Source organism: Desulfobotulus sp. (assembly GCF_034006065.1).
GTDB lineage: Bacteria > Desulfobacterota > Desulfobacteria > Desulfobacterales > ASO4-4 > Desulfobotulus.
In genome coordinates, this window is record NZ_JAVETM010000002.1 from 57,672 (window position 1) to 115,342 (window position 57,671).

Annotated in this window: 49 protein-coding genes and 2 tRNA genes (1 of these 51 only partly in view); 35 read left to right on the forward strand and 16 right to left on the reverse strand. The window is 53.7% G+C overall.

Features of this window, described 5'->3' with window-relative positions; translation table 11 throughout:
• The 5 genes from RBR60_RS01585 to RBR60_RS01605 all read left to right on the forward strand — a co-directional run.
• Window positions 1–123, forward strand: partial view of a DUF370 domain-containing protein gene (locus RBR60_RS01585; protein WP_320353928.1) — the final stretch only. The gene continues 177 nt to the left of window position 1, outside the view; the window shows 123 of its 300 coding nt (coding positions 178–300); its start codon lies beyond the left edge, outside the window; it ends in the stop codon at window positions 121–123.
• Complete coding sequence (gene gmk, locus RBR60_RS01590; RefSeq protein ID WP_320353929.1) at window positions 110–730, forward strand: guanylate kinase; 621 nt, start codon at window positions 110–112, stop codon at window positions 728–730. The genes RBR60_RS01585 and gmk overlap by 14 nt, the downstream gene beginning before the upstream one ends.
• A gap of 12 nt (window positions 731–742) precedes the next feature.
• Window positions 743–1,579, forward strand: coding sequence for a 23S rRNA (guanosine(2251)-2'-O)-methyltransferase RlmB (gene rlmB / locus RBR60_RS01595; RefSeq protein ID WP_320353930.1), 837 nt, complete (start codon window positions 743–745; stop codon window positions 1,577–1,579).
• Window positions 1,580–1,715: 136 nt separating this feature from the next.
• Window positions 1,716–3,818, forward strand: coding sequence for a DUF1538 domain-containing protein (locus RBR60_RS01600; RefSeq protein WP_320353931.1), 2,103 nt, complete (start codon window positions 1,716–1,718; stop codon window positions 3,816–3,818).
• 10 nt (window positions 3,819–3,828) lie between these two features.
• Complete coding sequence (locus tag RBR60_RS01605; RefSeq protein ID WP_320353932.1) at window positions 3,829–4,959, forward strand: hypothetical protein; 1,131 nt, start codon at window positions 3,829–3,831, stop codon at window positions 4,957–4,959.
• Window positions 4,960–4,991: 32 nt separating this feature from the next.
• On the opposite strand, the gene cysK is transcribed toward RBR60_RS01605, so the two are convergent.
• From cysK to RBR60_RS01635, 6 genes are all read right to left on the reverse strand, one after another.
• Window positions 4,992–5,927 (reverse strand): cysteine synthase A, encoded by a 936-nt coding sequence (cysK, locus tag RBR60_RS01610; RefSeq protein WP_320353934.1) that lies wholly within the window; start codon window positions 5,925–5,927, stop codon window positions 4,992–4,994.
• A gap of 192 nt (window positions 5,928–6,119) precedes the next feature.
• Window positions 6,120–6,809, reverse strand: a complete 690-nt coding sequence (locus RBR60_RS01615; protein ID WP_320353936.1) for a phosphate ABC transporter ATP-binding protein — start codon at window positions 6,807–6,809, stop codon at window positions 6,120–6,122.
• Complete coding sequence (locus RBR60_RS01620) at window positions 6,809–7,690, reverse strand: PstA family ABC transporter permease (protein ID WP_320353938.1); 882 nt, start codon at window positions 7,688–7,690, stop codon at window positions 6,809–6,811. Before RBR60_RS01620 ends, RBR60_RS01615 begins: the two co-directional genes overlap by 1 nt.
• 4 nt (window positions 7,691–7,694) lie before the next feature.
• Window positions 7,695–8,624, reverse strand: a complete 930-nt coding sequence (locus tag RBR60_RS01625) for a PstC family ABC transporter permease (RefSeq protein WP_320353939.1) — start codon at window positions 8,622–8,624, stop codon at window positions 7,695–7,697.
• A gap of 84 nt (window positions 8,625–8,708) precedes the next feature.
• Entirely contained in the window at window positions 8,709–9,545 is an 837-nt protein-coding gene (locus RBR60_RS01630; protein ID WP_320353940.1) for a phosphate ABC transporter substrate-binding protein, read from the reverse strand.
• 202 nt (window positions 9,546–9,747) lie between these two features.
• A tRNA-Sec gene (locus tag RBR60_RS01635) sits at window positions 9,748–9,845 on the reverse strand.
• A gap of 87 nt (window positions 9,846–9,932) precedes the next feature.
• Between RBR60_RS01635 and RBR60_RS01640 the strand changes: the two genes are divergently transcribed.
• From RBR60_RS01640 to RBR60_RS01650, 3 genes are all read left to right on the forward strand, one after another.
• Complete coding sequence (locus tag RBR60_RS01640) at window positions 9,933–11,087, forward strand: M20/M25/M40 family metallo-hydrolase (protein ID WP_320353941.1); 1,155 nt, start codon at window positions 9,933–9,935, stop codon at window positions 11,085–11,087.
• Window positions 11,084–11,542, forward strand: a complete 459-nt coding sequence (locus tag RBR60_RS01645; protein ID WP_320353942.1) for a phosphatidylglycerophosphatase A — start codon at window positions 11,084–11,086, stop codon at window positions 11,540–11,542. Before RBR60_RS01640 ends, RBR60_RS01645 begins: the two co-directional genes overlap by 4 nt.
• 61 nt (window positions 11,543–11,603) lie before the next feature.
• Window positions 11,604–12,200 carry an NF038143 family protein gene (locus RBR60_RS01650; RefSeq protein WP_320353943.1) on the forward strand — a complete coding sequence of 199 codons (597 nt, stop codon included), beginning with the start codon at window positions 11,604–11,606 and terminating at the stop codon, window positions 12,198–12,200.
• A 78-nt stretch (window positions 12,201–12,278) separates the two neighbouring features.
• On the opposite strand, the gene RBR60_RS01655 is transcribed toward RBR60_RS01650, so the two are convergent.
• Window positions 12,279–12,500: a hypothetical protein gene (locus tag RBR60_RS01655; protein ID WP_320353944.1), complete on the reverse strand. Its 222-nt coding sequence runs from the start codon at window positions 12,498–12,500 to the stop codon at window positions 12,279–12,281.
• A gap of 123 nt (window positions 12,501–12,623) precedes the next feature.
• Window positions 12,624–14,366 (reverse strand): YeiH family protein, encoded by a 1,743-nt coding sequence (locus tag RBR60_RS01660; RefSeq protein ID WP_320353946.1) that lies wholly within the window; start codon window positions 14,364–14,366, stop codon window positions 12,624–12,626.
• A gap of 495 nt (window positions 14,367–14,861) precedes the next feature.
• Here RBR60_RS01660 and recA point away from each other — a divergent pair, with 495 nt between their 5' ends.
• The 3 genes from recA (at window position 14,862) to RBR60_RS01675 (ending at window position 19,569) form a co-directional block, all read left to right on the forward strand.
• A complete protein-coding gene (gene recA, locus RBR60_RS01665) occupies window positions 14,862–16,004 on the forward strand; it encodes a recombinase RecA (protein WP_320353947.1) in 1,143 nt (380 codons plus the stop codon).
• A gap of 114 nt (window positions 16,005–16,118) precedes the next feature.
• Window positions 16,119–18,749 (forward strand): alanine--tRNA ligase, encoded by a 2,631-nt coding sequence (gene alaS / locus RBR60_RS01670; RefSeq protein WP_320354137.1) that lies wholly within the window; start codon window positions 16,119–16,121, stop codon window positions 18,747–18,749.
• Window positions 18,750–18,936: 187 nt separating this feature from the next.
• Window positions 18,937–19,569 (forward strand): DUF599 domain-containing protein, encoded by a 633-nt coding sequence (locus RBR60_RS01675; RefSeq protein WP_320353948.1) that lies wholly within the window; start codon window positions 18,937–18,939, stop codon window positions 19,567–19,569.
• 60 nt (window positions 19,570–19,629) lie between these two features.
• Here RBR60_RS01675 and RBR60_RS01680 read toward each other — a convergent pair whose 3' ends face one another.
• Window positions 19,630–22,176, reverse strand: coding sequence for a mechanosensitive ion channel domain-containing protein (locus RBR60_RS01680; protein ID WP_320353949.1), 2,547 nt, complete (start codon window positions 22,174–22,176; stop codon window positions 19,630–19,632).
• 345 nt (window positions 22,177–22,521) lie between these two features.
• Here RBR60_RS01680 and RBR60_RS01685 point away from each other — a divergent pair, with 345 nt between their 5' ends.
• The 4 genes from RBR60_RS01685 to RBR60_RS01700 all read left to right on the forward strand — a co-directional run bounded on the left by RBR60_RS01685 (window position 22,522) and on the right by RBR60_RS01700 (window position 27,464).
• A complete protein-coding gene (locus tag RBR60_RS01685; RefSeq protein WP_320353951.1) occupies window positions 22,522–23,826 on the forward strand; it encodes an NCS2 family permease in 1,305 nt (434 codons plus the stop codon).
• 166 nt (window positions 23,827–23,992) lie between these two features.
• On the forward strand, window positions 23,993–24,547 hold the full coding sequence (locus tag RBR60_RS01690) for a phosphoribosyltransferase (protein ID WP_320353953.1): 555 nt from the start codon (window positions 23,993–23,995) through the stop codon (window positions 24,545–24,547).
• 22 nt (window positions 24,548–24,569) lie between these two features.
• A complete protein-coding gene (locus RBR60_RS01695; protein WP_320353954.1) occupies window positions 24,570–25,307 on the forward strand; it encodes a dolichyl-phosphate beta-glucosyltransferase in 738 nt (245 codons plus the stop codon).
• A gap of 3 nt (window positions 25,308–25,310) precedes the next feature.
• Window positions 25,311–27,464: a PAS domain S-box protein gene (locus RBR60_RS01700; RefSeq protein WP_320353956.1), complete on the forward strand. Its 2,154-nt coding sequence runs from the start codon at window positions 25,311–25,313 to the stop codon at window positions 27,462–27,464.
• A gap of 24 nt (window positions 27,465–27,488) precedes the next feature.
• Here RBR60_RS01700 and RBR60_RS01705 read toward each other — a convergent pair whose 3' ends face one another.
• From RBR60_RS01705 to RBR60_RS01720, 4 genes are all read right to left on the reverse strand, one after another.
• Complete coding sequence (locus RBR60_RS01705) at window positions 27,489–29,060, reverse strand: glycosyltransferase family 39 protein (RefSeq protein ID WP_320353957.1); 1,572 nt, start codon at window positions 29,058–29,060, stop codon at window positions 27,489–27,491.
• A 106-nt stretch (window positions 29,061–29,166) separates the two neighbouring features.
• On the reverse strand, window positions 29,167–29,454 hold the full coding sequence (locus tag RBR60_RS01710; RefSeq protein WP_320353958.1) for an integration host factor subunit alpha: 288 nt from the start codon (window positions 29,452–29,454) through the stop codon (window positions 29,167–29,169).
• A 48-nt stretch (window positions 29,455–29,502) separates the two neighbouring features.
• Complete coding sequence (locus RBR60_RS01715) at window positions 29,503–29,823, reverse strand: hypothetical protein (protein ID WP_320353960.1); 321 nt, start codon at window positions 29,821–29,823, stop codon at window positions 29,503–29,505.
• A 356-nt stretch (window positions 29,824–30,179) separates the two neighbouring features.
• Window positions 30,180–30,255: transfer RNA gene (locus RBR60_RS01720), tRNA-Thr, on the reverse strand.
• Window positions 30,256–30,352: 97 nt separating this feature from the next.
• Between RBR60_RS01720 and mfd the strand changes: the two genes are divergently transcribed.
• The 16 genes from mfd to RBR60_RS01800 all read left to right on the forward strand — a co-directional run bounded on the left by mfd (window position 30,353) and on the right by RBR60_RS01800 (window position 48,298).
• Window positions 30,353–33,784, forward strand: a complete 3,432-nt coding sequence (gene mfd / locus RBR60_RS01725) for a transcription-repair coupling factor (protein WP_320353961.1) — start codon at window positions 30,353–30,355, stop codon at window positions 33,782–33,784.
• Between the two features lie 116 nt (window positions 33,785–33,900).
• The gene (locus RBR60_RS01730; RefSeq protein WP_320353962.1) at window positions 33,901–34,644 is read left to right on the forward strand and encodes a SurA N-terminal domain-containing protein; all 744 of its coding nucleotides are present in this window, start codon (window positions 33,901–33,903) and stop codon (window positions 34,642–34,644) included.
• Window positions 34,641–35,618 (forward strand): peptidylprolyl isomerase, encoded by a 978-nt coding sequence (locus RBR60_RS01735; RefSeq protein ID WP_320353963.1) that lies wholly within the window; start codon window positions 34,641–34,643, stop codon window positions 35,616–35,618. Before RBR60_RS01730 ends, RBR60_RS01735 begins: the two co-directional genes overlap by 4 nt.
• Window positions 35,619–35,645: 27 nt before the next feature.
• Entirely contained in the window at window positions 35,646–36,350 is a 705-nt protein-coding gene (locus RBR60_RS01740) for a helix-turn-helix domain-containing protein (RefSeq protein WP_320353965.1), read from the forward strand.
• Window positions 36,351–36,469: 119 nt separating this feature from the next.
• Entirely contained in the window at window positions 36,470–37,822 is a 1,353-nt protein-coding gene (gene mgtE, locus RBR60_RS01745) for a magnesium transporter (RefSeq protein WP_320353966.1), read from the forward strand.
• Window positions 37,823–37,842: 20 nt separating this feature from the next.
• Window positions 37,843–38,670, forward strand: coding sequence for a DNA repair protein RecO (recO, locus tag RBR60_RS01750; RefSeq protein ID WP_320353968.1), 828 nt, complete (start codon window positions 37,843–37,845; stop codon window positions 38,668–38,670).
• Between the two features lie 49 nt (window positions 38,671–38,719).
• Window positions 38,720–39,766 (forward strand): galactokinase, encoded by a 1,047-nt coding sequence (locus tag RBR60_RS01755; RefSeq protein WP_320353969.1) that lies wholly within the window; start codon window positions 38,720–38,722, stop codon window positions 39,764–39,766.
• Between the two features lie 86 nt (window positions 39,767–39,852).
• Window positions 39,853–40,722 (forward strand): glycine--tRNA ligase subunit alpha, encoded by an 870-nt coding sequence (glyQ, locus tag RBR60_RS01760; RefSeq protein WP_320353970.1) that lies wholly within the window; start codon window positions 39,853–39,855, stop codon window positions 40,720–40,722.
• 40 nt (window positions 40,723–40,762) lie between these two features.
• Window positions 40,763–42,838: a glycine--tRNA ligase subunit beta gene (gene glyS, locus RBR60_RS01765; protein ID WP_320353972.1), complete on the forward strand. Its 2,076-nt coding sequence runs from the start codon at window positions 40,763–40,765 to the stop codon at window positions 42,836–42,838.
• A gap of 128 nt (window positions 42,839–42,966) precedes the next feature.
• Window positions 42,967–43,227, forward strand: a complete 261-nt coding sequence (locus RBR60_RS01770; RefSeq protein WP_320353974.1) for a hypothetical protein — start codon at window positions 42,967–42,969, stop codon at window positions 43,225–43,227.
• A gap of 37 nt (window positions 43,228–43,264) precedes the next feature.
• Window positions 43,265–45,295, forward strand: coding sequence for an NAD-dependent DNA ligase LigA (ligA, locus tag RBR60_RS01775; protein ID WP_320353975.1), 2,031 nt, complete (start codon window positions 43,265–43,267; stop codon window positions 45,293–45,295).
• Between the two features lie 188 nt (window positions 45,296–45,483).
• Complete coding sequence (locus RBR60_RS01780) at window positions 45,484–46,005, forward strand: GNAT family N-acetyltransferase (protein WP_320353976.1); 522 nt, start codon at window positions 45,484–45,486, stop codon at window positions 46,003–46,005.
• Window positions 46,006–46,113: 108 nt separating this feature from the next.
• A complete protein-coding gene (locus RBR60_RS01785; RefSeq protein WP_320353977.1) occupies window positions 46,114–46,587 on the forward strand; it encodes a GNAT family N-acetyltransferase in 474 nt (157 codons plus the stop codon).
• Between the two features lie 104 nt (window positions 46,588–46,691).
• Complete coding sequence (locus tag RBR60_RS01790; protein ID WP_320353978.1) at window positions 46,692–47,099, forward strand: DUF2914 domain-containing protein; 408 nt, start codon at window positions 46,692–46,694, stop codon at window positions 47,097–47,099.
• 198 nt (window positions 47,100–47,297) lie between these two features.
• Window positions 47,298–47,744, forward strand: a complete 447-nt coding sequence (locus RBR60_RS01795) for a VOC family protein (protein WP_320353979.1) — start codon at window positions 47,298–47,300, stop codon at window positions 47,742–47,744.
• A gap of 188 nt (window positions 47,745–47,932) precedes the next feature.
• The gene (locus RBR60_RS01800) at window positions 47,933–48,298 is read left to right on the forward strand and encodes a NifB/NifX family molybdenum-iron cluster-binding protein (protein WP_320353980.1); all 366 of its coding nucleotides are present in this window, start codon (window positions 47,933–47,935) and stop codon (window positions 48,296–48,298) included.
• Window positions 48,299–48,503: 205 nt separating this feature from the next.
• On the opposite strand, the gene RBR60_RS01805 is transcribed toward RBR60_RS01800, so the two are convergent.
• The 3 genes from RBR60_RS01805 to RBR60_RS01815 all read right to left on the reverse strand — a co-directional run bounded on the left by RBR60_RS01805 (window position 48,504) and on the right by RBR60_RS01815 (window position 51,623).
• The gene (locus RBR60_RS01805; RefSeq protein ID WP_320353981.1) at window positions 48,504–49,298 is read right to left on the reverse strand and encodes an alpha/beta fold hydrolase; all 795 of its coding nucleotides are present in this window, start codon (window positions 49,296–49,298) and stop codon (window positions 48,504–48,506) included.
• Between the two features lie 244 nt (window positions 49,299–49,542).
• Entirely contained in the window at window positions 49,543–51,024 is a 1,482-nt protein-coding gene (locus RBR60_RS01810; RefSeq protein WP_320353982.1) for a hypothetical protein, read from the reverse strand.
• A 26-nt stretch (window positions 51,025–51,050) separates the two neighbouring features.
• The gene (locus tag RBR60_RS01815) at window positions 51,051–51,623 is read right to left on the reverse strand and encodes a xanthine phosphoribosyltransferase (RefSeq protein ID WP_320353983.1); all 573 of its coding nucleotides are present in this window, start codon (window positions 51,621–51,623) and stop codon (window positions 51,051–51,053) included.
• Window positions 51,624–52,299: 676 nt separating this feature from the next.
• On the opposite strand from RBR60_RS01815, the gene RBR60_RS01820 reads away from it, so the two are divergent.
• The 4 genes from RBR60_RS01820 to RBR60_RS01835 all read left to right on the forward strand — a co-directional run bounded on the left by RBR60_RS01820 (window position 52,300) and on the right by RBR60_RS01835 (window position 57,634).
• Entirely contained in the window at window positions 52,300–54,468 is a 2,169-nt protein-coding gene (locus RBR60_RS01820; protein WP_320353984.1) for a sigma-54 dependent transcriptional regulator, read from the forward strand.
• Window positions 54,469–54,574: 106 nt separating this feature from the next.
• On the forward strand, window positions 54,575–55,840 hold the full coding sequence (locus RBR60_RS01825) for a DUF917 family protein (protein ID WP_320353985.1): 1,266 nt from the start codon (window positions 54,575–54,577) through the stop codon (window positions 55,838–55,840).
• 15 nt (window positions 55,841–55,855) lie between these two features.
• Window positions 55,856–56,575 (forward strand): aspartate/glutamate racemase family protein, encoded by a 720-nt coding sequence (locus tag RBR60_RS01830; RefSeq protein ID WP_320353986.1) that lies wholly within the window; start codon window positions 55,856–55,858, stop codon window positions 56,573–56,575.
• Between the two features lie 378 nt (window positions 56,576–56,953).
• Window positions 56,954–57,634 carry a hypothetical protein gene (locus RBR60_RS01835; RefSeq protein WP_320353987.1) on the forward strand — a complete coding sequence of 227 codons (681 nt, stop codon included), beginning with the start codon at window positions 56,954–56,956 and terminating at the stop codon, window positions 57,632–57,634.
• Window positions 57,635–57,671 lie beyond the last annotated feature (37 nt).

Genomic DNA, 57,671 nt, shown 5'->3' on the forward strand with positions numbered 1-57,671 from the left:
GGAAGACGTACCCGTTCCATTATTGTGATGGATTCCAACCATGTGGTGCTTTCTGCCATTCAATCCGAAACCATTTCACAGCGTTATGGGGCGCTGAAAGAGCATGACGATGACGCATCCTGAAAACAGCAAATCCGTGGAAAAAAGGGGACGGCTTTTTGTGATTTCTGCGCCTTCGGGTACGGGAAAAACCACTCTGTGTGATGCCCTGAGAAACACCTTCCCCGAACTCTGCTATTCCATTTCTTACACCACACGCCAGCCCCGGAAGGGGGAGGCGGATGGAAGGGATTATCATTTCATATCCGTAGAGGAGTTCAAAGAAGGTATTGCCTTAGGCCGGTGGGCGGAATGGGCAGAGGTGCATGGCAACTTTTATGCAACATCTGCTTTTGTCCTGGAAGAAACACTGGGGTCAGGGCGAGATCTGCTTCTTGAGATTGATGTACAAGGTATGCGCCAGATTGTTGGGTGTTTTCCCGAGGCCGTAACCATTTTCATTCTGCCCCCTTCCATGAATATCCTGAGGGAGCGGCTCATGAAACGGGGCACGGACGCAGCCGAGATGATCGAGCGACGTATGGCGGATGCCATCCGGGAGATTGCCCGCAAGGATGCTTACCGTTACCGCATTGTGAATGATGATTTTGAAAGGGCGAAAGACGCCTTGATTTTTCTGGTGGACGCCTGCAGAAAAGGCGAAGATCCGGAAACCACGGATTATATTTAGAAACGGAATTTCATGAAAAAAACAAGGCGCTCCCAGGGGGCTCCCGTAAAAAGCGGTAAACATGAGGACCTTTTTGGTATTCACCCCGTGACAGAGGCCTTGCGCGCCAATGTCCGTACCTTTTATTCCCTTTATCTCACGGATCCGGAAAATCCCCGCTTTGCGGAAATTCTGGAGTTGGCGCAGATGCGGGGTCTTTCCCCTGAGATCTGCACCACGGAGCAGATCACCTCTATGACCGCAGGTGCCGTGCACCAGGGTGTTTTGCTGCGGGCTTCTTTTTTTGTGTTCAGGGAATGGGATACCCTTTTAGTTGGAGATCCTCCCTTGATCATTGTGGCCGATGGCGTGGAAGACCCCAGAAACCTCGGGGCCATTGCCCGCACGGCCCTTTGTCTTGGCGCCAGTGGACTGGTGATTCCAAAAGACCGCGCGGCAGGTCCGACGCCTGCGGCGGTTAAGGCATCGGCCGGAGCCTTGGAGCATCTGCCCCTTTGCGAAGTGGTGAACATCGCGCGGTTTCTTGAAGAAATGAAAAAGGAAGGCTTCTGGGTGGCGGGTCTGGATGCCACAGGCCTGCCCCTTACCACCGCTCGCCTGGACGGGCCGCTGGTGCTGGTCATTGGAGGGGAAGACCGGGGGGTGCGTCCCTTGGTCCAAAAGCACTGTGATATCATGGTGTCCATCCCCCAGAGCGGTCCTGTGGGTTCTCTCAATGCGTCTGTGGCGGCGGCGTTGGCCATCTATGAGATTCGCCGCAATCATCTGACAGATGCCGAAGGTGGTGGGTCACCTGCGGAACCTGGACAAAGGATGAAAAAGGCCATGGCCGTGAGCCCTTCCAGATAGGGAGATGGCGTGATTGTCCGTATGGGATAAGAATTTTCAGGGTCTCTGGCAGATATGCGCCCCCGTTCTTTTTTAAAGGGCGGGGGTTTTTTCATTTTTTGATTGTTTCCGGGGAGTTTCTGGCAGGGGACTTGGTATGAATCAAGACAGAAAGAAGACGATGAGGGTGAAGTTAGGCCTGCGGGAAAAAATGGGGCTTCTTTTTCCCTACGTAAGAAAAAGAATTCTGGAGCAGGTGCAGGCCGTGGCTCTCATTGTTGTCTATCTCGTGGCTTTTCAGACCTTGGTGCTGGGAATTCCCGTTGCGGAATCCGCCACTGTGGCCTTTGGGGTGGTTGTGATCGTGGCGGGTCTGGCTTTTTTCATGGAAGGACTTTTTCTGGGACTCATGCCCTTGGGCGATGCCATCGGCATCCGCCTGCCCCAGAAGTCCGGACTACCCGTGATCCTTCTTTTTGCTTTTGCTCTGGGGCTGGGAGTCACCTTTGCCGAACCGGCCATCGGGATTCTGCAATTGGCCGGGGGCTTCATCCGGCCCTGGGATGCGCCGCTTTTGTTTCTTCTGCTCAACAAGCATGCCGAAGCTCTGAGACATGCGGTGGGAATCGGCGTGGGCCTTGCCGTTGTTCTCGGCATGGGACGTTTCATGTATCAGGTTTCCCTGAAACCTTTTCTTTATATCAGTATATCGTTGATTCTGCTTTTTTCGCTCGGATGCCTTGCAAGCCCGAACATGCAGCATCTTCTGGGGCTTGCCTGGGATGCGGGAGGGGCCACCACGGGTCCTGTCACCGTACCGTTGGTGCTGGGGCTGGGTATGGGCATCTGTCGCGTGGTGAGCAAAGGCGGTGGGGAAGGGGGCGGATTTGGCGTGGTAACCCTGGCTTCCATCATCCCCATTTATACGGTGCTTCTCCTTGGGCTTTTTTTTCTGCCTTCGGTTCCCGGCCCGATGGCGCAGGAAGCTTTTTTCAGCCCTGAAAATCGCCAGAAGGCGGTTTTTCTTTTTAAAGATGAAACGGCTTTAAAGGCTTATGCCCTGAAAAACGCCAATGAGACTTCCCAGGTTGCGCTTTGGGGCGGAAAAGAAATCATGCTGAGTTACATTGCAGCCTTAAAGGAAGATCCTGATCTGCGAAGCCGCGTTTTGGGCAGTCCATCCATGGAAAACCTTGAAAAATGGGCCATCCGCAATGGGAGCGGAGAGCAGCGTCTTGCTGTTTTTGAAAATGATGCGGCCATTCGCAGGGCGGTTTTTCTGTATGCGGGAGCGATGCTGGAACCTCCCGACACCCGGGAGCTGCTGTTGCGCAACGGGTTTTCCAGTGTGCAGGCCATTTTTCCCCTGTCAGTTTTTCTGATCCTGGTTCTTCTTGGTTGGTTGAGGGAAAAACTGCCGCGGGCGGATGAGATCTTCCTGGGATTGTTCTTTGCCACTCTGGGGATGTTTCTTTTTAATGTGGGTATTGAACTTGGACTTTCGAGGCTCGGTAACCAGGTGGGAGGAACCCTTCCTGCATCGTTTAAGCGCATTGAGCTGGTGGAGCAGACCCAGGTTCTGAAAAATTTTGATGAAAGTCTCATTCATACCGCTGTGGGGCCAGGGGGAGAAAAAAGCCGGTTCTTCTATGCCAATCTCAACAATGCCTATGTGCAAATTCCCTATGATGCCAGCCGTCTGGACAGGGAAACCGCGCGTTATACCGTTGTGCCTGCCAAAGGTCCTCTTTTTGGCGATGAGAAACATCCTGCGGGCTTCATTCTGGTTCTGGTCTTTGCATTTTTCATGGGCTATGGGGCCACCCTTGCGGAACCTGCCCTCAACGCCCTGGGGCTTACGGTGGAAAATCTCACAGTTGGAGCTTTCAGAAAATCTCTTCTCATGCAGACTGTGGCTTTTGGGGTGGGCCTTGGCATCAGTGCGGGGGTGCTTAAAATCATCTGGGGGGTCCCCCTTTTGTACCTCATTGGTCCACCCTATCTCGTCTTGCTTGTGCTGACCTTTTTTTCCACAGAAGAGTTTGTCAACATCGGTTGGGACAGCGCCGGCGTGACCACAGGCCCCATTACCGTTCCCCTTGTGCTTTCTCTGGGACTGGGCATCAGCGATCAGGTGGGGGGAGTGGAGGGGTTTGGCATTCTGGCCTGTGCTTCCGTGTATCCCATTGTCTGCGTACTTGCCGTGGGGCTTGGTGTTCAGATGCGTAAAAATGCTATGATGAAACACGCTGGAAACTGAGGAATCCGCCATGAAAAATGCCCCTTTGTATGCGAGAATCACCCTCACTCTGGACAAGTTTTTTGCAAAGGAAGGAGTGGGTGCGGTGCGAGAGCTTGGTGTTTGCCACCTGAGCAGCGAAGTGGGGCGTAGTGTGGTTTTAAAATCCCAGGATGGCCTGAAAAGATTTTTATGGAAAAAGGACGTCTTTGTGGAGGATCCTGTCCAGATTTTTTCCTTTCTTGTTTCTCCCTCCCAGGTTCAGGAAGTGATGCATTTCCTGGCAGAGCGTCTGCGTCTGAATGTTCCGGGACGGGGCAATCTCTATGCCGAGGATGTATGGATACCCGGCTCCGTGCTGCCTTTGCCCAGGTCTTCCCTGTCTGTTCCTGAGAGCTCTCCCCAGGTGTTTGCCTCGCATCTGATGGGAATCCGCTGTATCAGCCAGAAGGGGGAGGGGAACCGGGTTGCCGAAATTGGCCTGCGCACGGGTACAGCCGTTCCCGCCATTACCTATGGCACAGGCACCGGACTCCGTAACCGTCTGGGGTTGTGGCGCATCCTGATCCCTGCGGAAAAAGAGATCACCCACCTTGTTGTGGATGAAAACCAGGTGGATACGGTGATGGATATGATGATCCGGGCTGGGGGTCTGGATCAACCGGGTAAGGGGTTTATCTGTTGCTATCCTGTTCGCATGGGGGTGCTGAATACCCGATTTTCCACAGGCAGTAGCGGTCAGGCCGCGAGCATTGAACAGATCGTATCCGCCATTGATGGGATGACGGGCAGTACCCAATGGCGTAAAAAAACACTTTCGCCCGGAGGGGAATTTCTTTCTTCCAGAAGGTTTCTGACAGGGCTTGTGAATTTTTCCATGATCTGTAACGAGGGTTTCGGTACTCTGCTGACGGAAAAAGCCATGGAGGCGGGGGCAGGGGGATCTACGCTCAGTCTCATGAGGCATATGGAACTGGACACACCCCATGCGGGTGTGAGTCCGGCCCGTGAGGTAAGTGTTATGACCATAGGGGAAAGTCAGGCGCCTGCCATCCTGGAAGCCCTTGACAGGGCCGGACTTTTTGGTGAGGCCGCAGGTGAGGTGCAGCTCAGTGCGGTTCCCAGAGCCTGCACCTTTCTGACGAAGGAAGACCCTTGCTGAAGCCTTGTATGCGGGATTTTTTTTATGGTTTTTTATCCGGCGACATGGTCGAAAAGGGTTGTACTGAGATAACGCTCGCCCGTGCTGGGCAAGAGGGTTAAGAGGGTTTTTCCTGAAAACGCAGGTTGCTGTGCGAGGCTGAGCGCGGCAAAGACCGCAGCCCCCGAAGAAATTCCGCAGAGAATGCCGGAAGACGCGGCCAGTTTTCTCGCTGTATCCACGGCATCGACACCCCTGACAGGGATAATGGCGTCAATGAGGTTTCTGTCCAGAATGGCAGGGACAAAACCTGCACCTATGCCCTGAATCCCATGCGGCCCGGCTTTGCCGCCGGAAAGAACAGGGGATTCTGCAGGTTCTACGGCGATTACCTGAAAATTCTGATTCCGGCTTTTAAAGTAACGTCCCACACCCGTGAGGGTGCCGCCCGTTCCCACGCCCGCTACCAGGGCATGGGCTTCTCCAGGTGTATCCCTTTCCATTTCCGGAGCCGTTGTTTTTTCATGAATGGCGGGGTTTGCGGGGTTGGCAAACTGGTCGGGCATGAACATTTCCGGATTCTTGGTGAGAATTTCCCTCGCCCTGTCAATGGCTCCGATCATGCCTGCGGCCGCAGGGGTGAGGATGAGTTCGGCCCCGAGAAAACGCAGCAGTTTTTTACGTTCAAGGCTCATGCTTTCGGGCATGGTGAGGGTCAGCCGGTATCTGCGCGCTGCACAGATTGCGGCGAGGGCAATGCCCGTATTGCCGCTGGTGGGTTCGATGATGGCGGATCCGGGTCCGATTCTGCCCCTGGCTGCCGCTTCAGCAAGCATGGCTTCTGCAATGCGATCTTTCACACTGCCCAGGGGGTTGAAAAATTCAAGTTTGGCAAGAAGCCTTGTTCCGCGCTCCCGGAGAGCGGGGGGCGTGATATCGAGCATGGGGGTTCTGCCAATGGCGGATGGAATGTCAGAAAACAAAGCCATGGGGAAACTCCTTCTGAAGGGTCAGGAACGTTTTTGTATTCTGCCACGCCAGTCTGTGTCCTGCAATGGCTGGTTTTCAAGGGAGTGAAAAGGAAGAAACGGCATATCCTTCCTCTGGACACCAAGGGAGCGTGAGTTTTCGGACGGATCAAATCTTAAAAAAAGAGGACCCATGGAAAGGGGCCTGTTTTTTTAAACATTGGGCATGGCGTATTCGAAATCCGCAAGGTCGGCAACCTGTCTTCTGGAGTGGGAAACCAAGACCAGGGTGCAGGTTTTTTTCAGCTCCTGAAGCAGATTTTCAATGGCTGTCTCTGCCTTGGTGTCCAGGGAAGAGGTGGGTTCGTCAAGGAGCAGCACCTCCGGTTGCATGACCAGGCTGCGGGCAATGCACAGGCGCTGTTGCTGGCCTCCGGAGAGGGTACGGGCGTCTTCTCTGAGTCTGTGCCGGACCTCTTCCCAGAGCCGGGCCTGCATCAGCGCCTGGGTAACGGCTTCTTCCACATCCTTTTTCTTACGGATTCCCCGCAGTTTGAGGGGCAGGGCCAGGTTGGCGAAAATACCCATGGGCAGGGGATTGGGCTTTTGAAAGACCATGGAGATTTTCTGGCGCAGGGCAAAAACATCGGTGTGCGGGTGGTGGATATCCTGCCAGGCGTTTTGGGTAAAGAGGGTGATTTTTCCTGAAATGCGGGCCTCATGTTCCGTTTCAAGCAGGCGGTTCAGGGCAAGGAGCAGGGTGGATTTTCCTACCCCCGATGGTCCGGTGATGGCGGTGACGGCTTTTTCCGGAATGTCGAGGTGAATGTGGGAAAGCACCCTGTTTTCTTTATAAGAAACCGAAAGATTTTCAATGCGGATCTTGGTTTTTGGGCTAGGCATCAGGCTTTTCCGGTAAGGGGGTTGCGCAGAAAGGTTTTTCGAATCAGAGCGGCAAGGCCAAACAGACCTCCGCAAAGTCCGACGAGAATGAGGGAAGCGGCAAAACCCATGGCGAGTTCCCGCGGGGAGTTGTATTCCGCCGCTGTGGTATAGATAAAAAAGGGCAGTGCTTCAAAGGGATCAAAAAACCCCGAAGGCAATCCATAGGCAGCAACGGTTCCGGTAAGAAGAATGACAGCGGTATCTTCTGCCGCACGACCAATGGAGAGCAGGATACAGCCTGTAAGCCCAGGACGGGCCGCAGGCAGGAGGACATGGCGCAGGGCTTGGACCGGACTGGCTCCAAGGGCAAGGGTGCTGCGGAAAAGCTCCGGAGGCAGGGTGGTGAGGGCCTGCTGGGTTCCACGGATGAGGTAGGGAAGGATGAGGCAGGCCAGGGATGCGGCGGCTGGCAGTAATCCTGGTGTGATGGCTGGAAAGTGGCGGTAGAGGATGAGAATAACGGAAAACCCCAGAAGCCCGATGAGGATGGACGGCATGCCTGCCAGAATATCCACGGAGACGCCGATCCATCGTCTGGTGTGGGGGCCTGCGAAAAGGGCCAGGTGGATGCCTGCAGCCATCCCCAGAGGGAGGGCGAGGACCACGGCCAGGAAAACAAGGAGCAGGGTACCGCATATGGCGGGAAAAAGTCCGTCAAATACGGGTTTTACGCCACTAAGGGCCTCAAGGGGCGGGGTGTTACCGAAAATCAGGCGAAGATCCATGACGGGTAAAGCTTTTATGAAAAGGGCGCTCAGAAGAAAGAAAACAAGGGCGGTAAGGCTCAGGGCGGAAAAGATGGATGCGGCCTTGATGAGAAAGCGGCTTATGGGATTCATGTGTCTATCTCCGGGCCTGTATGCGGGTGCGGCAAAGGACGATGAGTAGGGTGGTGATGAAATAGAGCGTCAGACCGCAGGCGAAGATGGATTGAAATTCAGGGCTCTGGGTGTCTGATGCCATGACCAGGGCAATGTGCGCTGTGAGGGTACGCGCGGGTTCTGTGCAGGAAGCGGGAAAGGCGAGACTGTTTCCCGCGAGCATGAGGGCAATGAGGGTATCTCCCACGGCTCGGCCGCAGGCGAGCAGCAGGCCTGCCAGGATACCGTTTCTGGCCTGGGGCAGGAGGAGGTAGATGAATCTTTCTTCTGGTTTTGCACCAAGCCCGACCAGGGTTCTGACGTCTTCCCTGGACACTGCGCGGAAGGCGTCGGAAAAAAAGAGGATCATAGTTGGTGAAACGAGGAGGGCCAGCGTGAGGGCTGCAGCGAGGATGGAAAAACCTGAGCCGCCCAAGGCTTGACGCAGTAAAGGTATAAGGAGAAAGACCGCAAGAAAGCCATACACCACCGTAGGAATACCAGTCATGAGCTGAAAAACAGGTCGTATCCAGCGCACGATGGGACGGGGGGCAAAGTCGGCCTCACAGAAAGCCGCGGCACCCAGGGATAGGGGAAAGGCAATGAGGATGGCAAGGCTGCTGATCGCAGCGGTTCCTGCAATCATGGGCCCAATGCCAAATTTCCCGGAAAGGGGCTGCCAGGGTGTGGTGAGGAGAAGAAAGTATCCCCCGTTTTTGAACAGGGGAAAGGCGAAAAGGGCGAGGAAGCCAAAGAGAAACAGGACAAGGCCGAAGGTGAAAAGGGCGGAAAAACCGCAGAGGGACGTAAAAAATTTTTCTCCTGCAACGGCATGAGCTCTTCTGGAGAATTCTTTTTCCTGCGGGTGGGGTCTTGGAATTTTTTTTTCAGTATTGCGGAAAAAGGATGCCATGAAAACATACACCTTGGCGCGGAACCCGGTTTGAAGGCCGGATTCCGCAGTAAGCCCTGAATCAAGGGATCGGATGGGAGGTTTTCAATCCCGGTCTGCGGGAATAAAACCTTTGTCCTGGATAATGGCGCGACCTTCGGGGCTGTATAGGTAATGAAGGAAGTCGGCTGTAAGTCCTGCAGGTTCTCCTTTGGTGCTGCTGTACAGCCCGCGGGATACGGGGTAGGCTCCGGATTTTACAGTCTCAATACTGGGAGTCACCCCTTCAAAGACAAGGGGTTTAATGCCAGGCTCCAGATGTCCGACGGAGACATAGCCAATGGAGCCAGGATCCTGACTGATGGCTGTTTTCATGGCGCCATTGGAAGCCACCACATGGGCTGTATCCGTGATATCCCCTTTTTGGAGAGCCTTTTCCCAGAAAACTTCGCGGGTACCCGAAGCCGCATCACGGGTATAAAGGGTGATGGTTCTGTCGGGGCCGCCCAGCGTTTTCCAGTTGCGGATTTCTCCTTTGAAGATGGCTGCCAGGGTAGCGCTGTCCATGGCGCTGACAGGGTTGGCCGGATGCACCACAAGGGCCACGCCATCGAGCGCCCAGCGGTAAAGGACAAGGCCATAACTTGCAATTTCAAGATTTGTGGGTCTGCGCCCTGAATTTCCGATATCCACAAGCCCTTCCCCCACCTTCTGAATACCCACGCCGGACCCGCCCCCTGCAATGGCTATGCGGATTCCGGGAGCCTCGTGCATGATACGTTGTGCGGCTTCTTTCATGACAGGAATATGGGCAGTACCCCCTGCGATCTGGATGGTACCGGTTTTTCCTTTGAAAGAAGACAGGTCCTGGGCCTGGGCCTGAAGAAGAAAGGGCAGGGTCACGAGGCTCGCCATGAAAAAGATTTTTTGGATATAACGCATTGAAACTCCTTTGGGTTTTAGGGGAGACTTTATTGAACCAGACCGAGGGGATAGCATGGCTGAAGGGAGGGATCAAATCGCGTTTGTCTATGTATTTCTTGAAATGAATTGAAAAATTATATGGATGAGGACCTGAGGCAAGGGAGAAAACCCCAAACAGGACAGGGGCTACCGGATGGCAGTCCCTGCAGATATTCATGGATGGCGGAAGTGCATGGGAATCGAACCCACCCGGGACGGTTTTAGCGCCCCACACCGGATTTGAAGTCCGGGAGCCTCACCAGTAAGCTGCGCACTTCCGAAATACGAAAAGGGATGATATAGAAAAAGGCGTTTTTGTCAACCGCTTTTACTCCACATCCATCACCCTTGTCTCGGAGACTTGCCATGGTTCAGCCTCAACGCCTCAGCGATATTTTTTTACAATTGGTTCGTATTGATTCTCCTTCTAGGGAGGAGCAGGAAATAGCAGATTTTCTTAAAAATGAACTCCAGAACCTTGGGGCTGAGGTTGTCTTTGACAACGCAGGGGAAACGGTGGGCGGGACGGTGGGGAATCTCATTGCCTGGTTTCCCGGGAACGTGAAGGTGCGGCCTCTGCTTCTGTCCGCCCACATGGATACGGTGGAGCCTGGGCGGGGTGTGCGTCCCCGTCTGGAGGAAGGTGTTTTTCGGAGTAGTGGGGACACCATCCTGGGTTCTGATGACAAATCGGGCATTGCCATCATCCTGGAGGTTCTCCGTGTCCTCAAGGAAACGGATGTTCCCCATGGTCCTGTGGAGGTGGTGTTTTCCGTATGTGAGGAAATTGGTCTTCTGGGCGCCAAGGCTTTGAATAAAAGCCGCCTTAAATCCCGTCTTGGTTATGTACTGGATGCCTGGGACATCCATGCCATTGTGACACGCGCACCTGCGGCCAACCGTTTCACTTTCGTGGTGCATGGGAAAGAATCCCATGCAGGTGCTGAGCCGGAAAAGGGTATCAACGCCATCATTCTGGCGGCGAAAGCCATGGCCCGGTGTCCTGATGGAAGGATTGACCATGAAACCACCTGCAATATCGGAAAAATTGAAGGTGGAGTGGCCACCAATATTGTGCCGGGTTCTGTGACCATCCTGGCCGAAGCCCGTAGCCATGACCCGGAAAAACTGCAAAAACTTTCCGATGAATTGGTGACTGCCTTTCAGTGTGCTGTTGCGGAGGCCGGGGGAGGGGAAGGGATTGATTTCCCACGACTGGAAGTTCGCGTGGAAGAAGACTTTCCCCACACCCGCATTCCTGAGGATGCACCTGTGGTGCTTCTTGCAAAGCAGGCGGGAAAAAATCTGGGCCGCGCCATGACCACACGTTCTGTGGGCGGTGGTTCGGATGCCAACATTTTTTTTAACCATGGCATTGATGCCTGTGTCATAGGTACGGGTATGCGGGAAGTGCATACGGTGCGAGAGCATGTGACCTTGTCGGACATGGTGGATTGTGCGGGTCTTTTTGTGGAGATTATTCAGGAGTACACAAGAATCCAGCAGAAGGAGGGGTTGTGATTTCCCGTTCCAAAGATCTGGTTCTTTTTTTTGCGACCATGGCTGGCACGGGGAATGCTTCAAAAGCTCCCGGAACCCTGGGAACCCTGGCGGCGATTCCTTTTTGTGCCCTGCTTTTGCTTTTTCCCGCAAAAGCCCAGGTGGTGCTGATGCTGACAGCCATACTGATGGGTATCATGGTCTGTGATGCGGCTTCCAGACGCCTGGGGGAAAAGGATCCTTCCTGCGTGGTGCTGGACGAGGCGCTGGGGCTGGGGGTGACACTGATGCTTTTTCCTTTGTCCCTTGCTACTCTGGTTCTGGGTTTTGTTCTCTTTCGCTTGTTTGATATCCTGAAGCCCTGGCCTGTGGCGTATTTTGACCAGAAAGTGCCTGGTGGTGCAGGCATTGTGCTCGATGATGTGGCAGCAGGTCTTTGTGCACACCTGTGCTTGTCGATTTTTTTGGCTTTTTGAGGCGCAGGCGTCAGGATTTTCTGAAATCCCTTGCCCATGTAATTTTGACAGGAGTGCTGTTTTGACACTTTCTTTAGAAGAAAAGTATGCGCTGATTCTGGCCAAGGAGAGGCAGATGGCTTATGGCCTTGCCAAGCAGCTCATCCCAAAACCCGAGACTTCCGTGTGGATGATTTTTCTGCCCGTGCTTTTTGTCCATCATGCCTTTAATATTCAAAGGTATAAAAAAAGCATCCATGGTTTTGCGGATAATTATACAAAGACGAGAAAAAAAGCACTGGATCTGGCCTTGGTTGCCATGGAAGAAGGCCGTGGGGTACAAATTGATCTTGAAACCTGTTTCCCTTCCCTGGAGTTGGGTGATGAAAAGGATAGAAAGATCTGTGAAAAACAGCTCGGAGAAATCCGTGTCCTTTTTCATCATTACAAGCGGCTTTTCGAGGTCCGGGGAAAAACCTGGCAGAATCTGGTCAAAGAGGCCTATGGGGAAGCCGGAAAATACAGGGCTTTTCTGAATGAATTGGCAAAGGCGGAAAAAGAGGTGACCCGCTATGTGACCCGTACCTTGCAGACCAGTGATGCGGCCCGTGAAGTGGCTGGAAAAATGGAAAAGATTGCAGATCATCTCCGGGAAGAGGATGTGAGAGTGGTTTTCTGATTTTGGCGGAGATAGAAAAACCAGAACAGGCCGCAAAGGGCAATCCTTTTCGGCCTGTTCTGGTTTGGATGGGGTGGTTTATTTTGCCGCTCTCTGAAGACTGTCGCGCACATAGGACTGGGCCATGAAAGTTTCTTCAGACTGGGTATAAAAATACTGGTTCGCGTCAATGTCCGCTGCGCTGATGATTTCCATTACGGGTTGAATCACAGGCAGGCTTTTAAGCCAGGGCAGTATAAAGGCCACAAGGATCCAGAATCCAAGAAGTCCGGTTAAAAGCTTCCGGATACCTTCTGACATATGGGATTTGTTTCCTGACATGGGGTGTCGCCTTTCGGGCTCATGGGTAATCCCCGGCGCTTCAAGGAGCGCCGGGGAGGCGTGTTTTTTATCCTTTATCCACAGAATGGATTGATCAGGGGATTAAAGTGTTGCTGTGATGCCGGGGAATACAAGGAAGAACATCACATAGGCCATAAGGAGAGTGAGGGCCAGGTTGATACTCTGGCCGGTCACATAAAGGATGACGGGCTTGCCGCCTTTGAAGTGCTTGGCCATTTCCCGGAAGTTGGAGGTAAGGCCGATGGAAGCAAAGGCCAGAATGAAGAACCACTCACGGCAGGGACGGCTGAAACCTCTCAGAACGCCTTGATCCAGCATGACGTTGCCGCGTGCGCCCATGGCTTCAATAATAATGGAGAAGATGATGGATGCGGCGATGAAACCCAGAACGAATTTGGGGAAGCGGTACCAGATTTCCATTTTTTTAACGGTCTGACCTTCCACGCATTCTACCTTGGCGCACCAGTAAACGGCAACACCAAAGGCGATGACCCCGATCATGATGTTCTGGATCATTTTGATGGTGGCGGCAACGAACATGCCCGTTTCCCCCAAAAAGGCACCGGCAGCCACAACGGCACCGGTGGAGTCAATGGTGCCGCCGATCCAGGCACCGCCCAGTACGGGATGCATCCCCACAGACACGATGAAGGTGGGCAGGGCGATCATCATGATGGCGGTAAAGAGCATGGACATGCCGATGGCGATGGTCAGCTCTTCCTTGGTGGCGCGGCAGGCGGCTGCTGTGGCGATGGCCGCGGATACCCCGCACACGCACATATCCGCAGATACGGTGATGTTCAGGGTTTTGGATTCCATCTTCAGCACTTTCTGGCCAAAAATATAGGTGATGACCAGTACGGTGGGGGTGACCACCCAGGCGACAAAGATGCCGGGAACACCGATGGCGAGAATCTGACCAAAGAGAATTTCCGCACCCAGAAGCACAAGGCCGGTTTTGATGAAGTATTCGGTCTGGGCCGCATCCTTGATGAACTGAGGCGTTCCCACGGTGTTGGCAATGAGCATGCCTCCTAAGATGGCCCAGATGAGGGAGCCAAAGCCCCAGTCGTTGAGGGTTTTGTTGCCGCCGATGACTTCGGATACCACAGCCAGAAGGAAGACAAAACCAAAACCCTTGATGAAGTTGATGGTATTGATGTTCATCACCGTGGTGGCAGCGGCAAAAAAGAGCATGAAGATTATACCGATGCCAATGAGGTAGGGAATCCTGTTGTAGGCCTGGGTGCCTGCGGTGGCTCTGGCCTTGCTTTCCGAATTTCTGGCAGAACGCCATTGGGCAATGGAAGCTTCGGCTTTTTTATTGAGTTCCTCATTTTTGAACTGAGCTGCCGCAGCGGCTGCCTGATCCATTTCAGCCTGTGCGATGGCGGCCTTGGTTTTTTCCTGGGCCTTGGCATGGGATTCCTTGGCATTTTCACGGATTTCCGCAGCTTTGGCTTCCGTAAGAATCAGGGATTCCATGGGATTGGAAGACCACTTGGAGGGCGTTGCCAGCCACGTAGCTAGCGTTTTACCCGCAGGCTCGTTGCGGGCGCGGAGACCGGAGAGGGTATCATTGGCCTTGTGCCATTCCACGGTATGGAAGGGCGCTTTGTTTTGTTCCACCTGCATGATGCTCTGGGACTGGTCAATTTTTTTGTCCATGTCCGCAGGGGGTCTGGGAAGGAAAATGAGAAGACCGACAATAAGAATGATGAAGCCCAGCCAGATGGCCCACCAGTCTTCTTTTTTGTAAAGTTCGGACCATTCCCATCTGGCCTGATCCACGACAATTTCCGGTTGTTGGGTTTTGACGGACATGTAAAGCTCCTTGGTTGGGGTTGAATTTTCTCTTCCATCATCAGGATCAAGGCGCGCTTGGAGCTGCGCAGAGGTTTTTCGGGGCCAATGCGCTGACCGGGGCCTGGATCCCAATGCTTTTATTTTTCAAACAGAATGAAATCTAGCAAAATGGATACCAAGGATTCTGTGTGAGGTGAATTTCTGAAGTTTATTTATTTTTAAGCAGTTAACGGGCTGGTTTTTTACATGCCGACCTCGGGAATGACGGATGCATCCATGGGGATGCAGTCTTGGAAACCCTGGGTGCCACCCTGAGGATGCAGTTTGGCGCGGGGCTATTGGGCGAAATGGCATTGTGGTTTTCTTTCGTTTTGGAAAAGGCTATGTATGGCAGTTGACCGGAAGAGACTTCGGAGTGTATGGAAGAAAATCTTCAAAGACTGCCTGTTTTTAAAAGAGGGTGTTTTTATCTAAATCATTTAAATATACGGATTTCCGGATAAGGGAGGCTGCATGAGCATAACAGGGGACAAGGGAAAGGCCATCGAATCGGCCATGGGGCAGATTGAACGCCAGTTCGGTAAAGGGGCCATCATGCGGCTCGGGAGCAAGGAAGTGATTGCTGTGCCGACCATTTCCACAGGTTCCCTGGCCCTGGACCGGGCTTTGGGCATTGGTGGTCTCCCCAAAGGGCGGGTCATCGAAATTTATGGCCCGGAGTCTTCGGGTAAAACCACCCTGGCCTTGCATGCGGTGGCGGAATGCCAGAATCAGGGAGGCATTGCCGCCTTCATTGACGCAGAACACGCCCTGGATACGGCCTATGCCCGGAGACTTGGGGTGAACGTGGATGAGCTTTTGGTCTCCCAGCCGGATACGGGGGAGCAGGCCCTTGAAATTGCCGACATGCTGGTGCGCAGCGGTGCCGTGGATATTCTCGTCATCGATTCCGTGGCGGCCCTTGTGCCCCGTGCGGAAATCGAAGGGGAAATGGGAGATGCCCACATGGGGCTTCAGGCCCGACTCATGAGCCAAGCCCTGCGCAAGCTCACGGCCACCATCGGTAAAACCATGACAACTGTGATTTTCATCAACCAGATCCGCATGAAACTGGGGGTGGTATTTGGCAATCCGGAAACCACTACCGGCGGTAATGCCCTCAAATTTTATGCTTCCGTGCGTCTGGATGTGCGTAGGGCCGCAGCCATCAAGGAAGGTCAGGATGTGATGGGCAACCGTACCCGGGTCAAGGTCGTGAAAAATAAACTCGCTCCTCCTTTCAAAGAAGCTGAGTTTGACCTCATGTATGGTGAGGGAATTTCCAAGATCGGGGATCTCCTGGATCTGGGTGTGGAAGCGGGCCTGATTGAAAAAAGTGGAGCTTGGTATGCTTATGAGGGGGAGCGCATTGGTCAGGGCAGGGAAAATGTCAAAAAATATCTGAAGGAGAATGAGACCCTTTTTTCCAGCCTGTATGCCAAGGTAAGGGAAAGTCTTGGGATTGCTTCTCCGCCCCCCCTTGCGGAAAAGCCGGAAAAGGTGATCAAGGTTGCAGAAAAGCCTTCTAAGGAAGGACGGGCTTCCCGTGAGAAAAAGGGAGAGGCACCTTCCATGTTTGAGGATATGCCCCCCATGGACACCTTTCAGGAAGAGTAAAGTGGGGGCATTTTGAGGGAGTAGGTATTTTGATGCGGGCGGAGTGGAAAACGGCTGATGCCTGTTACAGGATAAAAAAATGCAATTTCATGCAGGGAGAAAAAGAAAAACATGATGACGGGAAGTGAGATCCGGCAGACCTTTCTGGATTATTTTAAAAAACACGGGCACCGGCTGGTGCGCAGCTCCTCTCTCGTGCCCTCCGATGATCCCACCCTGCTCTTTACCAATGCAGGCATGGTGCAGTTCAAGCGCGTTTTCATTGGCGAAGAGAAGCGGGACTATGTGACGGCCACCACCTCCCAGAAGTGCGTGCGGGCGGGCGGGAAACACAATGACCTCGAGAACGTGGGCTATACGGCACGGCACCACACCTTCTTTGAAATGCTCGGTAACTTCAGTTTCGGGGATTACTTCAAGGACGAGGCCATTGATTTTGCCTGGGATCTGCTCACCAGGGGCTATGGTCTGCCCGCAGACAAGCTCTGGGTCTCCATTTTCCTGGACGATGACGAGGCCTTTGAAATCTGGAACAGGAAAATCGGGGTTCCCAAGGAGCGCATTGTGCGTCTTGGGGAAAAGGACAACTTCTGGGCCATGGGGGACACCGGACCCTGCGGCCCCTGTTCTGAAATTCACATCGACCGGGGGATTCCCTGCAGCCTCAACAACCCGGACTGCGGTGTGGACTGCGACTGTGACCGCTTCCTTGAGATCTGGAACCTCGTCTTCATGCAGTTCAACCGATCCGAGGACGGCACCATGACGCGCCTTCCCAAGCCCAGCATTGATACGGGCATGGGCCTTGAGCGCATCGCTTCGGTGATTCAGGGGGTCAGCACCAATTACGACACCGATCTTTTCCGGCCCATTATGGAAAAGGTGGCAACAATGTCGGGAAAACCCATCGGGCAAAGTCCTGAGTCCGATGTGGCCATGAAGGTCATTGCCGACCACAGCCGGGCCGCAGCCTTTCTTGTGGGGGACGGAGTACTGCCCTCCAACGAGGGCCGGGGCTATGTGCTGCGCCGCATCCTGCGTCGGGCCATCCGTTATGGCCGGAACATCGGGCTGACCCGTCCCTTCCTGAAAGATACGGTGCGGGTGGTTTTTGAGATCATGGAAAACGCCTACCCGGAGCTGAAAAGCCAGGAAAGCTTCATCACCAGTGTCATTGAAAACGAGGAAATCCGGTTTTCCGAAACACTGGACAATGGTCTTAAGGTGCTGGAGGAGACCCTCGAAGGTCTGCAAGCGCGGGGCAGCCGGGAAATCCCCGGAGATGTGATCTTCCGTCTGTACGATACCTATGGTTTTCCTGTGGATATTTTAAGGGATGTGACCAAGGGCAGCGATATTGTTCTTGACATGGATGGGTTTGAAAAGGCCATGGCCGAGCGGCGGGAGATGAGCCGCAGCAAGGTGAAGTTTGATGCCATGGGCGAGGCCTATCTTTCCCTCACCAGTGCCGGAGTGCAGACGGTCTTTACGGGCTACGAGCAGACCGAAGATAAGGGAAAAGTGCTGCTTCTTGTGCGGGAGAGTAAGGCCTGCGACCGGGTGGAAGGGGCTGGTGCTCTGGAGCTTGTTACGGACAGAACGCCTTTTTATGCCGAATCCGGCGGTCAGGTGGGGGATACGGGCTTTATCCGCAGCCCAAACTTTGAGATGGAAGTTCTTGAAACCGTAAAAGATCCCACGGGCCTTTTCATCCATAAGGGAAAACTTCTTTCCGGAAGCCCTGGCAAGGGTGATGGGGTGCAGCTTCTCGTGAATGCGGCCCGCAGAGCGGATACGGCGAGGAATCATACAGCGACGCATCTGCTGCACGCGGCCCTGAGGGAGGTGGTGGGGGATCATGTGAAGCAGTCCGGCTCCATGGTGAGTGCGGAGCGGCTTCGTTTCGATTTTACCCATTTTTCAGGCATAGACAGGGACACCCTCAATGCCGTGGAAAGCTGGGTGAATGACAAAATCCGGGAGAACGTGCCCGTCAGCTCAGAAACCATGAGTGCGGAAGCCGCCTTTAAAACCGGGGCCACGGCCCTTTTTGAGGAAAAGTACGGAGACGAGGTGCGGGTCATCAGCCTTTCCTCCTTCAGCAAGGAATTCTGTGGCGGTACCCACACGGCCTATACCGGCGACATCGGTCTTTTTGTCCTTGTTTCCGAGGGCAGTGTTGCGGCAGGTGTACGCCGCATCGAGGCCCTCACCGGTCAGGCGGCCCTTGGTTTCATACAGGAGCGCAGCCGCATTCTTCAACAGGTGGCGGGGCTTCTCAAGGATAAGCCCGATACCCTGGTGGGCCGGGTGGAGCGTCTTCTTGGCGATCTGCGGGCCCAGGAAAAAACCATTGAATCCCTGAAGAACAAGATGGCGGAAATGAGTGCCGGGGACATCACCGAAGGGGTGGTGGAGATTCAGGGGGTCAAGGTGCTGGCGAAAAAGGTGACGGTGGACAATCCTGCGTCCTTAAGGGATCTTGCCGACCGCATGAAGGACAAGCTCGGCTCCGGTCTTGTGCTGCTGGGTACGGAATCCGAAGGCAAGGTGCTGCTCATCTCTGTGGTAAGCAAGGATCTCGTGGGGCGCTTCCACGCAGGGGACATCGTCAAGGCTGCGGCCAAGGTCGTGGGCGGCGGGGGCGGAGGTCGTCCGGATATGGCCCAGGCGGGGGGAACCCAGCCCGAGAACCTTGATGCGGCCTTGAAAACCCTTTTTGATCGGGTACAGCAAGGCGCATAGACCAATGAAGGGGCAGGCCCTCCTGTCCACAGAGTGTACTTCTGTCATTGGTCAGGTTTTCAGATACAAAGGGCTTTTATTCGTTATAGGATCTTATCCGGAGCAGTAAAAAAGCAGGGATCTGAACATCTGTTGTTGGAGGGACGGCAAAACTGCCGTCCCTTCATGTCTGCCGAAAGGGGGCAGGATGCTGACGCAGGATGGGCTTATAAGCCTTGGGGCCTTTGGGCTGCTCCTTTTTTACCATCTCTTTCTTGCCTGGAAAATCCGTAAAGACCCCGCTGCCACTTCCCTGGGGCTGGCCCATATCATCCGCAGGGAGTGGGTGCAGGAGATTCTGAAAGAAGGCCGGGATCTTCTGGGGGTGCATACCTTAAGAAATCAGGTGATGGCGGCGAGCTTTCTGGCCTCCACCGCGATTCTTATCAGCCTCGGTGTGCTGGGCCTTGCGGCCAATCCTTCCTTTTATACGGGCTTTCTTGCGGTTCTGGGAGATGGAAACCCGAACAGCAGCGCAGCACTTGCAAAGCTTGTGCTGATTTCCACCAATTTTTTTGTGGCTTTCTTCAACTTCACCCTCTCCATCCGCTACTACAACCATGCAAGTTTTGGTGTGGGGCTGAAAAGTTTTGAAAGCCTCCCCTTTCCACCGGAATTCATCCTCACCATCATGGAAAGGGGGAGCCGACATTATTTCATCGGCATGCGGGGCTATTACCTTTCCGTTCCCCTCCTGTTGTGGATGCTGGGGCCTTTCTGGCTTCTTTTCGGCACCCTGGCATTGCTCCTCGTTCTCTTTTTTCTGGACCGCATGGTCTGAAGGATTCCCGGTCAGCGCAGTCATTGAAAAGGGTTTCAGCCTTTTTCCCTTAGATTTTTTTTATCCGGGAGAATGGGGAAGGGGGCCTGAGGCAAGGGGGCCTTCTTCGCAGGCCTGCATGGGTTTTTCTTCACCTTCCGGTTTCCGGGATTCCTGTCTTCTTTTTTCCTCCGTGTCAAACCTGTAGTCCGAACGTAGGTGGAGATCCTGCTGGGGGAAGGGGATTTCAATGCCTTCTTTGCGGAACTCCAGGGTAATGGCAAAGCGGATCTGGGTTTCGACCTTGCGGAATTCCTGGAGAGTACTCCAGAAGCGCAGACGGAAGACAAGGGCCGAATCACCGAAATCCATGAAGTGTACGTCCGGAGCAGGATAGGTGAGTACCCCTTTGGTGTTGGCGGCGATCTCAAGGAGTACCTTTTCAACCCGTTTCACATCTGAGCTGTAGGACACGCCCACATCAATGTGTTTTCGGAGGCGCTGGTCCTTGAAACTCCAGTTTGTGAGACGACTGCTGATGAAGTTGGCGTTGGGAATGATGAGCGAGGCGTTGTCATAGGTCTGGACAACGGTGGAGCGGACATTGATGCGGGTGACCACACCCCAGATACCGTCAATTTCAATGACATCACCTACCTGGATAGGCCTTTCGAAAAGCAGAATGATACCGCTGACAAAGTTATTGAAAATGGCCTGAAGCCCGAAACCAAGGCCGACCCCCAGGGCGCCGAAGGCCACGGTGAGAGAGGTGGTGTTCAGCCCGAAGACATGGAGGGCGGAAAGAATGCCGAAGCCCCAGATGAGATAGCCGATGAGGGTCAGAATGGAGGTTCTCAGTCCCTGTTCCACTCCGCTTTCCATGAGGATGCGTTTTTCAATGAAGGCCCTGAAAGAGCGGGTGGCCACAAGGGTGAGAAGGAGAACACAGAGGGCCTGAAAAAGACGCAGAAGACTGAATTCCATGCCTCCGAAATTTACGGGATAGCGGAAGATGGCCAGAACAAGGGGGAAAAGGCTTTCGTGCAGTCCCCAAGCCTGGGCGATGATAAAAAGGAAGAGGGGAAGCAGCATGAAGGGCAGCATGCGCACCCCCAGGCGGGTGAGAGGGGGAAGGCCTTCGGAGGTTTCCCTGCTATCCGGTGATGGCCCCTTGGCTTTCACCCATTCCCGCACGGCAGTAAAAAAAAGGAGATAAGTTCCTGAAATAATGAGTGTGACGCCCCAGGCCCAGTACCAGAAGAGGGCGAGGAAACCGTAACCGAGAAGTTCCAGGGCCGGAGCGCCGAGGGCAATGGCTTTGCTGGCAAGATGAAGGCCGGTCCGGATAGTCGGAGGGCTGGAGGGGCTTGGGGTGGGTCTGGACCAGAATCGGAAGACGAGGATGACAACACAGATTTCAAGGAGAATCCGTTCCATGAGAATGAGGGGACTTCCCTGGGGGAATATCCACAAAGAGAGGATGAAAAGCGGGGTGAAAAGGAAAAAAAGGCGGGTGAATTTTTTGAGAATGTCGAGCTGATCCGGGGTAATGGAGGGGCGGCCTTCGCGTCCACAGGCTTCGGAAAAGGCTGTGAGCAGGCGAAAGAGGGCCAGAAACCAAGTAAAACCTGTGATAACCTTGAAAAGTCCTGTGCCGGAAAGAGTGGGCTGGGAGCGGATCATGGTTTCGGTGAAAATGGCGAGAACCAGGAGGGGAAGGGCCTTTCTTGACGTTTCGAGAAAAACGGCCCGCCACCCGTTGGAATGCAGGGTCTCCTGTTTTCTGAGAAAAGAGCGCATGCGAAGGGCGAGGGGCAACAGAAAAAGGCCCAATACCAGAATCCGCATGGCGGTTGCGGGCGGGAGTTGAAAGAGGGGGCGGATTTCTTCAAGCCAGAAGGAAGGGGTGAGAAGGCGGAGGATGCTGTTTCGGATCTGGAGAAAGACGGCCAGCGGGGTAGATGGATCCAGCAGAGCCCGGAATCCCTCACTCTTCTGGAAAAGGTCCAGGGTCCTGCGTTCCCGCAGGGTCTGCTGAAAAACCTGAAAAAGGTTTTCCATATCTTTCCGGATTTCAAGAACTTCCTGCCTGCGTTGTTCCTGAGTGGTCATGAGGCTTTCCAGGAGCTGGGCTTTCTCTTTCAACAGGATCAGGAGTTTTTCTATGGTTTTCTGTACAAGGTCGATCTCGGGGTTTTTTTCTTCGCCTGAGGTCAGGGCTGTTTTTTGTTCCAGTGTAAGCTGTTTGCGCTGTTCCGTCTGGCGAAGGAGGGGGGTCAGACGCTCTTCCTGGCGTTGGATGCGCTGCAGATAGGTATCCAGAGTGGTGAGGGCGGTCTGTTGATCCGCCCGCGCTTTTTCCAGCTCAGAAAGGGGCGTGTGGGAAGAGAGCAGGAGGTTGCGGTGGGAGGCCATGAGGATGCGATAAGCCCTGGATTCGGACTGCATGGCCGTTTCCATCTGTTTTTCCTGCAGGGTTTCGGAAGAAAGATTTTGTATGGAGAGGGTTTCATCATGTATGGACGCATTCAGGGAGGCAAGGAGGTCCTCCAGATGCGGGGTTTCGGCCCCGTGCGTGGGGACGGAAGCCAGAAGACAAAAAAGGATAAAAAGAAAACGCAAAAGCATTGGGCGTTCTTTCGTGTGGGGGAGAAGGGGGTGGGGCCCTGGCCCCAGAATAAAATACCATGGCGTTTGGAAAAAACAATCCGAGTGCAAAGAATTTGTTTTGGCTGATTTTTGAACGGGGATCCGGCTGGGGGGTTGGGAAGGATCAGAGGGTTTTTCAGGCGAAGTATCCGGATTGACCCTGAAAATTTTGCATGCTAAAGGGTACGGATTTTAAGTCTGCGGCAAGGGATCCCCTACCAATAACGGGCAGAAGTCGCGTGTCAGCGGGGTGGAGGCGTGGGGTGCCTGCAAGATCCGGAAAAAGAGAATTTTTTTAAAACCACCAAGGAGAGATGTGGAAAAATGATGTCACAAATCAATGGGTTTTTTAAGCTTGTGGAAAATCAGACGTCCTTGCGGCAGGAGGTGATGGCAGGTCTCACCACCTTTTTGACCATGGCCTATATCATTTTTGTAAACCCCAATATCCTCGGGGATGCGGGGATGGATAAGGGGGCCCTGATCACTGCCACCATTCTCGCTTCTGCCCTGGCGACCATTCTCGTGGGGCTGTGGGCCAATGTTCCCTTTGCCATGGCGCCGGGGATGGGGCTGAACGCATTTTTTGCCTATACCCTGGTGCTGGGGCAGGGTATGGCCTGGCAGACGGCCCTGGGGGTGGTGTTCATCTCCGGCGTATTCTTTCTGATCCTGACCCTTATGGGAATCCGGAAATGGATCATCGCCGCCATTCCCATTCAGCTTCGTCTGGGAACGGCAGCGGGCATCGGCCTTTTCATCACTTTCATTGGGTTTCAGAATATGGGACTCATTGTGGACCATCCGGCAACCCTGGTGGGCCTTGGCGTCTTCACAACGCCTGTGGTTCTGGGGTTGGTGGGGCTGGCCCTCATCGCCGTGCTCGAAGTGATGGCTATCCGGGGTGCTATCCTTGTGGGAATTGTGGTGACCACCATTCTGGGCATGCTTTTCGGGCAGGTGGGGGTACCGGGCAGTATTTTTTCCATGCCGCCTTCCATAGCGCCCATTTTTCTGGAGCTTGATATTCTTGCGGCCCTGAAGTGGGGTTTCTTCGGTGCGATTTTTTCTTTTATGTTTGTGGATCTTTTTGACTCCATCGGTACGGTTGTGGCTTGTTCTTACGAGGCGGACATGGTGGACAAAGAAGGCAATATCCGCGCCATTGACCGGGTTCTGGAAGCCGATGCTGTGGCCACGGTGGCGGGCGCTCTGCTGGGAACCAGCACCACAACAACCTATATTGAATCCGGATCCGGCATTGCCCAGGGCGGGCGTACCGGGCTTACGGCGCTGACCACAGGCGTTCTTTTTCTTCTGGCCCTGCTGGTCACGCCCTTCATTGCCGTGGTGCCCGCCTTTGCCACAGCACCGGCCCTGGTCGTGGTGGGGATTTTTATGTTCAGGAATGTTCAGAAGATTGATTTCCAGGCCTTTGAGACAGCCCTGCCCGCCTTTCTCACCATCATCCTGATGCCCCTCACCTACAGCATCAGTATGGGACTTTGCGTAGGTTTCATTTCTTTTATCCTGGTATCCGTTTTTTCCGGCAAGATTCGAAGCATCCATCCGGTGATGTGGGCCATTGGTTTTTTCTCTGTGCTTGAACTGCTGCTCAAAGCCCTGTAATAAAAACCAGACACGGGCTTCCTGGCGGCGATGTGTTGTGCACATCGCCGCTTTCAGGGCAAAGCCTTTTTTTGTGGCATTTTTTATCACTGCCCCTTGAAAAGAGGGGTTTTTTCAGCAGATGCCTCTTCTGGAAGAAGGGCGCTTGCCGTGTATAAGGGGGAGGATGGAAACGGCCCACCATAAACAGTACATATCCGCAGAACAGATGGAAAAGGACTGCTGGGCCTTTGCCAAGGATCTTTTCCGCAAAGGTCTTGATTTTGATCTTTTTGTGGGAGTGACCCGGGGAGGCGCCCAGGTTTCCATCTACATGCAGGAAGTGTTCATGATCCTGACGGGTAAAAAGAAGGATTACGCTACGATCCAGGCCTGTTCTTACACGGGTTTTTTCAATGCCCGCAATGAGGTGGGAGTGGAGAATGTGGAGGCCGTGATCCGTCATGTGAAGCCGGGCATCCGGATTCTTGTGGTGGATGACATTTTTGACCGGGGAAAGACCTTTGAGGCGGTGCGGGATGCCATTGTGGCAAGGCTTCCCTATCCGGACGTCCATCTTTCCATGGCGGCCTTGTACTATAAACCGGAAAACAGTCAGGTTTCCATGAAACCGGATTACTTTTATCGGATTTTCGGAGCCAAGGACTGGATTGTTCTTCCCCATGAGCTGGAGGGGTTGAGCCGGGAGGAAATGGCCTGTAAGGGATTTGTCTGGCCATAAACGGGGGGGTGAAGGGAAGAAGATGAAGCTTTCAATTGTTGTGCCTGCATATAATGAAGAAGATCGCATCCGGATCACACTGTCGGAAACCCTGGCCTGGCTTGCGGAAAGAAATCTTGGGGCTGAAGTGTTGGTGGTGAGCGACGGAAGCCGGGATGGCACCCGCTCTGTGGTGGAAAATTTTCCGGTTCCAGAAGGTCTTGTGCTGCGCTGTCTTGAATATTTTCCCAACAGGGGCAAGGGCCATGCGGTGCGCTACGGCATGCTCAGGGCTCAGGGTGAGTGCATTCTCTTTATGGATGCAGACTATTCGGTGCCTGCGGATTTCATCCATACCGCCATGAACCTCATTGCAGAGGGTGCGGATATCGCCATGGCGTCCAGGGCCTTGCCGGGTGCGGCCATTACCAAGCACCAGAGACCCCTTCGGGAGCTTTCCGGAAAACTTTATACCCTGGTGCAGAACGCCTGGCTGGGTCTCGATTACCCGGATACCCAGTGCGGGTTTAAACTGTTCACCCGCAGGGCTTGCCAGGATCTGTTTTCCCGGCAGAAACTCAACAGTGTGATTTTTGATCCGGAAATTCTTTATCTGGCCCGGAGGCGGGGGTATCGGGTGGCCCAGTTTCCCGTGGTGTGGACCCATCAGGAGGATTCCCGCATCCAATACGATACCCTTGGAAAAACACTTTCTGTTTTCAGTGAGCTTTTCAGGATTCGCAGGCTGCATAAAAGAACCTTTGGCAGAGAAATGAGCTAGGGGATGTGGCGCCAGAAAGGAGGAAAAATTCCCCCCAGGGAAGTCCGATCCTCTTTTTCCCGATGGTGGCAGTGGTTCTGGGGAAAATCCGTTGAGGGTTTTGAAGAGGACCAGGCGCCATTGGTGAGGGAGCGAAACGGTCTTGTGCTGCTTCTTGGGGGGATTCTTTTTCCTTTTTTTCTTGTATCGGACTGGGTGTATTTTCCAGAGCAGATCAGAACCCTGGCTTCCTTACGCCTTGCAGCGGGCTTCTGCTGCCTTGGTTTTTTCTGGCTGAACCGGAAGGTGGATCTGGGGCTACACAGTTTCTGGCTGGGTTTTATCGGGTTTTACATCTGTGCCTTTGCCATGACCGCCATTGTTTCGCTCACAGGAGGCTACAGAACCTCCTACTATGCCGGTTTTCTCATGATCATTGTGGCTTTTGCCGCTCTCATGTCCCTGCCTCCCCGTCTTATGGCGCCTCATCTGCTGATTGCCTACCTGGTCTACATGGTTGTCACCTCCATGCAGAGCCCCATCGAAAGTTTTGCTCTGTTTTTTTTAAGTCATTTTCTTGTGCTGGTGACCGTTGGTATCTGTCTTGTGGCCGCAGGGGTGAGCCATCGCCTGCGGGTAAGGGAATACCTGTCCCGCAAGGCCCTGGAGGAAGCCCAGGGAAAGCTGAAAAAACAGGCCAGATCTCTGGCTGCCCGGGTCACCGAATCCCGCATGCGATACCGTCAGCTGGTGGAGCGCATGAATGACTGTCTGGGGGTGTCCGGACCGGATGGCAGGATTGTGTATGTCAATGATCGTTTCTGCGAGCTTTTGGGCTATGCCCGGGAAGCGCTTCTGGGGCGTCCCTTTGTGCATCTGGCGCCTGTGGAGATACATGAACAGGTGTGGGAGGAGTTTGCCAGGCGGAAAAAAGGGATTCGCAGCGCCTATGAATCCCTTCTCTGCCATAAGTCCGGCAGAAAAATACCCGTGATCATTTCCGCAGAAGCACTGATGGATGAGGCCGGAGAATTTCAGGGTAGCTTTGCCGTGATCACGGACATCTCAAGACAAAAGGAGATGGAAGAAGCGCTGAGGGCCACCTCAGAGCGCCTGCGCGCCATTCTGGACGCCACCACGGATGCGGTCATGCTGCTGGACCCGGATGGTGGAATTCTGGACATCAATGCCAGTGCTGCCCAGACCCTGGAGAAGTCTGCGGATGAACTCAAGGGTATGTGCGTGGAGAGCCTCTGGCCGCCTAAGGTGGCCGCCTGTCGTCTGCCCATGATTCGTAAGGTACTGGAAAGGGGAGCACCGCTCTACTTTGAAGAAGTTTGTGAGGCCCAGACCCTTTCTCACCATGTCTATCCCCTTTTGGGAAAAGAGGGCGGGGTCATTTCCGTGGCCCTCTTTTCACGGGATATCACGGTTCTGAAAAAGGCGGAGCGTCGCATTGCCCACTTGACCCATGAACTCCTGCGCGCCCTGGAAAATGAAAGGCACAGGATTGCAAGGGATCTGCATGACCATGTGGCCCAGGATCTTTCCTCGCTTCGCATCTCCTTTGAGGATCTTTCCCGGATGCTGGAGGGGCATCCAGCGGCTCGGCGCCAGGCTTCTCACATTTCCAGGCGATTGCAGGATGCCATCCGGGATCTGCGGGAGATTGCCTATGCCCTGCGCCCGCCGGATCTTGACACTCTGGGGCTTCCCCGCACGGTGTATCGGTATTGTCAGGAGTTTTCTGAGTATACGGGTATTCCTGTGCATTTTGTTTCTGCGGGCATGGAGACGGCGGTACGGGACTTTGATCGGGAAATCAACCTCTATCGACTGGTTCAGGAAGCCTTGAGCAATATCCGCAAACATGCGGGGGCCACCCAGGTGGATGTGCGACTCATTGCTTCCCATCCGGAAATGATTGTCCGGATTTCCGACAATGGCGTGGGGTTTGATGCGGACAACTGGGATGGAGCCGCTTCATGGGAAAGGGGAATGGGACTCAAAGGCATGGCCGAGAGGGTAGCTCTTCTGGGAGGCCGTTTTGAAATCCGTTCCAAACCAGGGCAGGGATGCAGAATCTGTGTGCGCATTCCCATGGAAACAAGCCTGGCCTTGGAAGGGCCGGAGATGAGCAAGGCGGATCCGCAGACCTGGGATGTCATGGATCTGTGACCCTCCCAGGTCCGGGCGTTTTCCTTAAGGGAGCGGGGAAGGACGCAGGAGAGGCAGAGGGGCTGCCCGGATGTCATCCGGTCTTGTGGGCTGCCAGCGAAGGCCTCCTTGAAAATCATAGCAGCGATAGATAAAAAGATCCCGGACCCTGCGGCCGTTACGGGTTACGGTAAAAACTTCCGGCTCATCGACCCGGCCGAAGACCTCAAGCAACCTTTCCCTGAAATCGGGCACACGAATAACCCCAATGGCATTTTTTCCCAGAAGTTCTTCGTCTTCCCACCAGTAATCATAGACATTGGGTCGCGTCCAGCGATTGATGGATACGGTTTTCGGCTGGCCGGGAATGTAAAAGGCCAGTTCACTGGCAATCTGATAGCGGATGCCGAAAAAGAAGGTTTCTGAGGCTTGGGGCATGGTCTGGGCCATTTCCAGAACCTGTTCGCCCAGCAGATCCCAGTCCCGTGTCTCGTAGGCGGCGCGGTCTTTATCCGGAGGAATGGGGAGGATGGGAGAAAGAACGTGGATGAGAAGAAGGGCTGTGAGTACAAGGCCGGATCCGATGGCCCAGGGCCATAATTTGCGGCCCCTTCTGTAAAAGGGGGTTTGGGGCGCAGGGGTTTTGGGACCAAAAAAGGCTGCGGCCAATACGGCTGCGGCCAGATAGCCCGCCGCAGGCCAGTTGCCGTAGATGCGGGCTTTAAGGCTGAGCAGGGCGAAAAAGAGAATCATGGGTAAAGAAGTGGCCATGAGGTAATGGCGTATCCATTTTTCGCCGGGTGCATCCTTGCGGAAAGCCCCAACCCAGGCAAACAGCACCAGGATGAAGATGATCGGGGTGATGAGCCCCATTTCCGAGCCCAGGTATTCAAAAAAATATTTAAGCGTAAAGGGCGTTTTTTCGTCCGCACCGCCCAGATGGGCCACATGCCGCAGGGAATTCCAGTTGTTGGAAGCGTTCCAGAGAATAACCGGTAAAAACATGAGACTGCCGAGGAGAACGGCGGCCCAGGGCCTGATACCTGCGAGGCGTTTTCTGTGTTCCCTTGAAAAAAGGCCATAGCCAAAGGCAAAAAGACCGAAAAGCACCATGGTGAACTTGGATAAAAGACCAAAGCCAAACCAGAAGCCCCCGGCAAGCCACTGGGACCAGCTGTTTTCCTCATAGGCTCTGGCCACATGATAGGTGGCCCCGGCCCAACCAGCCGCCTGGATACCATCTGCTGTGGAGAGAATTCCGCCCACCTGAAAGAGGAGTACGGACTGGGTGAGCAGGGCGGTGGCCAGGGCTGCGTCCTCTCCGTACCACCTGCGGGCCGTAAGGGTCATGTAAAGCCCGGCAATGCCCATTCCCAGAATGGAGGGCATGCGCACGGCCTGTTCCGTATGCCCCATGATCTCGCAGAAAAAACGGATAAGCCAGCCGATCATGGGGGCCTGGTCGTGGTAACCCCAGTCAAGGTGTCTGCCCCACTGCCAGTAGTTGGTTTCATCAGGAACCAGCATAAAAGCCCCTGCGTGGAAAAAACGCAGGAGCGTGAAGGCTGCCAGAATCAGAAGGGCCAGGGTAAAAGGACGCAGGCGTGTAAGGGGCATGGGCGTGCTTTCATTGGGAATGCGGAGTTTTTTTGAGGCATGGGACGCCGGGGAAAATAAAAAGCCGGAGGACTCGCAAAGGGCGCATCCTCCGGCCTGTGGGGGCTTACATTTCCGACCCGTTGATGGCATCCCGGAGCTTGCCGGAGCATTTAAAGGTCACCACCCGGCGGGGGCGGAGGATGAGGTCATCCCCTGTGGCGGGGTTGCGGCCTCGGCGGGCGTTTTTATCTTTAACGCAGAATTTGCCGAAACCGGAAATCAGGACATCTTCTCCTTCCGCCAACTGGTCTTTCATGATCATCAGCAGGGTCTCAACAATGTCCACGGATTTTTTTTTGTTGAAACCGATAAGGCTGATTTTCTCCACAATGTCGTTTTTGGTCAGCGCCATTCCTACTCCTGAGATTCTTTTACGTGTTTTTCCCCGCAGGTGTCTGTATCAGAGGGGATAGTTTTGCTGGTGATAAAGACGGTCAAAATAATATCCGTAATATTCCTCGTCCGGGTCGGTTGCGGATTCAGAAGCCGGGTTCCGACCAGCAAGCCAGAGTGTTTTGGCATAAAGGTAGAGTTCCCGGGTGAGAAGACTGGGATCGTTTACCACTTCACGGTTTTCCGCGACAAAACTGCCAGCGCCTTCCACCGCAGCCCTGAGACAGCGGATGCATTCGCTATCATCGCATCCCTGTTCACGGGAAGCGCGCAAAAGGGTATCAATGATTTTTTTGGTGACCCCTTCAACACCATCAATGCAGTTCATGGAGGTTCCATCCGAATACGGGAAAGGGTTCTGGCAGAAAGTCTCTGCATGAAAAAATTTACATATACGGCACTTAGGTGCAAGTCAAGCGGGTATCCCAAATCCGGGGGAGAAGAACCCCCAGCCTGGCCCGGATGTCCTGGCTCAGGGTACTTTATGGTTTCCATAAGAGAGTTTCAGCGAATATTTTTTTGGGGTTGTTCTCCCGGAGGATTCGTTTATGATGGGCCCGCTTTGCCGGGGCCTTCTCGTCTCCGCAGTTTTTTTTGGGGAGAAAGCCCTGGCCTGAGAGCCGGGTGCAGCGAACCATAAAATAAGGGATTTTTCGACAAGCGAAAAATCCCTCTGAATTCCGATGGAGCCGACGAGCAGAGTCGAACTGCTGACTTGCTGATTACGAATCAGCTACTCTACCTACTGAGTTACGCCGGCAACAAACGTGCAAATTCATACAGGGACTATGACGCAAAATCAAGAGAAAAAAACGCTTTCAGACCTTTTGGATCTTCTCGGGACCCAGGAGAAGGCGATGAATTGTGCGGGGGTTCCCGATGCGGCCCGTGCCTTTGTCACTGCGACCCTGGCGGCAAAGGAAAAGGGGCCTTTGCTCTTCATCACACCGGATCAGAAGACAGCAGAAGACATGCTGGAAAAACTGCATTTTTTCCAGGGAGATGCGGAACATAAGGCCGAGGTTTTTCCATCGTATCATGTGATGCCTTATCAATCCATGGCCTGCCATGTGGAAACCGTTGCCCGCCGCATCCGTCTGCTCCACAGATGTCTGTGCCATGAGCCCCCCCCCATTCTCATTGCATCGGCGGAAACCCTTGTGCAGCGTGTCCTGCCAAGGTCCGTGCTGGAAGCCTTTTCCAGGGTTCTCAGTGTGGGGGAGGAGGTAGAACGGGATGTTTTGGTATCCCGCATGCTGGCTGCGGGATACCAGCGCAGCACGCTGGTGGAGGAACCCGGAGATTTCGCCTTGAGGGGCGGAATTCTGGACCTGTATTCCCCGGCCCATGCGGATCCTGTGCGTATTGAGTTTTTCGGGGACCAGGTGGAATCCATACGCTTTTTTTCCGCAGTGACCCAGCGCAAGGCCCGGGACACGGAAACGGCGGTGATCCTGCCTGCAAAGGAGATGGTTCTTGAGCCTTCTTCTGTGGATGCGCTTCTGGGCCGGGTGCGTCAGGTGGCCGCAGAAGCGGGGTTTGGCCTTGCCAAGGTGAGGGAAGTGGTGGAGCGCATACGGGAGTCTGGCATTCATCCGGCCATTGAAGGCCAGCTTTCCCTTGTGTATCCGGAGCCTGAACTTCTGCTGGATTATCTGCCCAGGACAAGCCTTGTGGTGGTGGATGATGGGGTTGCGTGTGCAAGCCGCGTGGCGCGTCAGGCGGAGCGGGTGGCTTTGTGCCGGAAGGAAGCTCTGGAGGCGGAGCGGCCCGTAGTACCTCAGGCGGATCTTTACTGCGCCTGGGATGAGGTCATGGGCCGCATTGCCCAGGGCCGTTTTCTTGCTTTCCGGGATTTTGTCCACCTGGATGCGCAGGAGCCGGTGGTGCATCTGGGCATTGGGGAAAACATGGCCATCCGTGGCGAGCTGGGCGGACGCCAGGGAGGGATGCAGCCCCTTTTGCCCCTGGCCCACTGGTTGCAGGCCAGAGTCCGGGAAGGATGCCGGGTGGCCATCGTCTGTGCCACGGATTCTCAGGTTCGGCGGGTTGGAGATCTTCTTGGCGGATATGAGGTTCGTGTACGGGTGGCCGAGTCCTTTGGCGAAGTACTGAGGGCGCAGAGACCTGGAATTTTTGTCTGTGAAGGACGGTTGCGTGCAGGATTTGTCTGGCAGGCCCAGGGACTCGCCCTTATCAGTGAGGAGGAAATCTTCGGGGCCAAGAGACGGCGCTCCAAGGCCCTGAAAACAATGGCCAGGGACCGGTTTTTAAATCTGGGTGAGTTGCAGGAAGGCGATATTGTCGTGCATGCGGATCACGGCCTTGGACGTTTCGAAGGTCTTGAAAAACTCCGAATGAACGGCGTACTCAGTGACTTCATCCGTCTCACCTACCGGGATGGCGATCGTCTGTACCTGCCCGTGGACCGCATGGGGATTCTCCACAAGTATGTGGGTGTGGATGGCATTGAGCCCGTTCTGGACAAGATGGGCGGAAAGGGCTGGGACAAGGCCAGGGAAAAGGCCAGGGCTTCGGTGGAGAAGATGGCAGGGGAGCTTTTGAGTCTTTATGCGGCGCGCAAGGTACATGTGCGGGAGTCTTTTTCTCCTGTGGATGCGCGGTTCCAGGATTTTGAAGCCGCCTTTCGCTATGAGGAGACGCCGGATCAGCTGCGGGTTATCGGGGAGGTTTTGGAGGACATGGGCAACCCTTCTCCCATGGATCGTCTTGTCTGTGGGGATGTGGGCTACGGAAAAACGGAGGTGGCTCTGCGTGCGGCCTTCCGAGCGGTAATGGACGGGCGTCAGGTGGCGGTGCTGGTGCCCACCACCATTCTTGCAGAGCAGCATTACAGGACGTTTTCCCAGCGGTTTGACCGCTATCCCGTACGCCTGGCGGCTCTGGATCGCTTCCGAAGCGGCGGGGAGCAGAAAAAGATCCTCGCTGAAATGGCCGACGGCCGCCTGGATATTGTCATTGGCACCCACAGACTGCTGCAAAAGGACGTGCACTTTAAAAATCTTGGGTTGGTGATCATTGATGAGGAACAACGCTTTGGCGTGCGCCACAAGGAAATCCTCAAAAAAATGCGCGAAACCGTGGATGTGCTGGCCCTTACCGCAACCCCCATTCCAAGAACTCTGCACATGTCCCTCATGGGCATGCGGGACATCAGTGTCATCGCCACGCCACCGGAAGAACGTCAGGCCATTATTTCCTACATTTCCGGGTATGACGAAAGCGTGATCCGAGAATCCGTAACCCGGGAGCTGGAGCGGGGCGGGCAGGTTTTTTTTGTTCATAACAACATCCACTCCATTGAAGCCCAGGCGGCAAGGCTCCGGGAGCTGCTTGTGGATGTACGGATCGGCGTGGCCCATGGGCGGATGAAGGAAGAAGACCTTGAAAACCAGATGCTGGCTTTTATCCGAAAGGAAACGGACCTTCTCGTCTGCACCACCATCATTGAGTCCGGCCTTGACATTCCTTCGGCCAACACCATGATCGTGAATCGGGCGGACCGTTTTGGGCTTTCCCAGCTGTATCAGCTGAGAGGCCGCATCGGAAGAGGGGATGTGCAGGCCTATGCCTATCTCTTTGTGCCGGATGAAAATCAGCTGTCAAGGGATGCCATGCGGCGTCTGAAGGTATTGATGGAGCATTCGGATTTGGGCTCTGGTTTCCAGATTGCCATGAGCGACCTTCAGATCCGGGGGGGCGGAGCGGCTCTTGGGGCCAACCAGTCCGGTCACATTGCTGCCGTGGGCTATGATATGTTTCTCCAGCTGATGGAAAACGCCGTTTCTGAGCTGAAGGGAGAGCCGGTCCTGGATCCCCTGGAGCCGGAGATCACCCTTTCCATGGATGCTTATATCCCGGAGGCCTATGTGCCGGATATTGATCAGCGCATTGCCATTTACCGCAAGCTTTCCCGTATGATATCCATAGGCGAGATCAAGGTCTTCCGGGAGGAGCTTACGGATCGTTACGGTGCGTTGCCTTCGGAAGCGGCTAATATTCTTCTCAAGATCATGCTGAAGGTGCTTTGCGTGAAGGCCGGGGTGCGCAGATTGGATCTGAATGAGCGTCAGCTTCTGCTGACCTTTTCCGAGGTACACCAGAAGCGCCCCCTTGCCCTGGGTGAGGTGATGGAGGTTTTTCCCCAGGAAATGGTCTTTCTTTCCGATGGCAGTCTCAAGGTTCATCTGATCAAGGATCGCAGGCAACCCCCCATGGTCCAGGCCAGAAACATCTTGAAAGAAATAGTGACCCGTGTTAACGGCTGAGGGGTTGAAAATCTGCGTTTTCCGTCCCCTGGCCCTTCCACCTCCCCACTGAGAGGACGATGAAGCCCTTTTCCGGATCAATCTCCCTTCTTTTTTTTTCATCCAGCCTTCTGTTTATGCTCCTTTTACCGGGCTGCCGGGCATCGGACAGGGCGGATGGCGGGTGGATTCTGGCCGCAGGCGAGTTTCAGGTGAGCCTGAAAGAATATCGGGATACCTATGAAATCGCAAAGATGGCCTATGTACACAATATTCTCCAGGATGCGGGCGTACGCAGGGCCCTGCACCGCCGTGTGATCCATGACCTGGGAGAAGCGCTTTTTCTCCAGGCCGCAGCCTGGGAAACGGGTATCGAAATTTCAAAGACAGTTCTGGACGAGGCGGTGGCTGAAATCCGGGGTTTTTATCCGGAGGAGGTTTTCAGGCAGATGCTTGCGGAAAGCGCTATTTCCGAAAGGGCCTGGGAAAGTGCTTTGCGCCGCAGACTTCTGATGGAGAGGATTGCGGAAAAAATTGTTGACCGTGAACTTGAAATCACGCCGGAAGCCCTGCGTGTCTGTTTTCTGGAATACTGCGAAAGTCTGGGAAAAAAGCCTGAAGAAGTCCCCCTGACCGAAGCGTTGGCGGAAATACTGGTTGCCCGTTTCCGTAACCAGGAATCGGAAGAGGTTTACGGAAGATGGCTGCAGGGTATGCGAGAAAGGATGTCTGTCCGGATTAACTATGCGCTTCTTCATGAGGTGTTTCCGGAGACCCGGCCCCTGATGGCTGAATCGGGTGAAAGAGGCGGTGGGGAGATGCAGCCCCGTGACCCCGTCCTTGGCGAGGATATGCACGAGGAAGCAGGTTTAATACAATGACCAAGTTTTTCATGGGTGTTTTTGGAATTCTGTCGGCTGTTTTTGTTCTTTTTTCATCGGCTCCGGCCCAGGTGATCGTGGATCGGATTCTTGTGCAGGTGGATGATCGGATCATCACGAAGGTGGCCTTTGAAGAGGCTTTTGCTCCGATCCGGGCGCACATTGAGGGAGCGGATTATGGCGTTTCCGAAAAGGAAAGCCTTCTGGCGCGTTACCGGGAAGAACTGCTGGGCCAGATGATTGATCAGGCCATTACGGACATTGCGGTGGAAGAAGCGGGTATTCTCATTTCCGACCAGGAAGTGGATCAGACCATGGCCCAGTTCCGTCAGTCCCACGGACTTTCCGAGGAAGAATTTGAAAAAGCCCTCATGGCCGAAGGTCTGACCCTGGAGCTTTACCGTAAGCAGACCCGGGAGCAGATGCTGCGGGCAAGGCTTGTGAACTATAAGGTCCGGTCGAGAATCGTCATTACCCGTGAAGATGTGGAAAATTTTTATAAGAACAATCCCGAACGCTTTGGTGCAGGTAAGCGCTACCATTTGGCCCATATCCTTTTACCCTTTTCCAGGGAGATGACGGCGGAAGGTGAGGGCAACCTGAAGAAAAAGGCGGAAGAGATTCTGGAAAAGCTGCAGGCGGGTGCGGATTTCGGGGAGATGGCGCAAAAGGAGAGCGCTTCCACCATCGCAGGTCCGGGGGGGGAGCTGGGCTGGTTTGATCCGGCTGCGCTGTCCCCTGTCATTCGGGAGGCGGTTGGAAACCTTCCCATGGGGGGAGTCTCCAAACCCGTCCGGACGCCCCAGGGATTTCAGCTTTTCCGGGTGTTGGCAGTGGATGCCCAGCCTGCGCAGCCCCTGGAGGAAGTGGCGGATGCCATAGCCGATGAGCTTTATGAAGAAGAAGTAAACCGGAGATTCCGGCAGTGGATTACGGAGCTTCGGGAAAAGGTCCATGTCCGTATTCTGGATTGATGATCCTCTGTGCAAGGGTGACGGGCCGTGGAAGAAAAGTCCTTGGGGATGGAAGAAAGTTTTGGCGCCTATCTTCAGAATGGGCGCATGATGGCAGGGCTTCTCATAGCGGATGTGGCGAAAAAACTCTATGTGAGCAAGGAGACCCTGCGGTATCTGGAAGCAGAAGAACATGCCCGCCTCCCTCAGCCGGTATTTGTCCGGGGTTTTGTACGGAGTTATGCCCAGGAAATGGGGTTGGATGCGGAATATGCCATGGCTTTGTATCAGAAAGCGTATAAGGCCTGGGATGCCATGCAAAAGGAGGCTTTACGCAGGCAGATGCGCAGAAGGCGTTTTTTTCAACTTCTGCGGGCAACCCTGATTTCTGTTCTGATTGCGTTGGGATTGAGCTGGACGGGGGTATGGCTTTTTCATTTTTTTTCTTCGGAAGAAGGGCCCATGGAGGTCTCTTTGCCCGCAGCTTCCAGTACGCCTGTTCCCCAGAAATCCGTTCATACGGGTTATCGCCTGGAAGTCCGGGCTGTGGAGTCCACCTGGGTGAAAATTATCATTGATGAGGAACTTCCAAGGTCTTTTTCCATGAACCCTGGAGATGTCCTTGAATTTGATGCGGAAAAAGCCTATAATATCCTGATTGGTAGCGCGACAGGGGTACGCCTGCGCCTGAACGGCAAGGCGCTCCCCTTTTCTGGTGCGAGTGGGCAGGCGGTGAATCTGCTCCTTCCTTGAAATTCACCGCCTTTCCTTGACCCTGTTTTTCGGACCCGCCGATATCCCGGCTGCATCCTACCCCAAGGGCAGTTGCGGCATCGACCGGGTTTTTTTGCGTTCAAGAGACCGGGGGCATTATGTTTCATGATCGGCACACCATCCTTGTGGAAAGCATCAAGCGACTCTTACGCCGCAATGCGGTTCCGCATTTAAAGAAGATTGTCCGGAAAACCCATGCCGCGGATCTGGCCTATGCTTTCCGCTATATAGGACTTGCGGACCAGAAGCGTCTTTTTTCCATGATGACGGATGTGGAACAGCAGGGGCTTTTGCTTTCAGAGCTGGAGCAGGCTATTTTTCTGGAGTTTATCCGGGAAATGCCCGTGGACGACATTGTCCGCATTCTGGATGAGATGCCCAACGATGACGTGGCTGACCTTATAGGTCTCATGCCGCCGGAAACCGCTGCCGCTGTTCTTGAAAAGATGGAAAAGGAAGGCTCCGAAGAGGTGGAAGGCCTTCTGCGTTACAGCGATGATACCGCAGGCGGTATCATGACTCCGGATTTTGTGGCGCTTTCCCAGGATGTGACGGCAAAGGAGGCCATCGCCTCCCTGCAGACCGAACACCGAGACGTGGAAATGCCCTTTTACCTCTACGTGGTGGATGATTTAAAACGCCTTGTGGGGGTGATTTCCCTCCGCCAGCTGGTGGTGGTGAAGCCGGATACAAGGCTTAGGGAAATCATGAATCCGGATCTTGTGTCCGTGCAGACCTCCATGGACCAGGAGGAAGTGGCCAAGATTGTAGCCCGGTATGACATTCTCGCCGTTCCCGTTGTGGATGAGACGGGGGTTCTGGTGGGCATTGTCACCGTGGACGACGTTATCGACATTTTCCGCATGGAAGCCACGGAAGACATCCTCAAGATGGCGGGTGTGGGCGACATGTTCGTGGAAACCCAGACCATTCTGGGGGGTATCCGGATCCGTCTTCCCTGGCTTTTTGCCTCCTGCCTCGGTGGGATTCTGGCATTCTATGTCATTTCAGGATTTGAGGAAATATTGATTCAGTATGCCTATCTTGCCGCCTTTATGCCCGTCATTGCGGGCATGGGAGGGAACGTGGGCACCCAGTCTTCCACCATCGTGGTGCGCGGTCTTGCCACGGGCCGTCTTTCTCTTGGAGATTTCTGGCGGGTCATCGGCAAGGAGCTTCTTGTGGGGCTGGTTCTGGGGATGGTGTATGGTGCCATCATCGGCCTTGTGGCGGAGTTGCAGTACAGCATTCTCATGCTTACCATCGCCGTTTCCCTGGCCATGGTTTCTTCCATGAGTATTGCCGCCTTCATGGGCTCCCTTGTGCCCCTCACCCTGGCAAAACTGAAAATTGACCCCGCTGTGGCCACGGGGCCTTTTGTCACCACCAGTACGGACGTAATCACGGCCTATCTGTACTTTACCATAGCCACCAAGCTTCTGGGCATGTGAGGCACCGGGGAAAGGCTCCCATGGACATGGCTGACGATCCTGCCATTGTGATGCGCCGCGTGGAGTACGGCGACTATGACCTGATCCTGACCCTTTTTTCACGATCAAGGGGCAGAATCAGCGCCATTGCCAAAAATGCGAGAAAAAGCCGCAGGCGTTTTTCCGGACGCCTGGAGCTTTTTTCCATCCTGCATCCGGAGTTGAGCCTTCCCAAATCCGGGGCCTTGCCCGTTCTTCAGGAAGTCCGCCTTCTGGAACCCCTTGAAAATCTGCGGACGGACTTCATCCGCATGGGATATGCGGCCTACTGGTCGGAAATTTTATGCCTCTGGCTGGAGGAAGCCGCACCCCAACCAAAACTTTATGGCCTTTTTCAGGAGATGCTCCGGGGGCTGCATGGCGGGGTTGATTCTCCGGATGTGCTGAGTCTCATCTGTCAGCTGGGTTTTCTGACCCTTGCAGGGCTTTCTCCGGGTCTTGATACCTGTGGGGGGTGCGGTGCGGCTCTGGGGGAGACCCGGGCCGGTCGCATCCGTTTTGATTATGGGCGGGGGCGGATTCTCTGCGGCACCTGCGCTCCCATTTCCAGGGTGCATCCCATGGCACCGGGAACGGTCAAGACCCTTTCCTGGCTTCAGGGAAAGGATACGGTTTCTGCCCGGCGCATGCAGTTTTCAAGGGAGGCACGTCAGGAGGGGCTTGCCTTTCTTGAGTCCTTTGTGGCCTTTCATCTGGGGCGGGATTTTCGTTCCCTGAAATACCTGCGCAGTGTGCGGCGGGATGTCTGGCCCGGTTTTGCCGTGGAGGAAGGGCTGGGGGAATGCCGCCTGCTTCGCCATGGTGTCTGAATTATCCATACCCGAACCGAAACTCATCTTTACAGAAAGGGAAAGATCCGTGGACGGTCTGAGACCGGAAAAGGAAGTGGCGGCTTCCGCACCCTGCAGGGTGGATCTGGGGGGAACCCTGGACCTGCCTCTTTTTTATTATGGCCTTGGGCCGGAAAAGGCCTGCACCTTCAATATGGCCCTGAATCTGCGTACCCAAGTGCGGCTGCGACCCTTTGCCAGGGGGCGGGTGCGTGTGGTATCCAGGGGTTTTCCCGCAGCGGAGTTTGATTGCGGCCAGGCACCCTACACCCACCCCCTCGGGCTTGTATTTGCCATTCTGGATGCCTTCCATGCGCGGGATCTTTGTGTGGAGATCGTGTCTGAATCTCCTCCGCGAAGCGCTCTTGGCGGATCTTCGGTTATGGCTGTGGCCCTTGTGGCCCTGCTCATGCGTCTTCGATGCCCGGACCTTGTCAAAGCTGCGGATGTGGCGCTGTGCGCAAGGGATCTGGAGTCGAGTGTGGCCGGTGTGCCCTGCGGCATGCAGGATCATCTGGCGGCGGCCTTCGGCGGTATCCATCTCTGGGAGTGGGATGGCGGGAATCCCCGGTCCCTGTGGCGGAAGAAAACCCTGGTGCAGCCGAAAGGCTATCCTGGGATGGCCTCCCGCATGCTGGTGGCCTATGGAGGAGAACCCCACGATTCTCTGGATGTGAACGGACGGTGGGTGCGGGGATTTGCCGAAGGAAAGACCCGGGCGGCCTGGGAGGACATTGCCCTCCTGACCCGGCATTTTGCCGGGGCTTTAGAGACGGGAGATCTGGAAACAGCCGTGCGCTGTATGGAAGAAGAGCTTGAAATCCGTCTGCGGCTCACGCCGGATGTTCTGGATCGGGCGGGCCTATGTCTTGCCGCTGCGGCCCGGGAGCTGGGCTGCGGGGTGCGGTTTGCCGGCGCGGGCGGTGGCGGCTGCCTCTGGGCGCTGGGAACTGAGGAGGCGGTGAGAGCCCTGCGCACAAAATGGCAAGGCCTCATGCAGGATCTGCCCGGTGCCTGTATACTGGACGCCGCACCTGAAAAGGATGGCATTCTGTTTGAAAATATGGCGTCATGATTTCAGGGGATGACCTTGAACAATCACCGGAAGAAGGCTGAACAGTTACGTTTTTTTGAACCTCTCAGCAGATAAGGATAACGGACATGCGGTTTCAGGATATCATTTTCACCCTGCAGAAATTCTGGGCGGACAGGGGATGCGTGCAGGCCCAGCCCTATGATCTGGAGGTGGGGGCAGGCACCTTCCATCCCACAACCCTCCTGAAAGCCCTGGGTCCGGAACCCTGGAGCGTGGCCTATGCCCAGCCCTGCCGCAGACCCACGGACGGTCGCTACGGGGAAAATCCCAACCGGATGCAGCACTACTACCAGTTTCAGGTCATCATCAAGCCCTCGCCTCCCAATGTGCAGGAGATGTACCTCGACAGCCTGAAGGCCATTGGTGTGGATCCTCTGGCCCACGACATCCGTTTTGTGGAGGACGACTGGGAATCCCCCACCCTGGGCGCTTCGGGGCTGGGCTGGGAAGTCTGGCTGGATGGCATGGAAATTACCCAGTTCACCTATTTTCAGATGACAGGCTCCATTGAGGTAAAGCCCGTGAGCGTGGAGCTGACCTATGGTCTGGAGCGCATTGCCATGTACCTTCAGGGGGTGAACAGTGTCTATGACCTTATGTGGAACGACACCGTGACCTATGGGGATATTTTCCATCAGCAGGAAGTGGAGCAGAGCCGCTACAATTTTGAGGAGGCCAATGTGCCCCTTCTCTTTGATCTGTTTGCAAAATTCGAGTCTGAGGCCAAACGGCTCATTGAAAAGAACCTGGTGCTGCCCGCCTATGAGTTCGGTCTGAAATGCTCCCACACCTTCAATCTCCTGGACGCACGGGGGGCCATCAGCGTGACGGAGCGTACGGGGTATATCGCCCGCATCCGGAACATCGCACGGGCCTGCTCCGAGGCCTATCTGGCCCAGCGGGAGGCCATGGGCTTTCCCCTCCTCAAAAAATAACCCTTTTCCAGGAAAAGCCTGCATCCATGAAGGACAGAGAATGATGAAAACCCTGCTTTTTGAAATCGGAACCGAAGAGATTCCCGCAGGCTATCTGGATCCTGCGGTGGCGGCCCTGGCCGCCTTTCTGGAAAAGGAGCTGACGGCTGCCCGTGTGGATTTTGGCGCTGTGGAAACCTTTGTCACCCCCCGTCGCCTTGCGCTGCGCATTGGCAATGTGGCCCTGATGCAGCGTCCGGAAACCACGGAAATGATGGGGCCTCCGGAAAAGGCCGCCTTCGGGCCGGACGGAACCCCCGGTGTGCCTGCGGTGAAGTTTGCGGAAAAGGCGGGGATTTCTCTGGAAAAGATCGAAATCCGGGACACGCCCAAAGGCCGCTACCTTTTTGCCCGCGTGGAGGAAAAGGTAAGACCTGTGGCGGAGCTTCTTACGGAGCTTCTGCCCGCTGCCGTACGGGTCCTTCCCTTTCCCAAGACCATGCGCTGGGCCCATACGGACCTGGCCTTTGCCCGGCCCATTGTGGGTTTTGTGGCCCTTTTCGGAGAAGAGGTGATTCCCTTTGAGCTGGAGGGCATCCCTTCAGGTCGCAGCACCACAGGACACCGTTTTCACCATACGGCCCCCCTTACCATCGATCTTCCGGAAAACTACGAGAACATCCTTAAAAAGGGGGGTGTCATCGTGAACGTGGCGGAGCGTAAGGCTGCCGTGGCCGCAAGCGTGGAAGCCGTGGCTGCGGCCGCAGGCGCGAAGGTGATTGCCGATGAGGGGCTCCTTGACATCAACACCCACCTTGTGGAGGCGGCCTATCCTGTGATGGGAAGTTTTGATGCCGCTTTTCTGGAGGTGCCGAGGGAGGTGCTCATCACCTCCATGCGGGAGCATCAGAAATATTTTGCCGTGGAGGATCCCGAGGGGAAACTGCTTCCCAACTTCATTGCCGTGAACAACACCTGCCCCAAAGACATGAACCTTGTGAAAGAGGGGCATCAGCGGGTGCTGCGGGCCAGGCTTTCCGATGCCCGATTCTTCTGGGATACGGATAAAAAGGCCAGTTTTGATCAGTGGAACGGGAAGCTGGAGCAGGTTCTGTTTCAGGCAAAGCTTGGCACCATTGCCGAAAAGGTGGCAAGAATCCGGGCGCTCTCGGCGCGCATTGCCGGGGTGCTGAAGCTGGATGCGGCACTTGTGGCGGACATCGACCGTGCGGCAGGCCTCTGCAAGGCCGACCTTGCCTCCCAGATGGTTTATGAGTTCCCGGAGGTACAGGGGGTGATGGGCCGGGCCTATGCCCTGCTCTGGGGGGAAAGTGAGCGGGTGGCCTTTGCCATGGAAGATCACTACAAACCCCTTGGCAGCGGAGGCAGCCTGCCGAGGGATCTCTGCGGGGTGGTGCTGGCCATGGCGGACAAGCTCGATACCCTCTGCGGCTGTTTTGCCGTGGGGCTGAGGCCCACGGGAGCGGCAGATCCCTTTGCCCTGCGCCGGGCCACTTTAGGTATCCTTCAGATGCTGCTTGGGCGGGATCTTTCCCTTTCCCTTGGGGATCTTGTGGGCTTTGGTCTTGAAATTCTCGGAGACAGGAAGACCGAGGATACGGAAGAAACCCGCCGTGCGGTTCTGGAGTTCATGCGGACCCGCCTTTCCAACCTGCTTGCGGAGCAGGGACTTTCCAGGGAAAGCCTTGCCGCTGTTTTTGCTGTGGAGGGGGATTGCGTCCCTGAAATCCGCAGACGGGCCGAGGCCCTTGATCGCATGAAACACCATGCGGACTTCATGGCCCTGGCAGGGGCTTTCAAGCGTGCGGCCAATCTTTTGAAAAAAGCAGGGGAGGTGAAGCCCGAAGTAAGCCCCGCCCTTCTTGCGGAAGTTTCCGAGAAAAATCTCCATGAAGCCCTGATGCGCTGTACAAAGACCGTGGAAGAGCAGATGGCCTCAGGGGATCTGGATGCGGCCCTTGCCACCATCGCCACCCTTCGGACGCCGGTGGATGCCTTTTTTGATGGCGTTATGGTCATGGCCGAGGAGGAGACCTTAAGGGCCAACCGCCTGGGGCTTCTTGCCATTCTTGCGGCCCTTTTTGGCCGCATTGCGGATTTTTCCCGCATGGGCTGAAACGGATCTTTTTTTCCGGGAGTCTGGCATGGGGCCGGGCTCCCGGAAGTCTTTTTTTGACCCCTTGAAGATTTCCCCCTTCGCAACGGGCGCAGGGCAGATTGTGGAAAAGAGAAAAGGAGGATGCAATGGCAGGTTTTGATCCGGAAAAGGACAAGGTACTGAAATCCTGGCAATCCGAGGAAACGGGGCTGGTGGTGGCCATCCACAGCTATGCGGGCGGCGAGGCCAAGCTTCAGATCGGCCCCAGAATGCTCAAAAAACGGGACGGCTCGGATCGTGCGCCCGCAAAGGCCGGTCGCCTGACCCTGGAGGACGTGCAGTTTCTCTACGACATCATTGATGACATTAAAGATGGTCTCGAAGAATTCAACAACCCCATGGGCTAAGGGGATTTGGGATCATCCGTTGGAAAAAGGGGCGGTCATGGAAAGCCTGAAGCAGAAGGAAGAAATGAAGGCGGCCGCCGCACGGGCCGCTCAATTGAGGAAAACCCTGGCCCATCACAGCCACCGTTACCATGTGCTGGATGATCCGGAAATCTCTGATGCAGAGTATGATGCCCTGTTCCGGGAGCTTCAGGAACTGGAGATCCTGTTTCCGGATGTAAGAACCCCCGATTCCCCCACCTTGAGGGTGGGGGCAGCCCCCCTTTCCGCCTTTCCCCAGATTGCCCATTCAAAGCCCATGCTCAGTCTGGACAACGCCTTTGAGGAGAAGGAGTTTTTTGCCTTTGTCCAGCGGATCGTGAAAGGCGGTATCCCTTCCCCCCTTTTTTCCGTGGAACCCAAGATGGATGGCATTGCCGTTTCCCTGCGCTATGAAGGGGGCATCCTCGTGCAGGCGGCCACACGGGGAGACGGCATGGTGGGAGAAGGCATTACGGAAAATGTGCGCACCATCGTAAACCTTCCCCTGAGGCTTCAAGGAGAAGGCGTTCCGGAAGTTTTGGAAGTCCGGGGGGAGGTGGTCATGGATCGGGAGGGGTTTCTCCGCCTGAACCGCAAGCGGGAGGAAGCCTCTGAAAGTGCCTTTGCCAATCCGAGGAATGCGGCCGCAGGCTCTTTGCGTCAGCTGGACTCCCGCGTCACCGCTTCCCGGCCCCTGCGTTTTTTTGCCCATGGTCTGGGGGAGGTGCGGGGTCTTTTCCTTTCTTCCATGGAAGAACTGTTCAGCTTTTTGCGTCATGCGGGTTTTGCCGTGAGCGATCTTGTGAGAAGCGCTGTTCCGGCCAGAGAGGTTCCCGCACTTTACGCCGCCATGCTCGGGGGGAGGGAGGATCTTCCCTATGAGGTGGATGGGGTGGTGATCAAGGTGGAGTCCTTTGCCATGCAGGAGGCCCTGGGCATGACCTCCCGGACACCCCGCTGGGCTCTCGCCTGGAAATTTCCCGCCATGGAAGCCCGCACCCGTCTTGAGACCATAGAGGTGCAGGTGGGCCGGACCGGGGTGCTCACCCCCGTGGCCATCCTCACTCCTGTGGAGGTGGGCGGGGTCACCGTAAGCCGGGCCACCCTGCACAACATGGATGAGATCACAAGAAAGGACATCCGCATCGGCGATCAGGTTTTTGTCCAGCGGGCCGGAGATGTGATCCCCAAGGTGGTGAAGGCCCTTTTCCATCTGCGGGACGGATCGGAAAAGCTTTTCTCCATGCCGGAAACCTGTCCTGTGTGCCAGAGCAGGGTTCTGCAGGAGGAAGGGGAGGTGGCCCTGCGCTGTGTGTCTGCCAGCTGTCCGGCCCAGCTTAAAGAACGCATCCGTCATTTTGCCTCCAAGGCGGCTCTCGACATTGAAGGTCTTGGCGAAAAATTGGTGAACCAGCTGGTGGACCGGGGCCTTGTGACGGGGTATGCGGATCTTTTTCGTCTTGATGTGGCGGCTTTTTCCGCCATGGAGCGCATGGGCGAAAAATCCGCAAACAATCTTGTGAAAGCCATTGAAGAAAAAAAGGTTCTGCCCTTTTCCCGTCTTTTATATGCCTTAGGCATCCGCCATGTGGGCGCGCATACGGCCAGACTCCTTGCTAAAAACTTTGAAGACTTCGCGGCTCTCATGGATGCCGATGAAAGGGCGCTTTCCGCCATTGAGGGCATTGGTCCTGTGGTGGCCGCATCCATTCAGCATCATTTTTCACGGCCGGAAAACCGGGAAGCCCTGGAAGGGCTTTTTGCCCAGGGCCTCTGTGTCACACCGGAAAAAATTTCTGATCTGGAAAAGGGCGGTCTTCAGGGAAAAATCTTTGTGCTTACCGGCACCCTTCCCAGTCTTTCCCGCAAGGAAGCCCAGGAGCGCATTGAGGCCGCAGGCGGCAGGGTGACGGGAAGTGTAAGCGCAAAAACCCATTTTGTGGTGGCCGGAGACAAGGCGGGGAGCAAACAGGAAAAGGCCCTTTCCCTTGGCATTCCTGTTCTGGATGAGGCGGGTCTGCTGGCGATGCTGGGGGAGGAGGGGTGATGTAGGCTTGGAAAACATGGAGGCATAGGAAAAGGCTGAAAAACGGGAAAAATTTTATTCAAAAAAATAAAAGAGTATTAACCCACTGGATCTTAGTCCTATTATGAACTGTTAGTCTTTTAAACAGGTTTTCTGAGGTAGATAATCTTGACTCTATCCGGGCCGAGGCGTTTTTTAGGGGGGAATGTATGAAATATGAATCAAAAACAGTGCGAATAAGGCTTGTAGAAGAGATAGATGCGGAATTTATTTTGAAGCTGAGAATGGATCCGAAATATAATACCTATCTTTCTCCTGTAAAACAGGATTTAGAAGCCCAGCAAAAATGGATCAGAGATTATAAGAAAGAAGAAAACGAAGGAAGACAGTTTTACTTTATCATTGAAAGGCTTGATGGCATTCCTTGTGGCACTGTACGAATTTATGATCTGAGAGAGGATTCGTTTTGTTGGGGAAGTTGGATTCTTAATGAAAATAAAACGCGATATGCAGCCTTGGAAAGTGCTTTTTTAGTTTATGATTTTGCTTTCAGATCACTAGGATATAGTCGGTCTCATTTTGATGTTATGAAAGAAAATAAGGGGGTTATTGATTTTCATAAAAAAATGGGAGCGATTCAGACAGGGGAAGATCATCAAAATTTTTATTTTGAAATTTCTAAAGAAACCGTTGATCATGCAAGAAGTATTCTGAAAGATAAGCTGTCTTAATGGGATTCTTTCGGTAAGACGGAGTCAAGAGATCTTGCAGGAGAAAGAAAGATTGTCTGATCTGTAATCAGGATGCACAGATGCGAAGTAAGGCTGAAAGGAATGATCTTGGCGGCTTACGATGTGAGAGTGGATTATCTTGCGGATCACATGGTCTGGGCGGAGGCATTGGCGGACTGGCATTTTGCTGCCTGGAAGGCCCTTTATCCGGATTGGAGCCGGGAAGAAGCATGCAGAGAATTGCGGAGCCACGGGAAAAAGCGTTTTCTGCCTACCACCTTTGTGGCCCTGGAAGGGAGTCATTGCCTGGGGTCCGTGAGTCTTTTATGTGAAGACGCCCGTGAATTTGCTCCCCTTTCCCCCTGGTTGGGTAATCTGTATGTGGCGGAAGGTGCAAGAAAGCGGGGAATCGGCAGACAGCTTGTTTTCCGTGCGGAAGAAGAAGCCCGGACCCTTGGTGTTTCCATGCTCTATCTTTTTACGGAAAACCACAGGGATTTTTATAAGGATTTGGGTTGGCGACCCCTGCGAGTCGATATTCTGGCAGGCAGGGAGGTGATGATTATGGAAAAAGTCCTGTGAAATTTTCATGAGAAATGGGTTTTGGATGGACGCGGACCAGAATATATTCGTTTTTTAATGGAAAAGGCGTGGATGTCTTCGGAAACCACGGGAAAGGAGTGTCGATGAAAGTGCGTATGGGAATGTGGATCCTTACCCTGCTGGCTGTGGCGGTTCTTGTTTCCGGAGCCTCTGCTCAGGAAGGCGAGCCGGGTTTCAGTATCAGCCGTCTGGTGGTGGCGGAAAAAATCGAAGAAAGGGAGCCAAAGGGACTTTCAGAGGTTTTCCAGATGGATATGGCCAGGGTTTTCTGCTTTTTTGAGGCAAGGGATATCCGTGAGGATACAAGGGTCAGCCTTGTCTGGATGCATGAGGGCCAAGAGATGCATGAGACGGTATTGCCCCTTGCGGCTGGAGCACGCTGGAGAACCTGGGCTGAAAAATCGATCCACGGTCTTGTGGGGCTTTGGATGGTTGAAGTGCGGGACGCAGAGGGCAGGCGCGTCGGTGCCACGGCCTTCAGGGTTGAATAAGCCGGATCCTGTGAAAAGAGGATTTTTGGTGAACCAGGACGGAGATCGTATCTTCTGATTCCTGAGGAGGGGGGCAAGCCGGTATGGCTGGGTTGTGGAAAGCATTTTTGGGAAAAAGCAGGAAATCTCAGGGGAATCATCAGAGATGTGTCCATTCGGTGCGTGGGGAACGGATCTTCATCAAAATTGTGAGATATCATGATCCAGTGTATTGACCATCTGAATATTGTGGTGACCGATCTTCAGAAATCCAAAGCTTTTTTTGAAGTTCTGGGGTTTCAGGCGGCCCTGTCTTCGGATCTGGACGGGGTTTTTCTGGAAAAGGTCACAGGCCTTGGAGGCCTTGGTGCGCGTTTTGTGGCCATGCAGCATGAAAGCGGTGCCATGCGCATTGAGCTTTTGGAGTATGCTCCTGCAAAGATTGCGAATGGGCAGATTGGCATGGCAAATGAGGTGGGCTTCAGGCATCTGGCTTTTCAGGTTGAAAATATTGAAAAAACGGTAGACGCCCTGAAAGCCCTTGGCGTTGTTTTTCTGAGCCCCGTACAGACCTGGGAGAAGACAGGGAAGAGGCTGGTTTATTTTTGGGGTCCCGATGGCATTCTCATGGAGCTCTGTCAATATCCGGACCCCACTGTCCGTTAGGGATACATCCCAGGGAATGCTGCTGGAAAAAGGGAAAGCGGGCAGTGGAGCCATAAAAGGTTACTATTTTGCAGGGAGGCATGTTTGTGTGAACAAGGCCGATCCTGTTTGTGTTTTTGAGGAAACGTTTTTTTAAGAAAGAAACCAAGTCCCCCCATTCCGGGTCAAGGGACTGTGGTGAAAGGAACATGATGAAAATTGCATTGCCAACAAAAGAAAACAATACCATTGACAGCCATTTTGGCCACTGCGCGTATTTTACCGTATTCACTTTGGATACGGGCAGACAGATTGTTTCTGAGCAAAGGGTCGCTTCTCCTGTGGGATGCGGTTGTAAATCCAATATTGCCTCCACCCTTGCAGAACTCGGGGTCAAGGTCATGCTGGCGGGGAGTATGGGGGACGGTGCTGTGCGGGTATTGGAAACGAACGGGATTCAGGTGGTGCGGGGATGCAGCGGCGATATCCGGAATGTTGCTGAAAAATGGATTTCAGGGGATCTGAAGGATTCTGGGTTGGGATGTATGATCCACGGCCATGAATGCGGTCACTGAAGAAGGGTAAAGGGAAGCCGTTAAATTCCCCATTTTTTTTGGGGGGGGATGAATGGTCTAGGAGGGGTAGCGCCGGTTTCGTACGGAACAAGGCCTGCCCCTCCTGTTTTTGGTTTGAAGCAAGATGCCTTTCTTTTGTCTCGGGAACGGAAAGAGCATGAACGCGTTTCCATGGCCTGCACAAATGTTGATTTCTGGAGGGCATTTAGGGGTTGCACAAGTCTTCTGCCGGAAAATCCTCACACATGAAATCAAGGATAGCCCGGTTTACCGCCTCCGGAGCTTCCAATGGGGAAAGATGGCCTGCTTTTTCAATGCACTCCATGCGAGCCTGGTGAATTTTTTCCTTGAGGTAGGCACCGTACTTCATGGGAGAAAGGGCATCCTCTGATGCGGTGAGGACCAGGACAGGGGCTTTTATGCTTTGCAGCTGATCCATGATGTCAAAGGTGTCGCAGGCTTTGAAATCTCGCAGGGCTGTTTCCGGATTGTCGGTGGATGCCGCGTCGAGAAAAGGTTTTATCTTCTCTGGGGTGGTATGGGGCGAGATACTGAAAGCAAGCTGCATGTCTCTGAAAGCTTTGAAATCTTTTTGAAGAAGGTCAAAAATCATGGGATTGACCCGAAGCCTGGCTCCGGAATTGATAATGATACCCCGGGAAAATCGGGAAGGTTGTTTTGCAAGAAGGGTCAGAACGACCGCGCCGCCCATGGAGAGGCCGCATACCGCAGGATGCTGTAGATGCATGTGATCCAGGAAATCCAGGACGTGGGCAGCCTGTTTGGCCGTGGTGTCAAAGGCCGCCAGGGCCTCGTTTTTTTTTCGTCCCGGCAGATTCAGCGCAAGGGGATTCACCGCATGACCGAGTGCTTCCAGCTGAAGCTTCCAGAATCCTCCGTCCATGGCTGCGCCATGGATGAAGATCAGGCTGGGTTTGGCCGGATCAAAGGCGATATCGGCGGTGAAGTACGCAAAGGAACCTTCCTGAATCAACCGCATGGCGTGAAATCCTTTCATTCTGGGTAGGCGAGTCTGTTGAAGGGCGAGGATAGGATACGCCAAGGCTATGCGGGGTCTGGTTTTTTTGTCAAGGAGATTTTGGGTATGGGTTGTGGTTCCATCGCCCATGCTGCATGTGTTTTTTTGTGTGTAGGGGGATGCCAATCTTTCAGCACCCTTTGTCTGGGCGAGGGAACAGGAGGCGGCCGACCCGCCGCCTCCTGAGATTTGGATCATCCGGGGATCAGGCGGATGTTCTTTTCTGGTTCATCCAATGAAAACCCAGCAAAAGAGCGGCTACGAGCAGGTAGCCCAGGGCATGTTCGCTGGAGAGATTCAAGGTGAGCTTGGGGGCGTGCATAAATCCTGTTGCGCTGAGGATTGCGGCGATGCCTGCAAAGACCGAAGCTTTTTTGTAGTGCTCATCAATCAGACAGACAAGAATGGATCCCCAAATCAGGCCTGTGAACATGGCACCCTGCCCCAGGGGCACGATGGCTGAGGAGAGATTGGACACAGCCTGGCCCGCTGCGAAGTTGAAGCGTGTCATTATGTAATTTGCAAAATACGGGAACATGGCAATGACCACAGCGGGATAATGCCTGTTCTGTACGGAATCAAAGGCCTGGGAGATCATGGAAATGCCGACGAAAACCAGGATGGGGGCAATGACGGGTACGGGAATGATGGAGGCCATCGCTGCGATGATGCCAGAAACAGAGGCGAGAAGAAAGACGAAACCATTTAAAATGGAGTATCCCTGACCCGCATTCATCCATTTTGAGCCGATGGATGCAATGTATACGGTGGTGGGAAATACCCCGCCAAAGAAGGTACCGATGATGGTGCCTGCGCCATCGGCAGCCTGCGCCTCCTGGACATTGTAACGGTCGCCTGCGGAAGCCATGGCTTCCACATTGTTCATGGTTTCAATGAAGTTATAGATGGAAATGGGCAGCAGTATGGCAAAAAGTCCGATCATTTCCGTTGAGAGGAGTTGAAGCCCGTGAATGAGCCCAAGGGTGGGAAGGGGCATGTAAAATCCGAAGACGGAAAAACCCTGTTGAATTTGTCCGAGGCTGGCTCCGCCGATGCTGTAAGCCATGACCGTGCCAATGACGATGGCAAAAAGCGATGCCGGAATCTTAAAAGGCATGGGCTTTTTCGTGATGAGGCCGATGAGAATGATGGTCAGGACCACGAGACCGACGATGGGCATTTCATAGGTTCTGAAAAAGAGTTCTCCGCCGATGAAGGCAAAGGCTACCCCTGCCAGTGCACCCATCATGGCGGCCCTGGGAAGTCTTGCATGGATCCATTTTCCGATGAGACTGCCGAGAATTTCGATTACCCCGCCTAAAAAACAGGCAGCCAGGCCGATTTTCCATGCAAGCTCCGGATCGCCGGTAATGTTCAGGGCGGGTTTTAAAACGCCAAAGAGGTAGATGAACATGACCGGGGTGCTGACCCCATAGGAAAGGGCTGTGACATCAATGCGGCCTTCTTTTTGGGCGAGTTTTCTTGCCATGTATGCATAATAGAGGTTCCCAAAGAGGACTGCTACGGCGACCCCCGGAATGACGCGGCCATAAACGATACTGGCCGGATAGCCCATGGCCAGCATGGAGATGGCAATGATGACAAAGTTTGCCAGGTTGTTCTGGAACAAGGCAAAGAAGCCATCCAGATCTTCTCTTTTGAACAATGGATACTGTACCGTTTTCATGAACCTCCCCCGTTCATAGCAAAAACTTACTGTAAAAATGTAATCTGACCCTTTGTCAGAGACGCGATACTGACCAGGGCCTGGACATTCAAGCCCTTTTCTCTGAGCTTGTTGCCGCCCCCCTGGAAATGCTTTTCAATGACCACGCCTGCTCCCACCAGGGTGGCACGGGCGCTGGCAACAATTTCGCACAGTCCTTTGATGGCTTCTCCATTGGCGAGAAAGTCATCAATGATGAGGACTTTCTCGTTTTCTGGAAGATAATGCCTGGAAACCCTGAACTTATAGAGTTGCTGTTTGGTATAGGAGTAGACACTGCCCTCATAGGTTTCTTTGTCGAGGTTGAAAGAGCTTGTCTTTCTGGCAAAGACCACAGGGACATCAAAATATTGGGCGGTAATGGCCGCAATGGCAATTCCTGAGACCTCGGCTGTGAGGATTTTTGTGACCTCTTCTCCGCCAAAACGTTCTTTAAAGGCTCTGCCGATGGCATTCAAAAGAGATACATCCAGCTGGTGATTTAAAAAGTGATCGACTTTTAAGATATGCTCACCGATAACACGGCCTTCTTTCAGGATTTTTTCTTTGAGAAGTTCCACCAGAATCTCCCTGTTTTCTTTACAAAAAAAAGACCGATAATCCGGTCGTAAAGGTTGTTTGAAGTCCCAGGCCAGACCTAGCCTGTCCAGTCTGGTAGGAACTTATGGCCCATATCTTCAAAAATTACAATCCGTATAAGAACTTGTTTGAGGCTTGCTTTTTCATGAAGGCGGCCATGACCTCTGGATGGGCTGTTTGGGAAACGGAGGGAAGAGATTCTGAGGAATAGCGGTAAAGGCAAGACTGCGCGCCTAGAGGTCATGTCAAAGTGTTTTTTGTGCATACATGGAGAAAGGACGTGTGGTGACAAAGGGCTTGCCAAGGTTGTGAAGGTGGTTTAAAAAAGTCCATCATATTCTGAAAAAATCAGGGCCGCCAAAGGAAGCGGAATTGAAAGCTTTGGGATGGAAGAGCCTTTTGGGGTGGATGGCCCGTATTCTCCCTTAAAAAAGTCTTGTGCGGATTTTTGAAAGGTCCATGCGCTCGCTGAATTTTTGGTTTGATCCGTATGCGGCGGGGGCTGCTGCCTGCAATTTCAGGCGATTTTCCCCATTCTGATTCATCATGAGACCCCCTGCAAAACCAGAGCTATCAGGCTGTGTGGAAAGCCTTTTGTCGAATTGCTGCTCCATTGACAAAATCGTGCGGAAAAAGGAGGTCTTTCATGAAAAAAAAATGTTGGGTGTCAACAATCTTGTGATTTGCCGATCTCAGGCCATGCAAACACTCTATGGGATGATTCGGCGTATTGCGCCTACGGATTATCCCGTATTGATCACAGGTGCCACGGGGGTGGGGAAAGAAGCCGTTGCCAGTCTTATTCATGATTCAGGAAGTTTTCCCGATGCACCCTTCATTGATGTGAACTGTGGCGGTATTCCTGAAAATCTTGTTGAGTCCGAATTGTTCGGCCATGAAAAAGGAGCTTTTACAGGATCTGCAGGAAAACACAAAGGCTATTTTGAGCTGGTGGGTAAGGGAAGCCTTTTTCTTGACGAGGTGGGGGAACTGCCCCTTCTTCAGCAAGTGCGCCTTCTTCGCGTACTTGAAACCCGCAAGTTTCGTCCTGTGGGTGCTGAAAATGTTCTGGAATTCACAGGCAGAGTGATTGCCGCAACCAACAGAGATCTTCAGCAGCTTGTAAAAGAAGGCCGATTTCGTGAAGATCTCTATTATCGTCTGAATGTTTTCAGGCTGGAAGTTCCTCCTCTTCGCGAAAGATTGGAGGATATTCCAGATCTTGTAAATCGATTCTGTGAGCGGCAAAGGGATTGTTTTTCTTTCTCAGATGAAGCCATGCGGGAGATGATTGACGCGGATTGGCCGGGAAACATAAGGCAGCTGAAGAGCTTTGTGGATCGCGTTGCTGTTCTCTGTGATGAAAATTTTGTAAGCGTTGAGACAGTGAGATATTTCTTATCAAAAGAATCCAGAAATGATCCTGATGGTTTAAGATCCATTACAGAGAAAATTATGGCCCTTGATCTTGAAAATAAGCTTACAACCATTGAATACCATGTTATTCAGCGTGCTCTTGAAGAATCCGGAGGTAACAAGACTGCTGCGGCAAAAGCCATTGGTGTGCATCGAAAGGTGATTGAGCGCCGGTTGAGGGCCTTTGATGCGGACATCAACGAAATTTATATTCTCTGTGCATCTGGCAAGAAAAAAATGATGTTTTCTCAGTACGAAGACGCTCTGGCGCAATATGAAAATGCCCTGGGCCATGTGAATAAGTACGCATACTCCATCAAATTCGATGCCTTAAAGCTTGAAATACTGCTGAAGCAATGTGTCTGCCTGAGAAATCTTTATGGATGGAAGAATCGCGAAGTCAGTGAAAAATACGAAAAGGCCCTGCACCTTGGCAAAAGACTGTACAGGATCGAAAAACTGGCTGTGGTGTATTTTGGTATCTGGGCGGAGCATCTCATGAATCTGGACCTGCAAAAGGCCCTTGACCTTGCCCGGAAATACCTTGGAGAGGGGCAGGGTATGAAAAGCCCTTATCTCATGGCGCAGGCACATATCGCCCTTGCCAACACCAAGTTCTGGTTGGGAGAATTCGGAGCTGTCCGGGAAAATCTGTCGGCTTTTATCGGGCTTTATGAGGCGAACAGTGAAATGCTCATAGATCATGGCCATGATCCCTTTGTTTTTTATCTGATGTTTTCCTCCCTTGCTTCCTTTCATGGGGGCGATTACGAGACATCTGAAAAGACGCTTTTTCAGCTTTTAAGGTATGCAGAGGAGATCCGGCACCCTTTCAGCATGGCCATTGCCCTCCATGCAGGGGCCTGGATTGCCTTTTTGTTGGGCAGAGATAAGGAGTCATATCATTATGCGACAAGGCTTGTGGAAGATTTCAGCGATAATGTTTTTGTCTTTTATGTGGGCATAGGGCTGATTTTTAAAGGATATCACACGGCGGTTCAGGGGCGTGCGGCTGAAGGACGGATTTTGATTCAGGAGGGTTTCAGAAAAACCAGTAAGGAAAGCGGTCTGTTGTTTCATTCGATGTACGCGATCCTTCTTGGCCGGGTGTATGTCTTGGAAAATCGTGTGGAAGAAAGTTTTGATGTACTCGAAAAAGCCATTCATCTGGCAGAGGAGAAGCATGAGCTTTGCTATCTGAGTGATCTTTTCAATGCACGGGGAAAGCTTTATTGCTTATCCGGGAACAAGGAGAGAGCAGAAATGGATTTCAGGAAGGCCTTGGAGGTGGCCAAAGAATTGGGTTCCCATCCTGCGGAGCAGCAGGCTTCCATGGCCCTTTCCGACCTCTTGTCCAGGAGTGGTGTCGTACATGAAGGAGGAAAAAATCAGGAGATATGTTTTCTATAAGGCCAGTGAAGGGTGCGCGCTTCAAAGATAGACGGAGATGAAAGCAATGATGGCTCATGGGGTGAACGTAAACCGGAATGCAGAGAGCTGAGGAGGAAAGTTTGCCATGACGGTGGAAAGCTTTGGAAAAAGAGAACTGGAATGGATTGCCAGGGGGGGATGCCTTCTGGGGAGCGGCGGAGGAGGAACCCTCGAATCCGCCTGGAACCTTGTGCAGCATTTTGAATCTTCGGATTACTATGGCTCACAGGTGCCGTTTTTCAAGACCATATCCCTGGAAAAAGCCCTGGAAAAGGGTGGGTATGGTGTTGTGGTGGCTTACCTGGGGGCTCCGGAGGCTCTGAAGTATGCGAATTATCCGGAGGCGGTTGTGAATGCCGTGGAATGGATCCGACAAGAGCTGGAAAAAGACAATACGGGGTTGGCTCCGGATCAGCAGAAGTTTCTGCGGTATATTGTTCCTGCGGAAACAGGGGCTTTGAGCTCTGTGGTGCCCTGTCTTGTGAGCAGTAAGCTTGGGCTTGAGGTGCTGGATGCGGATGGGGCGGGAAGGGCGGTGCCTGAGTTACCCATGCTGACCTATGCCGCAGCGGGAATACCTGTGAATCCGTTGGTTCTTGCCAATGGTGAGGGCTATGCCGTTCGGCTTGCTGTTCGAAATGCTGAAACAGGGATAAGTGAGGCAGAGGCTGCGGAAAATCTTGCGCGAGCCCTTGTGGGGCTGGATGTCTTTCATCAGATTGCCGGCCTGGCGGTCTGGTTGATGGGGCCAGAAGACATGGCAAAGGCTGTTCAGATTACAGGTACCCTCACAGAGGCCCTGGAAATCGGAAAAGTTCTGGAAGAAAAGGATGCAGAGGGCATCCTCGCGTGTCTGAACGCGGGATGTGCCGTGGGCGAGGAAAGGGCGTTCAGAATATTTGAAGGCGTTTTTTTCCCTGAAGGGTGCAGCACGGACATGGCGGGCGGGTTTGACAGAGGGACAATTGCCATCAGAAACAGCCAAAATGAAGTTTTTACAGGTATTTTTCAGAATGAAACCCTTCTGGCATGGAAATCCTCAAGTTCAGATCCTTTGGCCATGGCCCCTGACTCCATTGCATATTATGTGGAGGATGGTCAGAAGGTATACTCCAATGGCGATGTATTGGGTGCAGATGGGAGACTGGTTGAGAGGCTTAAGGGGAAAGAGGTTTCTGTGATCGGTATCGCAGCCAGGGACCCGTTGCGGCAAACTGACGCAGAATCGGGTTTAATGGGAAGTCCGTCAGACCAGGGAAGCATCCTGAGAAGTTTTAAAAAGGCCCTGCTTTCTCTGGGGTATGCGGGCAGATATGTCAAAATCGAAGATATATGGGGAAAAATCGAGTGAGGAGGGCTTTTCTTGATGCAAGAAAAAACGAGACTCAGAATCATTGCGCCCGTGAATACCGATGCCTTCAATGCAAGGATATTGGATGCAGTACAACCTGTAATACCGCCTGATTTTGAGGTGGATATCAGAAATATCTCCGAGGGCAACAATTGCATCCAGAATCGGTACAATCTCACGCAAAACGCCATGGGAGTCGTAAAACTCGCAAGAGAAACGGAGCTTGCGGGCTATGGCGGAATCTTTGTTACGGATTTTGACATGTGTGGCGTGGAAGCGGCGAGGGAAGTGGTGGACATCCCTGTGATTGGCGGATTTCGGGCCAGCGCCTTCACCGCCATGATGCTTTCTCAGAAATTTTCCATTATCACCATTTTGGAAAGCACCCTTGCCATGCAGCTTGAGCATATAAGCTGTTTTGGTCTCAGCGCGAACTTTGCCTCCATACGCGCCATTGATTGTCCTGTGAGTGAATTGGAAGATGTGGACAAGGTTGCGGAGCTGGTGTTGGGTGAATGTGTGAAGGCCGTGGAAGGCGACGGCGCGCAATCTTTTATCCTTGGATGCACGGGTTTTATCGGTATCGCGGCGAGGGTGAGGGAAAAGCTCCGGCAAAAGTACGGTGGATTTATTCCTGTGATGGATCCGAATATGACGGCCATGGGTTATCTTGTGCTGCTTGCGCGTAATGGTTTGAGCCAGAGCAGGCGTTGCTACAGCAAAGTGGAGATCTGATTGGCTGTAGGAGGTTAGCGGGTTTTAAAGATGACGAATGCACATGGTGGAAAAATCCGTATCTTTGGAGATACGGATTTTTTATTGGCGATTTTTCAGGATGGACGCATGCGTCCATTGTGTTTTCCTTTTTGGACGTATACATCCACGGTCCATCCCCTCATCGTCTGAAAATAGATTGGGAATCAAGCCGTTATGACCTGGCACATCTTTTGAAAAGAGAAGAGTACTGGCATTTTTGCTGTTTCACCTACGCAAGTCATGGGTAATCTTTTCTTTTTATTGTGAAAGGGGGGAGAACGCGCATACGTGGTTTCAGGTGGTATGGATGATGAGTGATTTTTTTGATATTAATATTTTAAATTCAAGGAGTTAAGTATGCCTACTTACAATCTGAACACAACATTCACCGCAGAAGATCTCCAGCGTTTCCTTGCTTCCGGCACCAATGTGGTCATCGCGAAACCCTCCGAAGGCAGCCAGCCCAATGTGGCCTGGCTGGTATTCCGGCCCCTTATCAACAATAACGTGAAGTGGAATGAGGAGTACGGAATCTATGCCTCCAATACGGATATCCAAAACGGGGCACAGATCACGCAGATGTCCACAACAGGAATTCCCGCGGTGATCGGAAAAACCTATGGGTTCACCCCTTCGGGATCCTTTGGGCCTCCCACCAATCCCGGAACTATGGATGCCTATACAACGGTCAACAATTACAACAACCTGCCCAAGGGCTATCTCACCATGGGGCTGACCCAGGATGCCAACGTGAACGGAAATGATCTCACCGGGAACGTGACTTCTGCGGCTGTGGTGCTTTATAACAGCACCGCAGTGATGACACCCTACACCACGGTGTACATCTGGACCCAGTCCCAGGTTGTCAGCAATACCGTTGTCACCAATATCACATCCCCCATGACCAAGGTGAAATTCGGCGGCGGCGTATCCACCATCAATCTTGCCTATGATCCCAGTTCCGGGACCTTCATTCCCGCACCCAACGCAAAGATGCTTGAAGGTGTTGAAATCAAGCATCTGCTTCCCAGTCTGTAGGCATAAAGGTTATGCAGGATGGCTTTCAGATTGAAAA

Bases quoted from the DNA above. Each gene is read 5' to 3' on its own strand.
- rlmB (WP_320353930.1), top strand. From the start codon at position 743: ATGAAAAAAACAAGGCGCTCCCAGGGGGCTCCCGTAAAAAGCGGTAAA.
- gmk (WP_320353929.1), top strand. From the start codon at position 110: ATGACGCATCCTGAAAACAGCAAATCCGTGGAAAAAAGGGGACGGCTT.
- RBR60_RS01675 (WP_320353948.1), top strand. From the start codon at position 18,937: ATGCTGACGCAGGATGGGCTTATAAGCCTTGGGGCCTTTGGGCTGCTC.
- RBR60_RS01605 (WP_320353932.1), top strand. From the start codon at position 3,829: ATGAAAAATGCCCCTTTGTATGCGAGAATCACCCTCACTCTGGACAAG.
- mgtE (WP_320353966.1), top strand. From the start codon at position 36,470: ATGTTTCATGATCGGCACACCATCCTTGTGGAAAGCATCAAGCGACTC.
- RBR60_RS01630 (WP_320353940.1), bottom strand. From the start codon at position 9,545: ATGCGTTATATCCAAAAAATCTTTTTCATGGCGAGCCTCGTGACCCTG.
- RBR60_RS01710 (WP_320353958.1), bottom strand. From the start codon at position 29,454: ATGGCGCTGACCAAAAACGACATTGTGGAGAAAATCAGCCTTATCGGT.
- RBR60_RS01705 (WP_320353957.1), bottom strand. From the start codon at position 29,060: ATGCCCCTTACACGCCTGCGTCCTTTTACCCTGGCCCTTCTGATTCTG.
- cysK (WP_320353934.1), bottom strand. From the start codon at position 5,927: ATGGCTTTGTTTTCTGACATTCCATCCGCCATTGGCAGAACCCCCATG.
- recA (WP_320353947.1), top strand. From the start codon at position 14,862: ATGAGCATAACAGGGGACAAGGGAAAGGCCATCGAATCGGCCATGGGG.
- RBR60_RS01830 (WP_320353986.1), top strand. From the start codon at position 55,856: ATGCAAGAAAAAACGAGACTCAGAATCATTGCGCCCGTGAATACCGAT.
- RBR60_RS01835 (WP_320353987.1), top strand. From the start codon at position 56,954: ATGCCTACTTACAATCTGAACACAACATTCACCGCAGAAGATCTCCAG.
- RBR60_RS01730 (WP_320353962.1), top strand. From the start codon at position 33,901: ATGCTCCTTTTACCGGGCTGCCGGGCATCGGACAGGGCGGATGGCGGG.
- RBR60_RS01770 (WP_320353974.1), top strand. From the start codon at position 42,967: ATGGCAGGTTTTGATCCGGAAAAGGACAAGGTACTGAAATCCTGGCAA.
- RBR60_RS01620 (WP_320353938.1), bottom strand. From the start codon at position 7,690: ATGAATCCCATAAGCCGCTTTCTCATCAAGGCCGCATCCATCTTTTCC.
- alaS (WP_320354137.1), top strand. From the start codon at position 16,119: ATGACGGGAAGTGAGATCCGGCAGACCTTTCTGGATTATTTTAAAAAA.
- RBR60_RS01735 (WP_320353963.1), top strand. From the start codon at position 34,641: ATGACCAAGTTTTTCATGGGTGTTTTTGGAATTCTGTCGGCTGTTTTT.
- RBR60_RS01625 (WP_320353939.1), bottom strand. From the start codon at position 8,624: ATGGCATCCTTTTTCCGCAATACTGAAAAAAAAATTCCAAGACCCCAC.
- RBR60_RS01715 (WP_320353960.1), bottom strand. From the start codon at position 29,823: ATGAACTGCATTGATGGTGTTGAAGGGGTCACCAAAAAAATCATTGAT.
- RBR60_RS01795 (WP_320353979.1), top strand. From the start codon at position 47,298: ATGATCCAGTGTATTGACCATCTGAATATTGTGGTGACCGATCTTCAG.
- RBR60_RS01680 (WP_320353949.1), bottom strand. From the start codon at position 22,176: ATGCTTTTGCGTTTTCTTTTTATCCTTTTTTGTCTTCTGGCTTCCGTC.
- glyQ (WP_320353970.1), top strand. From the start codon at position 39,853: ATGCGGTTTCAGGATATCATTTTCACCCTGCAGAAATTCTGGGCGGAC.
- glyS (WP_320353972.1), top strand. From the start codon at position 40,763: ATGATGAAAACCCTGCTTTTTGAAATCGGAACCGAAGAGATTCCCGCA.
- RBR60_RS01600 (WP_320353931.1), top strand. From the start codon at position 1,716: ATGAATCAAGACAGAAAGAAGACGATGAGGGTGAAGTTAGGCCTGCGG.
- ligA (WP_320353975.1), top strand. From the start codon at position 43,265: ATGGAAAGCCTGAAGCAGAAGGAAGAAATGAAGGCGGCCGCCGCACGG.
- RBR60_RS01655 (WP_320353944.1), bottom strand. From the start codon at position 12,500: ATGTCAGAAGGTATCCGGAAGCTTTTAACCGGACTTCTTGGATTCTGG.
- RBR60_RS01685 (WP_320353951.1), top strand. From the start codon at position 22,522: ATGATGTCACAAATCAATGGGTTTTTTAAGCTTGTGGAAAATCAGACG.
- RBR60_RS01690 (WP_320353953.1), top strand. From the start codon at position 23,993: ATGGAAACGGCCCACCATAAACAGTACATATCCGCAGAACAGATGGAA.
- RBR60_RS01825 (WP_320353985.1), top strand. From the start codon at position 54,575: ATGACGGTGGAAAGCTTTGGAAAAAGAGAACTGGAATGGATTGCCAGG.
- RBR60_RS01700 (WP_320353956.1), top strand. From the start codon at position 25,311: ATGTGGCGCCAGAAAGGAGGAAAAATTCCCCCCAGGGAAGTCCGATCC.
- recO (WP_320353968.1), top strand. From the start codon at position 37,843: ATGGACATGGCTGACGATCCTGCCATTGTGATGCGCCGCGTGGAGTAC.
- RBR60_RS01805 (WP_320353981.1), bottom strand. From the start codon at position 49,298: ATGCGGTTGATTCAGGAAGGTTCCTTTGCGTACTTCACCGCCGATATC.
- RBR60_RS01615 (WP_320353936.1), bottom strand. From the start codon at position 6,809: ATGCCTAGCCCAAAAACCAAGATCCGCATTGAAAATCTTTCGGTTTCT.
- RBR60_RS01780 (WP_320353976.1), top strand. From the start codon at position 45,484: ATGAAATATGAATCAAAAACAGTGCGAATAAGGCTTGTAGAAGAGATA.
- RBR60_RS01790 (WP_320353978.1), top strand. From the start codon at position 46,692: ATGAAAGTGCGTATGGGAATGTGGATCCTTACCCTGCTGGCTGTGGCG.
- mfd (WP_320353961.1), top strand. From the start codon at position 30,353: ATGAATTGTGCGGGGGTTCCCGATGCGGCCCGTGCCTTTGTCACTGCG.
- RBR60_RS01640 (WP_320353941.1), top strand. From the start codon at position 9,933: ATGGTTCAGCCTCAACGCCTCAGCGATATTTTTTTACAATTGGTTCGT.
- RBR60_RS01800 (WP_320353980.1), top strand. From the start codon at position 47,933: ATGATGAAAATTGCATTGCCAACAAAAGAAAACAATACCATTGACAGC.
- RBR60_RS01810 (WP_320353982.1), bottom strand. From the start codon at position 51,024: ATGAAAACGGTACAGTATCCATTGTTCAAAAGAGAAGATCTGGATGGC.
- RBR60_RS01820 (WP_320353984.1), top strand. From the start codon at position 52,300: ATGTTGGGTGTCAACAATCTTGTGATTTGCCGATCTCAGGCCATGCAA.
- RBR60_RS01660 (WP_320353946.1), bottom strand. From the start codon at position 14,366: ATGTCCGTCAAAACCCAACAACCGGAAATTGTCGTGGATCAGGCCAGA.
- RBR60_RS01695 (WP_320353954.1), top strand. From the start codon at position 24,570: ATGAAGCTTTCAATTGTTGTGCCTGCATATAATGAAGAAGATCGCATC.